45 protein-coding genes and 1 pseudogene (1 of these 46 running past the window's edge) are annotated in these 57,671 nt (G+C 72.5%); 29 read left to right on the top strand and 17 right to left on the bottom strand.

The features are described 5' to 3' along the window. From ABT015_RS16650 to ABT015_RS16640, 3 genes are all read right to left on the bottom strand, one after another. Positions 1-687 carry the 5' portion of a glycerophosphodiester phosphodiesterase gene (locus tag ABT015_RS16650; RefSeq protein WP_350879758.1) on the bottom strand. Its footprint begins 75 nt before the window's first position, so only the first 687 of its 762 coding nucleotides appear in the window; it begins with the start codon at positions 685-687; its stop codon lies beyond the left edge, outside the window. 99 nt (positions 688-786) lie between these two features. Further along, entirely contained in the window at positions 787-1,203 is a 417-nt protein-coding gene (locus ABT015_RS16645) for a TOBE domain-containing protein (protein ID WP_208869038.1), read from the bottom strand. 140 nt (positions 1,204-1,343) lie between these two features. Beyond that, on the bottom strand, positions 1,344-2,537 hold the full coding sequence (locus tag ABT015_RS16640; RefSeq protein ID WP_350879757.1) for an ROK family transcriptional regulator: 1,194 nt from the start codon (positions 2,535-2,537) through the stop codon (positions 1,344-1,346). A gap of 230 nt (positions 2,538-2,767) precedes the next feature. Here ABT015_RS16640 and ABT015_RS16635 point away from each other — a divergent pair, with 230 nt between their 5' ends. The 10 genes from ABT015_RS16635 (at position 2,768) to ABT015_RS16590 (ending at position 15,274) form a co-directional block, all read left to right on the top strand. Continuing rightward, positions 2,768-4,027: an MFS transporter gene (locus tag ABT015_RS16635; protein ID WP_350879756.1), complete on the top strand. Its 1,260-nt coding sequence runs from the start codon at positions 2,768-2,770 to the stop codon at positions 4,025-4,027. Between the two features lie 285 nt (positions 4,028-4,312). Continuing rightward, entirely contained in the window at positions 4,313-4,888 is a 576-nt protein-coding gene (locus tag ABT015_RS16630; RefSeq protein WP_350879755.1) for an RICIN domain-containing protein, read from the top strand. 48 nt (positions 4,889-4,936) lie between these two features. Further along, positions 4,937-5,650: a TVP38/TMEM64 family protein gene (locus tag ABT015_RS16625; RefSeq protein ID WP_350879754.1), complete on the top strand. Its 714-nt coding sequence runs from the start codon at positions 4,937-4,939 to the stop codon at positions 5,648-5,650. 120 nt (positions 5,651-5,770) lie between these two features. Further along, positions 5,771-6,286 carry a DinB family protein gene (locus tag ABT015_RS16620; protein WP_350879753.1) on the top strand — a complete coding sequence of 172 codons (516 nt, stop codon included), beginning with the start codon at positions 5,771-5,773 and terminating at the stop codon, positions 6,284-6,286. Positions 6,287-6,556: 270 nt separating this feature from the next. After that, a complete protein-coding gene (locus tag ABT015_RS16615; RefSeq protein WP_350879752.1) occupies positions 6,557-6,949 on the top strand; it encodes a cell division protein SepF in 393 nt (130 codons plus the stop codon). Between the two features lie 206 nt (positions 6,950-7,155). Continuing rightward, complete coding sequence (locus ABT015_RS16610) at positions 7,156-7,761, top strand: TetR/AcrR family transcriptional regulator (protein ID WP_350879751.1); 606 nt, start codon at positions 7,156-7,158, stop codon at positions 7,759-7,761. Continuing rightward, entirely contained in the window at positions 7,758-9,347 is a 1,590-nt protein-coding gene (locus ABT015_RS16605) for an MFS transporter (RefSeq protein ID WP_350879750.1), read from the top strand. Before ABT015_RS16610 ends, ABT015_RS16605 begins: the two co-directional genes overlap by 4 nt. Positions 9,348-9,493: 146 nt before the next feature. Beyond that, entirely contained in the window at positions 9,494-10,219 is a 726-nt protein-coding gene (locus ABT015_RS16600; RefSeq protein ID WP_350879749.1) for a FadR/GntR family transcriptional regulator, read from the top strand. Positions 10,220-10,269: 50 nt separating this feature from the next. After that, the gene (gene car / locus ABT015_RS16595; protein WP_350879748.1) at positions 10,270-13,809 is read left to right on the top strand and encodes a carboxylic acid reductase; all 3,540 of its coding nucleotides are present in this window, start codon (positions 10,270-10,272) and stop codon (positions 13,807-13,809) included. A gap of 220 nt (positions 13,810-14,029) precedes the next feature. Beyond that, positions 14,030-15,274, top strand: a complete 1,245-nt coding sequence (locus tag ABT015_RS16590; RefSeq protein ID WP_350879747.1) for a CynX/NimT family MFS transporter — start codon at positions 14,030-14,032, stop codon at positions 15,272-15,274. Positions 15,275-15,386: 112 nt separating this feature from the next. Here ABT015_RS16590 and ABT015_RS16585 read toward each other — a convergent pair whose 3' ends face one another. Next, a complete protein-coding gene (locus tag ABT015_RS16585; RefSeq protein WP_350879746.1) occupies positions 15,387-15,947 on the bottom strand; it encodes a TetR family transcriptional regulator in 561 nt (186 codons plus the stop codon). An 84-nt stretch (positions 15,948-16,031) separates the two neighbouring features. Here ABT015_RS16585 and ABT015_RS16580 point away from each other — a divergent pair, with 84 nt between their 5' ends. The 9 genes from ABT015_RS16580 to ABT015_RS16540 all read left to right on the top strand — a co-directional run bounded on the left by ABT015_RS16580 (position 16,032) and on the right by ABT015_RS16540 (position 25,680). Further along, positions 16,032-16,880: a patatin-like phospholipase family protein gene (locus ABT015_RS16580; protein WP_350879745.1), complete on the top strand. Its 849-nt coding sequence runs from the start codon at positions 16,032-16,034 to the stop codon at positions 16,878-16,880. A gap of 280 nt (positions 16,881-17,160) precedes the next feature. Beyond that, on the top strand, positions 17,161-17,418 hold the full coding sequence (locus ABT015_RS16575; RefSeq protein WP_350879744.1) for a hypothetical protein: 258 nt from the start codon (positions 17,161-17,163) through the stop codon (positions 17,416-17,418). Then, positions 17,408-17,914 carry a DUF6879 family protein gene (locus ABT015_RS16570; RefSeq protein WP_350879743.1) on the top strand — a complete coding sequence of 169 codons (507 nt, stop codon included), beginning with the start codon at positions 17,408-17,410 and terminating at the stop codon, positions 17,912-17,914. The genes ABT015_RS16575 and ABT015_RS16570 overlap by 11 nt, the downstream gene beginning before the upstream one ends. 22 nt (positions 17,915-17,936) lie before the next feature. Next, a complete protein-coding gene (locus ABT015_RS16565; protein ID WP_350879742.1) occupies positions 17,937-18,788 on the top strand; it encodes a helix-turn-helix domain-containing protein in 852 nt (283 codons plus the stop codon). Positions 18,789-19,021: 233 nt separating this feature from the next. Then, positions 19,022-20,254, top strand: coding sequence for a methyltransferase, FxLD system (gene fxlM, locus ABT015_RS16560; protein WP_350879741.1), 1,233 nt, complete (start codon positions 19,022-19,024; stop codon positions 20,252-20,254). 28 nt (positions 20,255-20,282) lie between these two features. Then, positions 20,283-20,504, top strand: a complete 222-nt coding sequence (locus ABT015_RS16555; RefSeq protein WP_350879740.1) for an FxLD family lanthipeptide — start codon at positions 20,283-20,285, stop codon at positions 20,502-20,504. A gap of 81 nt (positions 20,505-20,585) precedes the next feature. Then, complete coding sequence (locus ABT015_RS16550) at positions 20,586-23,657, top strand: lantibiotic dehydratase (RefSeq protein WP_350879739.1); 3,072 nt, start codon at positions 20,586-20,588, stop codon at positions 23,655-23,657. Continuing rightward, positions 23,654-24,853 carry a lanthionine synthetase C family protein gene (locus ABT015_RS16545; protein WP_350879738.1) on the top strand — a complete coding sequence of 400 codons (1,200 nt, stop codon included), beginning with the start codon at positions 23,654-23,656 and terminating at the stop codon, positions 24,851-24,853. Before ABT015_RS16550 ends, ABT015_RS16545 begins: the two co-directional genes overlap by 4 nt. Positions 24,854-24,876: 23 nt before the next feature. Further along, on the top strand, positions 24,877-25,680 hold the full coding sequence (locus tag ABT015_RS16540; protein ID WP_350879737.1) for a thiopeptide-type bacteriocin biosynthesis protein: 804 nt from the start codon (positions 24,877-24,879) through the stop codon (positions 25,678-25,680). Positions 25,681-26,098: 418 nt separating this feature from the next. Here ABT015_RS16540 and ABT015_RS16535 read toward each other — a convergent pair whose 3' ends face one another. Beyond that, positions 26,099-26,272, bottom strand: a complete 174-nt coding sequence (locus ABT015_RS16535) for a hypothetical protein (protein ID WP_350879736.1) — start codon at positions 26,270-26,272, stop codon at positions 26,099-26,101. Between the two features lie 393 nt (positions 26,273-26,665). On the opposite strand from ABT015_RS16535, the gene ABT015_RS16530 reads away from it, so the two are divergent. From ABT015_RS16530 to sph, 3 genes are all read left to right on the top strand, one after another. Then, positions 26,666-27,484, top strand: coding sequence for a helix-turn-helix domain-containing protein (locus tag ABT015_RS16530; RefSeq protein WP_350879735.1), 819 nt, complete (start codon positions 26,666-26,668; stop codon positions 27,482-27,484). Positions 27,485-27,494: 10 nt separating this feature from the next. Continuing rightward, the gene (locus ABT015_RS16525; protein WP_350879734.1) at positions 27,495-27,707 is read left to right on the top strand and encodes a DUF397 domain-containing protein; all 213 of its coding nucleotides are present in this window, start codon (positions 27,495-27,497) and stop codon (positions 27,705-27,707) included. Positions 27,708-27,895: 188 nt separating this feature from the next. Further along, entirely contained in the window at positions 27,896-28,891 is a 996-nt protein-coding gene (gene sph, locus ABT015_RS16520) for a sphingomyelin phosphodiesterase (protein ID WP_350879733.1), read from the top strand. A 39-nt stretch (positions 28,892-28,930) separates the two neighbouring features. Here the strand turns inward: sph and ABT015_RS16515 are convergent, their stop codons facing one another. The 8 genes from ABT015_RS16515 to ABT015_RS16480 all read right to left on the bottom strand — a co-directional run bounded on the left by ABT015_RS16515 (position 28,931) and on the right by ABT015_RS16480 (position 41,725). After that, positions 28,931-31,399, bottom strand: a complete 2,469-nt coding sequence (locus ABT015_RS16515; protein WP_350879732.1) for a SpoIIE family protein phosphatase — start codon at positions 31,397-31,399, stop codon at positions 28,931-28,933. A gap of 146 nt (positions 31,400-31,545) precedes the next feature. After that, positions 31,546-32,166, bottom strand: coding sequence for a TetR/AcrR family transcriptional regulator (locus ABT015_RS16510; RefSeq protein WP_350879731.1), 621 nt, complete (start codon positions 32,164-32,166; stop codon positions 31,546-31,548). A gap of 143 nt (positions 32,167-32,309) precedes the next feature. Next, complete coding sequence (locus ABT015_RS16505; RefSeq protein ID WP_350879862.1) at positions 32,310-34,013, bottom strand: 4-coumarate--CoA ligase family protein; 1,704 nt, start codon at positions 34,011-34,013, stop codon at positions 32,310-32,312. A 173-nt stretch (positions 34,014-34,186) separates the two neighbouring features. Then, entirely contained in the window at positions 34,187-35,359 is a 1,173-nt protein-coding gene (locus tag ABT015_RS16500) for an acyl-CoA dehydrogenase family protein (protein ID WP_350879730.1), read from the bottom strand. A 13-nt stretch (positions 35,360-35,372) separates the two neighbouring features. Then, the gene (locus ABT015_RS16495; protein WP_350879729.1) at positions 35,373-37,373 is read right to left on the bottom strand and encodes an acetyl/propionyl/methylcrotonyl-CoA carboxylase subunit alpha; all 2,001 of its coding nucleotides are present in this window, start codon (positions 37,371-37,373) and stop codon (positions 35,373-35,375) included. Positions 37,374-37,453: 80 nt separating this feature from the next. Then, positions 37,454-39,052 (bottom strand): acyl-CoA carboxylase subunit beta, encoded by a 1,599-nt coding sequence (locus tag ABT015_RS16490; protein WP_350879728.1) that lies wholly within the window; start codon positions 39,050-39,052, stop codon positions 37,454-37,456. Next, positions 39,049-40,785: an acyclic terpene utilization AtuA family protein gene (locus ABT015_RS16485; RefSeq protein WP_502897331.1), complete on the bottom strand. Its 1,737-nt coding sequence runs from the start codon at positions 40,783-40,785 to the stop codon at positions 39,049-39,051. Before ABT015_RS16485 ends, ABT015_RS16490 begins: the two co-directional genes overlap by 4 nt. Before the next feature lie 367 nt (positions 40,786-41,152). Continuing rightward, positions 41,153-41,725 carry a TetR/AcrR family transcriptional regulator gene (locus ABT015_RS16480; RefSeq protein ID WP_350879727.1) on the bottom strand — a complete coding sequence of 191 codons (573 nt, stop codon included), beginning with the start codon at positions 41,723-41,725 and terminating at the stop codon, positions 41,153-41,155. A gap of 65 nt (positions 41,726-41,790) precedes the next feature. Here ABT015_RS16480 and ABT015_RS16475 point away from each other — a divergent pair, with 65 nt between their 5' ends. The 3 genes and pseudogenes from ABT015_RS16475 to ABT015_RS16465 form a co-directional block, all read left to right on the top strand. After that, entirely contained in the window at positions 41,791-42,762 is a 972-nt protein-coding gene (locus tag ABT015_RS16475; protein WP_350879726.1) for an SDR family NAD(P)-dependent oxidoreductase, read from the top strand. A gap of 291 nt (positions 42,763-43,053) precedes the next feature. Beyond that, positions 43,054-43,578: a P-loop nucleotide/nucleoside kinase family protein gene (locus tag ABT015_RS16470; RefSeq protein WP_350879725.1), complete on the top strand. Its 525-nt coding sequence runs from the start codon at positions 43,054-43,056 to the stop codon at positions 43,576-43,578. A gap of 1,010 nt (positions 43,579-44,588) precedes the next feature. Beyond that, positions 44,589-44,777, top strand: a pseudogene (locus tag ABT015_RS16465) (hypothetical protein); the annotation flags it as partial. A 160-nt stretch (positions 44,778-44,937) separates the two neighbouring features. On the opposite strand, the gene pip reads toward ABT015_RS16465, so the two are convergent. From pip to ABT015_RS16450, 3 genes are all read right to left on the bottom strand, one after another. Further along, positions 44,938-45,897 carry a prolyl aminopeptidase gene (pip, locus tag ABT015_RS16460; RefSeq protein ID WP_350879724.1) on the bottom strand — a complete coding sequence of 320 codons (960 nt, stop codon included), beginning with the start codon at positions 45,895-45,897 and terminating at the stop codon, positions 44,938-44,940. Between the two features lie 170 nt (positions 45,898-46,067). Beyond that, entirely contained in the window at positions 46,068-47,954 is a 1,887-nt protein-coding gene (locus tag ABT015_RS16455) for a DUF8508 domain-containing protein (RefSeq protein WP_350879723.1), read from the bottom strand. 304 nt (positions 47,955-48,258) lie between these two features. Beyond that, positions 48,259-49,188, bottom strand: coding sequence for a Gfo/Idh/MocA family protein (locus ABT015_RS16450; protein WP_350879722.1), 930 nt, complete (start codon positions 49,186-49,188; stop codon positions 48,259-48,261). A gap of 198 nt (positions 49,189-49,386) precedes the next feature. On the opposite strand from ABT015_RS16450, the gene ABT015_RS16445 reads away from it, so the two are divergent. After that, a complete protein-coding gene (locus ABT015_RS16445; RefSeq protein WP_350879721.1) occupies positions 49,387-50,541 on the top strand; it encodes a YncE family protein in 1,155 nt (384 codons plus the stop codon). Positions 50,542-50,775: 234 nt separating this feature from the next. After that, the gene (locus tag ABT015_RS16440; RefSeq protein ID WP_350879720.1) at positions 50,776-52,512 is read left to right on the top strand and encodes a serine/threonine-protein kinase; all 1,737 of its coding nucleotides are present in this window, start codon (positions 50,776-50,778) and stop codon (positions 52,510-52,512) included. Positions 52,513-53,195: 683 nt separating this feature from the next. Here ABT015_RS16440 and ABT015_RS16435 read toward each other — a convergent pair. Next, complete coding sequence (locus ABT015_RS16435) at positions 53,196-54,107, bottom strand: LysR family transcriptional regulator (protein WP_350879719.1); 912 nt, start codon at positions 54,105-54,107, stop codon at positions 53,196-53,198. Between the two features lie 219 nt (positions 54,108-54,326). Here ABT015_RS16435 and ABT015_RS16430 point away from each other — a divergent pair, with 219 nt between their 5' ends. Then, positions 54,327-55,715, top strand: coding sequence for a TolB family protein (locus tag ABT015_RS16430; RefSeq protein WP_350879718.1), 1,389 nt, complete (start codon positions 54,327-54,329; stop codon positions 55,713-55,715). A gap of 153 nt (positions 55,716-55,868) precedes the next feature. Then, positions 55,869-57,443 (top strand): TolB family protein, encoded by a 1,575-nt coding sequence (locus ABT015_RS16425; RefSeq protein ID WP_350879717.1) that lies wholly within the window; start codon positions 55,869-55,871, stop codon positions 57,441-57,443. Positions 57,444-57,671 lie beyond the last annotated feature (228 nt).

Genomic DNA, 57,671 nt, shown 5'->3' with positions numbered 1-57,671 from the left:
CAGCCGGCGCATGGTGCGGCGCAGGTCGGCGGTCCAGGTGGAGACGGCGAGCCCGGCGTCCGCCGCGGCCGCGACGAACTCGGGGGTGACCAGGCCGAACGGCGGGTTGAGGTAGCGCGGGCGCAGGTCGTCGAGCAGGGCCCGGACGGGCAGCCGGGGCTCCTTCCAGGTGAGGGCGATCTCGGCGCCGGGCGCCAGCGCGCGGACGGCGAACATCGCGGTGGCGGGGCCGCAGAAGGAGACCACCCCTTCGGCGCCGAGGCCGGTGACGACGGACCAGGTGGCGGCGACGGGGCCGGGGTCGTCGAGGTCGATGAGCAGCCGGGGGCCTCCGGCGGCCGCGACGACCTTGATCGTCTCGGCGAGGGTCGGGACGGCGAGCGGCCCTTGGCGCAGCTCGTCGAGCTGCGCGGTGGTGACTCGGCCGATCGACCGCGGGTCGCCCCAGAGGCGTTCCAGGGTGTGATCGTGCAGCAGGACGGGCACCCGGTCGCGGGTGAGCTGGACGTCCACCTCGACGGCGTCGGCGCCGGCGGCGAGCGCGGACTCGACGGAGGGCAGGGTGTTCTCGCGGTGGCGGTACGGGTCGCCGCGGTGCGCGACGGCGAGCACCCGGCGGCGGTCGGTGGCCGGTTCCCCGACCGCGCGGACGGCGCTCTGGGTGGTCGGCAGATGCGGGTGGGACATCCCGGGCGGGGCCTCTCGTTCGGAACCGGTACGGACGGGGCTCGGCACGCCGTCGGCGCGCGGCACCCGGTGGGGCGTGCCGTGCGGGTCAGGCTGGGCCTAACGCCGCTCGATCATCACATTGGTGGACTTGATGACCGCGGTGGCGGGAGCGCCGGGGACGAGGTTCAGCTCCTCCGCCGACTCCCGGCTGATCAGCGACACCACCCGGAAGGGCCCGGCCTGGACCTCCACCTGGGCCGCGACGTCGCCGAGCACCACGTGGGTGACGATCCCGGGGAAGCGGTTGCGGGCCGAGGACGGACGGCCCTCGGCCTCGGCGTTCTCCGGGCGGGCCAGCTCGCGGGCGAAGGCGGCGAGGTCGACGCCGGGGATGATCCGGTGGCCGTGCTCGTCCCGCTCGGCCGCGACCCGCCCCGCGTCCACCCAGCGCCGCATGGTGTCGGCACTGACCCCGAGCAGCGCCGCGGCTTCACCGATGCGGTACGGGTTGACCGGCGCCTCGGACTGGCCCATGTGCGACTCCTGACACTGACTCGGGGACCGCCCCGGGGCTGACCCGGGGAACGTGGGACGGGAACGGGGACGCCGTACGCGCGGCGGGCCGTCGCCGTCATCCTGCCGTACCGGCGGCCGGGGCCGCCAAGCGAGGCGGGTCAGGACTCGCCGAAGAGGTCGCGGCGCACCGCGTCCCCGGCGGTGAGGACGGCCCCGGCCAGCACCGCGCCGCCGCCCGCCGTGCCGGGCCGGACCTCGGTGCGCAGCGGGGACAGCTCGGCCAGCCGCCGTTCGACCCGGCCGGCCAGTTCGGCGCCGCCGGCCCGGCCGAGCTCGCCGCCGAGCACCACGCAGCCCGGGTCGAGGACGACGCAGATGCTGGCGGCGCCGACCGCGATCCGCGCGGCCAGCTCGTCCAGGAACGGCCCGCCGGGCCCGCCCGGGCCGAGTGCGTCCAGCGCGGCGCGGACGGCCGCCTCGGCGGCGGGGGCGTCCCCGGTGGCGCCGGCGGGCAGTCCGTGGGCGCGGGCGAGCTCGCAGACGGCGGCGCTGCCGGCCAGGCTGTGGAAGCCGCCGTCGCAGCCGGTGGCGCTGGGCAGGCCGCCGGTGCCGGGGACGGGCAGGAAGCCGATCTCGCCGGTGCCGCCGGAGAAGCCCCGGCGGAGCCGGCCGTCCAGGACGACGGCGGCGCCGACGCCGTGGCCGAGCCAGAGCAGCACGAAGGTGTCGCGGTCGCGGGCGGCGCCGATCCGGTACTCGGCCCGGCCGGCCAGGTTGACCTCGTTCTCCAGGATCACCTCGGTACCGGGCAGCCCGCGCAGCTCGGCGAGCAGTTCGGCGTGCCAGGCGGGGAGCTTCCCGGTGCTGTTGAGGCGCCCGGTGGCGGGGTCGACCAGTCCGGGGGCGCCGACGGCGACGGTGTGCAGCCGTTCGACGCCGACGCCGCGCGCGGTGTCCAGCAGGGTGCGCACCAGGTGTCCGGCGGTGTCGGGCGTCCCGTCGCCGTGGACCGGGACCTCGGCGCTGGCGAGGGTGCGCCCGGTGAGGTCGGCGACGACCAGGCTGACGCCACCGGAGCGCACGTCGAAGGCGGCGAGGTGGGCGCGGGAGGCGACCAGCGCGTAGAGCCGGGCGTTGGGGCCGCGCCGCTGTTCGCCCCGTTCGCCGACGACGGCGACCAGGCCGGTGCGCTGGAGGCGGTCGAGCAGGTCGGCGACGGTCGGCCGGGAGAGGCCGGTGAGGTCGCGCAGGTCGGTCGCGGTCAGGGGGCCCTGTTCGAGGAGCAGGTTGAGGGCCAGCCGGTCGTTGATCGCCCGGGCGGTGCTCGGCGTGGCCGTGCGCGCGGTGGTCATGGCGGCTCATCCTTCCAGAGTGTTTCTATCAGGGTCCCTTCCTGATAATTTTATCGAACCATCCGCCGGACGGCCGTCGCCGCCGCGCGGACCGAACGGCCCGCACGTAGACCACCCTCAGGCACGTCAGAACCATTGCCGGGCACGTCAGACCACCCACCAGCACGTCAACCACCCACACAGGGCACCGTCGCGCCGCCCCGCCTGCGCGACCCGGGAGGGAACGCCGGATGAGCACGACCGCACACGCACTGGAGCCACTGGCCTCCCCACGCCGGGCCAGGGCCGGCATCGCCCTGGTCTTCGGCGTGCACGGCGCCGTCAGCGGCAGCTTCGTCACCCGCATCCCGTGGATCCAGGACCGCCTCGACCTCTCCCCCGGCCAGCTCGGCCTGGCCCTGGTGATGCCCGCCATCGGCTCCTCCCTCGCGATGCCGCTGGCCGGCCGGTTCGTCCACCGCTACGGCGGGCGGGCGGCGGTCCGCGGGCTGATCTCGCTCTGGTGCCTGGCCCTCGCCCTGCCCGCGCTCGCCCCCTCGCTGCCGGTGCTGTGCGTGGCGCTGCTCGCGTACGGCGCCTCGGCCGGGATGGCGGACGTCGCGATGAACGCGCAGGGCGTGGAGATCGAACAGCGACTCGGCCGCTCGATCATGTCCGGACTGCACGGGATGTGGAGCGCGGGCGGGCTGCTGGCCTCCGGCTTCGGCATCCTGGCCGCCCACCTCGACCTCGACGCCCGGCTCCAGCTGGCCGTCACCGCGCTCGTGCTGCTCGCCCTCGCGCAGCCCGTCTGCCGGAACCTGCCCGACCTGCGGGCGCCGGAGGGGGCGGAGGAGCCGCCGCGGTTCGCGCTGCCGCCGCGCAGTTCGCTGGTGATCGGGCTGGTCGGCTTCTGCGCCGTCTTCGCCGAGGGCGCCTCGATGGACTGGAGCGGCGTCTACCTGCGGGACGTCACCGGCGCCTCGGCCACCATCGCGGCCGCCTCCTACACCGCCTTCTCCCTCACCATGGCCGTCAGCCGCCTCTGCGGCGACGCGGTGGTCCGCCGGCTCGGCGCCGTGCGCACCACCCGGCTCGGCGGCGCCGTCGCCACCGTCGGCGGCCTGCTGGTGGTGGTGGCCGACAGCCCGGCGCTCGCCATCCCGGGCTTCGCCCTGATCGGCATCGGTATCGCGGTCACCGTCCCGCTGGCCTTCGCGGCGGCCGGGCGGATCGGCAGCAACCCCAGCCAGGCCATCGCGGGCGTCGCCACCGTCACCTACACCTCCGGCCTGGTCGCGCCCGCGATCATCGGCGCACTCGCCCAGGCGACCTCGCTGACCGTCTCCTTCGGCCTGGTCACCGCGCTCGCCTTCGCGCTGCTGCTGAGCGCCGGGGCGCTGCGCCGGGCCGAACGGAACTCCCCCGGATCCGGATCCGGCGCCGAAGACGCGGCCACGGCCACGACGCCACCGGGCGGCACCTCCGCAAAAGACCTCTCGGCGATCTGAACGGGGAATTCCCGGGAATCCCCCCTCCTCGCACCGGCCGCCGGGCGCATTCCGCGCCCGGCGGTTTCGCGTTCCCCGGGGTGAACCCGGTGCGCCACCACCAGGACGCCACCCGGAGGCGGCCCCCGGCTGCCCGCACGAGTTCGTCGGCCACCCGGGCGCGCCGCACAACTTCTTCGCGCTCTCCGCCGTCGAATACTCGGACGCGGCCCGGGACTCCTGGTGACGTCTGCTGGGATTCCTCGCCGACCGCTCCGCATCCGCGACCCCTCGGAGGACGCTCTGATGTCCCGCCCGCCCCGCCTCTCCCGCCCGCCCCGTCGTGCGCGGCTCGCCGCCGCCACGGCCGCCCTCGCCAGCGCCGTGGTGGCGCTCACCGCCCCACCCGCCCCCGCGGCCACCCCCACGGCCGCCGCCGACTTCGGGCCCGCCGAGATCCGCACCGGCATGTACGCGGGCCCGAACGACCTGTGCCTGGAGGTCGCCGACTGGCGCACCGACGACGGCGCCCCGGTCCGGATCTGGACCTGTACCGGCGGCGCCAACCAGCAGTGGACCCAGAGCGCCCGCGGCTGGGTGAACCTGAACAGCGGCAAGTGCCTGGACATCCCGGCCTTCAGCACCACCTGGGGCACCCAGGCCGACCAGTGGACCTGCGACGGCGGCGCCAACCAGAGCTGGAGCGACCCCCCGGCCAGCCACCCCGGCACGCCCCGCCGGATCGTGAACGGCTACAGCGGCCTCGTCCTGGACGTCTCCGGCGGCGCGCTGACCGACGGCACCCCGGTGATCCAGTGGGAGTTCCACAGCGGCGACAACCAGTTCTGGCACTACAACCCGGACAAGCCCCCGTACAGCTGACCGCGACCGCCTCGACGGCCGCGGCGGGGCACCGGTTAGGCTCGGCCGGTGCCCGCACCCGCAACGCCCCCGCCCGCCGTCGAGCGGCCGCCGTCCGGCCCCGCGCCGCGTTCGCCGTGGTGGCGGTTCGCGCTCCTCGTGGTGCTGCTCGGCGCAGCGGCCGGATCGCTGCTGCTGTGGAGCCCGACGGCGCTGCTGAACGGCGGCCTCGCCGACCGGATGCCCGGGTACTGGTTCGCGCCGCTGTTCGCCACCGTGTACGCGGTCGGCACGCTCGCCTTCGTCCCCCGGCCGGCGCTGAACGCCGCCGCCGGGCTGCTGCTGGGCATCCAGCAGGGCGTGCTGCTGTCGGTGCTCGGCACCACGCTGGGCGCGGCCATGGCCTTCGGGCTCGGCCGGGGCCTCGGGCGCGAGGCGCTGCGGCCGTACCTGCGCGGGCGGGTGCTCGGCACGCTGGACCGGCGCTTCACCGAGCAGGGCTTCCGCAGCGTGCTGGTGCTGCGGCTGCTGCCGGGCATGCCGTTCCAGGCGGCCAACTACGGCGCGGCCTTCTCCGGGGTCCGCTTCGCGCCCTTCCTGTTCGCCACCGCGATCGGCGTGGTGCCCACCACCGCGGTGTACGTGACGGCGGCCGCCAGCGCGGGCGAGCCGGGCTCGGCGGCCTTCCTGGTGTCGGCCGGGGTGATCGCGCTGCTCGTGCTGGGCAGCGTGGTCGGGCTGTGGCGGGCCGCGGCCACCAGGCGCCGCGCACCGGCCGCCTGACCGGCCGACCGGCTGACCGGCTGACCGGCTGACCGGCTGACCGGCCGGGATCCGAGGCACTCGGGGGGCGCTCGACAATTCGTTCGCGCCCGCCGGTCGTTGGGCACCAGGATGTCCCGCATGACCGAACTCTCCCCGCGGGTCGACCCGCCGATGGCGGCCGACGAGACCGCCATGCTCACCGCCTGGCTCGACTACCACCGCAGCACGCTCGCGCTCAAGTGCGAGGGCCTGACCGACGACCAGCTGCGGCAGCGCTCCGTCCCGCCGTCCGCCCTCTCGCTGCTCGGCCTCGTCCGGCACATGGCCGAGGTGGAGCAGTACTGGTTCCGGACCGTCCTGCACGGCGACGAGTCCGTCGAGAACCACTACTGGACGGAGGCCGACGAGGACGGCGACTTCAACAACGTCGACACCGCCGACGTCGCGGCCGACTTCGCCACCTGGCGCGCCGAGGTCGAGGCCGCCCGCCGCGCGAGCGCCGGCCTGTCGCTGGACACGGTCGGCAAGCAGCTGCGCCGCGGCGAGGAGGTGACGCTGCGCTGGATCCTGGTCCACATGGTCGAGGAGTACGCGCGGCACAACGGCCACGCCGATCTTCTGCGCGAACTGGTGGACGGCACCACCGGCGGGTGAAATCGTTTCCGCATTGTTGACAGAAGGTCAATTGCGCGGTGACCGCGACCGATATGGTCTACGCGCGCAACCGTACGGCTCACCGCCGCGTCGCTGATGTTGCCCGGGTTCGCCCGGGTTTCCGGCGCGGCGCGACTCGTACGGGGGCCGCGAGCGGGCACGGGACCGGTGAACAGTGCGATACTCGGACAGTTCCGACGAGTGGATGACGTGTCAAAAAGGACACGCGACCCCGGGGGACCAGGACGGGACGAGGCAGGGAGGCGCGGCATGGGAGCACTTCGCGACGAGCACCACAACGGGTGGCTGATGCCCTCGGGGAACTACCCGGCCGCGGTGTACGAGGACGAGTGGGTCGATCAGGAGACGATGCCGGCCTCGCCCGCGCCCGCGAAGATCGTCTCCTTGCGGCCGACCGGCTTCGAGGCGGCCCGCACGGTCGGCGAGCACATCCGGGCGAGCATCCCGGTGGTCATGGACCTCACCGAGATGAACGAGGCCGAGGCCAAGCGGATGGTGGACTTCGCCTCCGGGCTGATCTTCGGCACCCAGGGCGGCATCGAGCGGATCGCCCGCCGGGTGTTCCTGCTCACCCCGGCCGACGTCGAGGTCATGGTGATCGACCGCCCGCTCGACGAGACCGGGTTCTACAACCAGAGCTGATCCGGGCGGCGCACGGCCCGACCGGGCTGAACCGACCGGGCTGAACCGACCGAGCTGAACCGGCCGCACGACAGCGGCACCCCGACCGGGGACGGCACCCGCCGTCCCCGGTTTTTTGCCGCCCCGACCGTGGAGGTCGACGCCTCATCCGAGACGGTCACCGTAATTTTGAGACATCCATGTCTCATTTGGCCTACACTCGATACATGGCCACCGATCGCGACACCGTCCTGGAAGCCGCCGTCGGCGTGCTCTCCCGCCGCCCGACCGCCCACCTGGACGAGATCGCGCGCGCCGCCGGGATCAGTCGCGCCACCCTGCACCGGCTCTTCCCCGGGCGCGAGGCCCTGATCCGCGAGGTCGGCCTGCTCGGCCTGCACCGGTTCGCCGCCGCCCTGGACACCGCCGCCGTCGAGGACGGCGACGCCGAGGCCGCGCTGCGCCGCCTGGTCGACGCCGCCGTCCCGGACGCCACGCTCTGCGCCTTCCTGGCCGGCGAGAACCAGCTCTACGACGACGACAGCGTCAACGACCTCTGGGAGCTCCAGATCGTCCGGCTGCACGCGCTCTTCCTGCGCGGCCAGCAGCAGGGCACGTTCCGCATCGAGCTGAGCGCCGCCTGGCTGAGCGAGGCCTTCTTCGACCTGGTGGCCGGCGTCGGCTGGGCCATCCAGGACGGCCGCCTCGCCCCGCGCGACGCCGCCTTCTCGCTCGCCGAGCTGTTCCTCGGCGGCGCGCTGCGCCGGCCCGACGCCGCCACTCCCCCGCCCACAGCACCTTCGGCCCGCACACCTGAAACCGATATCCCATGAGCAGTACCGTCCTTGCCAGCCCCCGCCAGCGCTGGACCGGCCTCGCCGTCCTCGTCCTGGCCGTCACCGTGGTCGCCCTCGACGCGACCGTCCTCTCCCTCGCCATCCCCTCCATCAGCGAGACGCTGGAGCCCAGCGGCACCCAGCTGCTCTGGATCGGCGACTCCTACTCCTTCGTCCTGGCCGGCCTGCTGGTCAGCATGGGCTCGCTCAGCGACCGGATCGGCCGCAAGAAACTGCTGCTGATCGGCGCGGCCGCCTTCGGCGCCGCCTCGCTGCTCGCCGCCTACGCGCCCAGCGCCGGCTGGCTGATCCTGGCCCGCGCGCTGCTCGGCGTCGCCGGCGCGACGATCATGCCCTCGACCCTGTCGCTGATCCGCGGCCTCTTCCCGGACGACCGGGAGCGGGCCACCGCGATCGGCATCTGGGGCGCGGCCGCCACCGCCGGCGCCGCACTCGGACCGGTGGTCGGCGGGGTGCTGCTGGAGCACTTCTGGTGGGGTTCGGTGTTCCTGCTGAACATCCCGATCCTGCTCCTGCTGCTCGTGCTCGGCGCCTGGCTGCTGCCGGAGTCCAAGGACCCGAAGCCGGGCCGCTGGGACGTGCTGAGCGTCGCCCTGTCGATGGCGGGGGTGATCGGCACGGTCTACGCGATCAAGGAGGCCGCCGCGCACGGCGTGGCCCGCTGGGACGTCCCGGTCGCCTTCGTGCTGGGCGTCACCGCGCTGACCGTCTTCGTCCGCCGCCAGCTGCGGCTGGAGACCCCGCTGCTGGACGTGCGGCTGTTCCGCGACCGGCGGTTCACCGCCGCCGTGCTGGCCTCGCTGATCGCCCTGATCGGCCTGTCCGGTGTGGTCTTCGTGACCTCGCAGTACCTCCAGCTGGTCCGCGGCTACGAGCCGCTGCGGGCCGGGATGGCCGAGCTGCCGGCCTTCGTCGGCGCCGTCGTCGGCGGTCTGCTGACGGCCCGGCTGGTGCGCCGCGCCGGCGCCCGGGCGGCGCTGACCGGCTGCCTGCTGGCCATGGGCCTCGGCGTGGGCGTGCTCGGCTGGCTCCAGCAGGACACCACCTACCTGCTGCTGGCCGCCTCCTTCCTGCTGGTCGGGACGGCCGAGGGCGTGGTCTACACGCTCGGCGCCGACCTGGTGCTGAGCGCCTCGCCCGCCGACAAGGCCGGCGCCGCCTCGGCGGTCTCGGAGACCGCGTACGAGCTGGGCACCGCGCTCGGCATCGCGCTGGTCGGCTCGGTGGTCGGCTCGATCTACGCCGGCGGCCTCGTCGTCCCGGCCGGGACGGACCTGGAGGCCGCGGCGCGGGCCGGCGAGTCGCTGGGCGCGGCGGTCGAGACGGCGCACGGACTGCCGCAGGGCGTCGCGGAGCCGCTGCTGGCGAGCGCCCGGGAGTCCTTCACGCACGGCATGAACAGCGCCGGTCTGCTGGCCGCCGTCCTGCTGATCGGCGCGGCCGCGATGGCCTGGCGGCTGCTGCGGGGCCTGGACACCCCGACCAGCACGACCAGCGCGGCCACCGTGTCCGAGGTACCCGCTCCGGAGCAGCCGGAGCAGCCGAAGAAGGTCGACGCGTAGGCACCCCCGACTCCCCCGCCACCGGCGGGAACGGCCACGGCCGTTCCCGCCGGTGGCGTATCGCGTGCCGGGCGGTGGGAACCGGGGCGGCCCAGGCCCAGGGACATGCGATGTCCAAATGTCTGATGTTTGTATAGGCTGCTCCCATGAAACGCATCAGCACACCGCGCAGGACGGCCAGCCTGTCCGCGCAGCTCGTGGACAGCCTCCGCTCGCACATCGAGGCGGGCGGCTGGCCGGTGGGGACGCGGATCCCGCCGGAGCAGGTCCTCGTCGAGGAGCTCGGGGTCGGCCGCAGCACGCTGCGGGAGGCGATCGGCGCGCTCGTGCACCTCGGCCTGCTGGAACCCCGGGCCGGGGACGGCACCTACGTCCGCGCGTCGAGCGAGCTCCAGTCGGTCATGGTGCGGCGGGCGAGTTCCGCGCGGCGGGACAACGTCCTCGAACTGCGCACCGTCCTGGAGGAGTACGCCTCGGGGGCCGCCGCCCTGCGTCGCAGCGAGGACCAGCTGCACCAGCTCAGGGAGCTGCTGGCCGACGCCGACGCGGCCTGCGCCGGCGAGGACAGGTCGGCGGCCATGAGCGTCGACGCGCTGTTCCACCGGGCCGTCGTCCGGGCGAGCGGGAACGACCTCCTGATCGAGGTCTACGACTACCTCGGCACGGCCCTCACCTCCGCCCTGGGAGGCCTGTCCTGGGACGCCACCGCCGCCGAGGAGCACGCCGACCTGCACCGGCGACTCGTCGACGCGATCGAGGCCCAGGACGAGAACGGCGCCCGCACCGCGGCGGCGGCGATCGTCCGGCTCACCCACGACCACGAGGTCCAGGCACCACTCACTTCCACCGGACCGGCCTTCACCGAAGAATGAGGACCGCTCACCCCTTGCACAGGCCTTCGAGGCCGTAGAGGAGAACACCGATGTCCGTCTTACCGCCCCCGGCCGACGACCTCGACGCACGCACCGCCCGACGCACCGCCCACCTGTACGCGACGGATCCGCAGTTCCGTGCCGCCGCGCCCCTGGAGGCCGTCAGCGAGGCGATCCGGCGGCCGGGCCTACCGCTCGCCGACCTCGTGGCCACGGTGATGGAAGGGTACGCGGACCGCCCCGCCCTGGGCGAGCGCGCCGCCGAGCCGGTGACCGACCCCGACACCGGCCGCACCACCCTGCGCCTCCTGGACCGGTTCGACACCGTCACCTACGGCGAACTGTGGGAACGCGTCGGCGCGGTGGCCTCCGAGTGGCGCCACCACGCCGACCACGCCGTGGGCCCGGGCGACTTCGTCGCCGTCCTCGGCTCCACCAGCCCCGAGTACGCCGTGCTGGATCTGGCCTGCGTCCGCTCCGGCGCGGTGAGCGTCCCCCTCCAGGCCGGCGCCTCGGTGGAACACCTGGCCCCCGTCGTCGCCCAGACCGGACCACGCCTGCTGGCGGTGGACGTGGCACACCTGGACGTCGCGCTCCGGATCGCGGCGGACGCCCCGTCACTGGGCAGGATCGTCGTGCTCGGCCACCGCCCGGAGGTCACCGACCACCAGGAGGCGCTGGACGCCGCCCGCGGACGGCTCGCGGCGCAGGGCCGGGGCGTCACCCTGGACGTGCTGGCGTCGATCGTCGAGCGGGGCAGGAGCCTGCCACCGCTCCCCCGGGTCCCCGAGGGCTCGACGGCCGACACGCTCAGCGCGCTGATCTACACCTCGGGGAGCACCGGCACCCCCAAGGGCGCCGTGTACACCGAGCGTCTCGTCAAGCACTTCTGGATCGACTTCGTGCCCGGCCAGGGGACGCAGCCGTCCATCGTTCTCAACTACCTGCCCCTGAGCCACATGATGGGACGAGGCGTGCTGTTCGGCACGCTCGCCAAGGGGGGCACCGCCCACTTCGTGGCGTCGAGCGACCTGTCGACCCTCTTCGTGGACCTCTCCCTGGTCCGGCCCACCGAGTTCATCCTGGTGCCCCGCATCTGCGACATGCTCTTCGAGCGCTACCGGAGCGAGGCGGCCCGCCGGAACGAGCGGAGCGAGGCGGGGGGCGGCGCCGCCGGGCAGGCGGACCGCGCGAAGGAGGAGCTGCGGGAGAAGACCCTGGGCGGCCGCCTCCTGTGGGCCATCTACGGCTCGGCCCCGGTGATCGCGGAGCTGGCGGCGTTCCTGGAGAGCTGCCTGCAGATCAGGGTCTTCAACGGCTACGGGTCCACGGAAGCCGGGCTGGTCTCGCTCGACGGCCGGGTGCTGCGCCCGCCGGTGACCGACCACCGGCTGGCGGACGTGCCCGAGCTGGGGTACTTCCGCAGCGATTCCCCGCACCCCAGGGGCGAACTGCTGGTCAAGTCGGAACGCCTCGTTCCCGGCTACTTCCACCGGCCGGACGCCACCGCCCAGGTCTTCGACGAGGACGGCTTCTACCGCACGGGCGACATCGTGGCCCTCACCGGTCCCGACGAGTTCGTGTACGTCGACCGCCGTTCCAACGTCCTCAAGCTGTCGCAGGGCGAGTTCGTGGCCACCTCCCGGCTGGAAGCCCTCTTCACCGGCAGTCCGCTCGTCCAGCAGGTCTTCGTGTACGGCAACAGCGCCCGCGCCTACCTGCTCGCGGTCATCGTGCCCACCCAGGAGGCGCTCGACCTCGCCGCCGGGGACAGCCCGCGCCTGAGGTCGCTCCTGCGCGAGTCCCTGCACCGCCTCGCCACCGGGGCGGGCCTCAACTCGTACGAGATCCCACGGGACTTCCTCATCGAGACCGAGCCGTTCAGCCAGGAGAACGGGTTGCTCTCCGGCGTGCGCAAGCCGCTGCGCCCCGCGCTGGCGAAGCGCTACGGCGAGCGCCTCGAAGCCCTGTACGCCGAGCTGGCCGAGCACGAGAGCGACGAACTCCGGGCACTGCGCCAGGTCGGCCCGTCCCAGCCCGTACCGGAGACCGTGTGCCAGGCCGCCCGCGCGCTGCTCGGAAACCGGCAGGACGACGTCCACCCCGGGACGCGCTTCCTCGAACTCGGCGGTGACAGCCTCTCCGCGCTGTCGTTCTCCCAGCTGCTCAAGGAGGTCTACCGCGTCGACGTCCCCGTCGACGTCGTCATCAACCCGGTCAACACGCTCCAGCGGGTGGCCGACCACATCGAGAACGCCCTCGCGTCGGGCGACCGGCGCCCGACCGCCGACCAGGTCCACGGACCGGGCGCGACGCGGCTCGCGGCGGGCGACCTGACGCTGGACGCGTTCCTCGCCCCGGAGACCCCGACGCGGACCGGCAGGCCGACGGGCCCGCTGCCCGAGGCACGGACCGTCCTGCTGACCGGCGCCAACGGCTACCTGGGCCGCTTCCTGTGCCTCGAATGGCTGGAGCGCGTCGCGCAGCGCGGCGGCACACTGGTCTGCGTGGTCCGGGGCGCCACCGACGAGTCGGCCCGGGCGCGGCTCGACGCGGCCTTCGACAGCGGCGACCCGGAGCTCCTGCGGCGCTACCACGGCCTGGCCGCCGCGCACCTGGAGGTGGTCGCCGGCGACGTCGGGGAGAGCGACCTCGGGCTCGACCGGGAGACCTGGCAGCGGCTCGCCGACACCGTGGACCTGATCGTCCACCCGGCGGCACTGGTCAACCACGTCCTGCCCTACGACCAGTTGTTCGGCCCCAACGTGCTGGGCACGGCCGAACTGATCAGGCTCGCGGTCACCTCCAGGGCCAAGCAGTTCACCTACCTGTCGACGGTCGCCGTCGTCTTCGACTCCGCGGCCGCGGCCGACGAGGACGCGGACATCCGCACGGCCTGCGGGACGCGCGACCTCGGCAGCGGCTACGCGAACGGCTACGCGGCCAGCAAGTGGGCGGGCGAGGTGCTGCTGCGCGAGGCGCACGACACGTTCGGCCTCCCGGTCGCCGTGTTCCGCTCGAACCTGATCCTCGCCCACCCGCGCTACCGGGGACAGTTGAACGTCCCGGACGTGTTCACCCGCCTCCTGCTGAGCCTGCTGGCGACCGGCATCGCCCCCGGCAGCTTCTACGCCCGGGGCGCCGGTGACGGCGGCGGGCACTACGACGCGCTGCCCGTGGACTTCACCGCGCAGGCCGTCGCCGCGCTGGGCGACGACACCCGGGAGGGGTACCGGACCTTCAACATCGTGAACCCGCACGAGGACGGAATATCCCTCGACACCTTCGTCGACTGGCTGGCGGCGGCCGGGCACCCCCTGACGCGCATCCACGACTACGACGAGTGGCTCGACCGCTTCGAGAGCGCCATACGCGCTCTGCCCGACCGCCAGCGGCAGCACTCGCTGCTCCCCCTGCTGCACGCATTCGCCACGCCGTCGGAGCCGCTGCCCGGATCCGCCCTGCCGGCGGTCCGGTTCCGCGCGGCGGTCCGGGCCGCCGCCCTCAACGAGGAGAACGACATCCCGCACCTGTCGCGGGACCTGATCACCAAGTACGTGGCGGACCTCCGGGCGCAGCACCTGCTGTAGCCCGTCCGCCCTCCTCCTCCGCACCCACCTCCGCACCCACCGGCGGGAACGGCCACCGCCGTTCCCGCCGGCGGCGTATCGCGTGCCGGGCGGCCGGAACCGGGGCCACTCAGGCCCGGAAACATACGATGTTCAAATGTCTGATGTATGTATAGGCTGCCTCCATGAAACGCATCACCCACGACCACGAGGTCCAGGCATCACCGGCGACGGAGGAGCAATGAGTCCACAACTGTCCTCAACGCCCCGTCAGCACTCCATCCCCGGGCCGGCGGCCGCCGACAACACGCGGCCCGCCGTGTCGATCGGGCTCGTCCTCGCGATCTGCCTCGTGGCGGCCAACCTGCGGACCAGCCTCACCGGCGTCGGTACGCTGCTGCCCGCGATCGAACAGGGCAGCGGCCTGACAGCGAGCTGGGGCGGGCTGCTGAGCACCCTCCCCCTGCTGACGTTCGCCGCGACGTCGCCCCTGGTGGCCCGGGCCTCCCACCGGTTCGGCAGCGCGCGTCTGTTGGTGGCGGCCCTCGGCGCGCTGGCCGTCGGCACGGTGGTCCGGTCGCTGCCCTCGGTGATCTGCCTGTTCGCCGGGACGGTGATCCTCTCCGCCGCCATCGCGTTCGGCAATGTGCTGCTGCCCGCCATGATCAGGCGGAACGTGCCCGCACACCGCATCCAGGGCGTCAGCGCTCTCTACGTCACCGTCATGGGCGTCACGGCCGCCGTCTCCTCCGGGATCTCCGCCCCGCTCTCCCACTCCCTACCGGGCTCCTGGCACACCGCGCTCGCCTGGGGCATCGCCTTCACCATCGCGGCGCTCCTCGTCTGGCTGCCCCGGATGCGGGGCGACGGGGCCCGGGCCTCCACCGGCGCGGCCCGCAGTCCGGTGCCCTGGCGGTCGGGGCTGGCATGGCAGGTCAGCATGTTCATGGGCCTGCAGTCCCTGGCCTTCTACACCGCCGTCGCGTGGCTGCCCAGCATCCTGATCCACCACGGCACGAGCAGCACCACGGCCGGATGGATGCTCTTCTACTACCAGCTGATCTCCCTGGCGACCAGCGGCCTGCTGCCCCTGCTCACCCGGGGCCGCCACGACCAGCGGTGGACCGCGGCCGTCGCCTCGGTCATCGTGGCCGGCGGCTTCACCGTGCTGGTGTCCGCCCCCACGCTGTCCGTCGTGGCGTGCACCCTGCTCGGACTGGGCGGCGGCGCGTGCCTCGTCCTCGCGCTGACCTTCCAGAGCGAACGCGCCGGCAGCTCCGGCGAAGCCGCCGCACTGGCCGGCATGGCGCAGTCCATCGGCTACCTCGTGGCGGCGGCCGGCCCGCTCCTCCTCGGCATCCTGCACGACAGCACGGGCAGTTGGACACTTCCGCTCATCGTTCTGGTCGTCCTCGGCATCGCCATGGCGGCGGCCGGATACGGCGCGGGGCAAGACCGCCACGTTCGCCTTCCTCGGCCTCGCTGACGTCACTGTCACCGCACGCAGCCCTGACCGTCACGCCACTCGCCCGTCATGCCACTCGCGCGTCACGCCACTCGCCCGTCATGCCTCTCGCGCGTTCACCGCTGTCGCGCGTTCACCGCCCCAGGAGTTCGGCGAAGCGGTCCAGCGCGAGATCGGTGCGCCGGCGGTCGCCGGTGGTCGTGAGGTCGAACAGCAGACCCCGGATGACGGCCATGACCAGCGTGGGCGTGACGGTGTCGTCAGGGCCGGTGGAGACGTCCCAGAAGGTGGCCCCGAGAGTGTCGAACCAGTCCGTGATCGCCTCGGCCTGGTCGGGGTAGTTCTCGGGGTGGACCAGGCCGTCGGCGTGCACCTCGAAGAACAGCCGGACGAACGGCGCACGTTCGTCCGCGCTCATCCACCCCCAGATGCCGCGCAGCCGCTCCCGCATGGAGCCCTCCATCGGCGCGGGGTGCCCGGCCAGACGTACCGCGCCCCGGCGGCGGGCCTCGGCGAGGACCGCCGCGACCAACTCCTGTTTGCTGCCGAAGTCGTAGAGCAGCATCCGTGGACTGGTGTCGAGGGCCGCGGCCAGTGGTCGCAGGCTCAGTCCGGCCAGGCCGTGCGCCAGCACGTAGTCGGTCGCCCGCGCCAGCGTGCGCTCGCGACGGGCGGGGTCGGCGGGTCGCCCCACGGCGGATCTCCCTTCGGCGCATCGGAGTTGAAACGGCATTGGCGAGTATATGGTACGACTGTTTCAATAACGAGGGGAGACCACATGCACACCGTCGACCGGGCACTCGTCCTGGGCCCCGGAAGTCACGTCGGCACGGCCTGGACAGCCGGACTGGCCTACGGGCTGCGCCGCAACGGCGTGGACCTGGGCGAGGCCGACCTGATCGTCGGCACGTCAGCCGGCTCGATCGTCGGAGCGCTGCTCGCCACCGGGCAGGACCCGGGGCGGCTCGCTTCCTCGGCTCGCCAGGCCGCCCACCGGGTGAAGCCCGACCCTGAGCGGATGGACGCGGTGTTCGCCGTACTCGGCGACCGCAGCCTGGAACCCGGCGAGGCGAGGCGTCGAGTCGGCCGCCTCGCGCTCGCCGGCACCGACCCCCAAACCGAGGAGGCGCTCATCGCGGGGCGCGCCGCCCTGATCGGTGCGGACGCGTGGCCGGAGCGACGCCTGCTGATCGCCGCCGTCTGCGCCACCACCGGTGAGCCCGTGGTGTGGGACCGCGACAGCGGCGTACCGCTGGTCCACGCGGTGGCGGCGAGCAGCGCCTTCCCCGGAGCCGCGCCGCCCGTCGCCATCGACGGCCGGCGGTACATGGACGGCGCCCTGCGTGCGGGCCCCAACGCCGATCTCGCCGCCGGAGCCCGCACGCTGGTCGTGGTCGAGCCGATGGCCCACCTGTTCCCCCGGGAACCGCTCAACCAGCAGCTAGCGGCAGTGGGGGCGGACGCCGTGGTGACCATCGGCCCCGACCCGGCCTCGGTGCGCGCATTCGGCTCGAACCCGGGCGACCTGGCGGCCTGGGAACCCGCCTACCAGGCGGGCCTCCGCCAGGCCTGCGACGTCGACGCGCAACTCCGCCCCATGTGGAGGGCCGAAGTCGACGCGGGCTGAGCGCCGCCCAGGTCGGCGAGTTCGGCAAGGTCTGACGCGCACCTTGTCCGAGCCCCACTGCCCACGGCGGGCAGTGGGGCTCGCGCATCGGGTCGACGCATAGGCACGGCCGGTGAGCGAGGCCCCGGTGGGCGCGGGATAGGTATGCGGTCGCCATCGATCCTGGAGCCCCGAACGAGGACGACCGCTTCAGGCCGTTCTGCCCCCGGAGTTTCGACGGCAGCCAGACTGGTTACCTGGCTTGCAAGGACGCGCAACCGACTTGGTACGGGAGGGCACCGTGGCTCTAAGGTTTCTGGGGATCTGGCCGAACACCCCCGACAACGGCTCGCCGACCATCTGGCTGGAGGAGGAGACGGGGGACCTGATCATCCAGTCCTGGTTCGCTGACGAGGCGACCATCAAGAGGGCCCAGGAGGTGGGTTCCATCCCCGGGCACACCACTGATGTCCCGCCCCACGAGGGTGTGTTTCGCCTTCCACAGAACATGATCCAGTTCATCCCCCGGCCCGACGACGAGGACCCCGATGTTTCTTGAGGCCCTGGCAGGCGCCCGGCGCTCCGCGCTGCACCTCGAACTCCGCGACTCCTACATGCTGGACGACCCCGAGTTCATCCGCTGGCAGCAGGGCTACCGCATCAACCGGGAGGACCGGGCTTCGTGGTGGCGCCCGTGGTGCGACACCGTCGCCACCGCCGCCGCCCGCGGTGTGGAGTTCCGCCGCGCACGGGTCGTCTCGGAGCCGGTGCACGACTACATCCGGTACGAGTACGACGTGACGTTCCCGAACATCGTTGCCGGCGAGCAGGTTCGTTGGCTGCCCCGCCGGAACACCACGGACCTCGCACTGCCCGGCGTGGATTTCTGGCTGTTCGACGACCAAGTGGCCCTGTTCAACCACTTCACGGGCAACGGGCAGTGGGCCGATCCGGACATGGAGACGACCACCGATCCCGCTGTGGTGAAGCTGTGCAGCTCCGCCTTCGATTCGGTTTGGAGCCGCGCCATCGACCACGAGCAGTACGAGATCTGACCCAACGCCAGGTCGTCAGCCAATGCCCACATCTCCGTCCTCCAGTGCTCAGGCCGCCCAGAAGGCCGTCGCGGACCGCCTCCGTGAACTGATGCTGGACGCTGGGCTTCAAGGGCAGGAGCTGGCGACCCTGTGCGGCTGGAACGCCGCCAAGACCAGTCGCATCATCAATGCGAAGACGGCGCCGTCCGACTCCGATATCAGGGCGTGGTGCGCCGCCTGCGGTGCCGAGGACCAAGCCGCCGATCTGATCGCCAAGAGCCGCGCGGCAGACTCCATGTTCCTGGAGTGGCGGCGCATGGAGCGCACCGGGCTTCGCGCCGCCCAGGAATCGGTACGCCCCCTCTACGAGCGGACCCAGCGCTTCCGCGCCTACGCCCCGTGGATTCTTCCAGGACTTGTACAGACCCGTGGTTACACCACCGCCATCCTGTCCGCGATCCGTGACCGCCGCGGCCTGGTAGACGACATTCCAGCTGCGGTGGAAGAGCGCATGGTCCGGCAGCATGTCCTCCACGACGGCAACCATCGCTTCGCGCTGCTGATCGAGGAGAGCGTGCTTCGGAGCGGACTCGGCGGGCCCGAGGTGATGGCGCTCCAGCTCCGGCACCTGCTGACGATCGGCCGGCTCCCGACGGTCAGCCTCGGTGTGATCCCCTTCCGGTCGGATCGCGAAAGGGCCTGGCCTGTCGAAGGGTTCTGGATCTACGACACCGCACAAGTCAGCGTCGAGCTGGTTTCCGGCTACCTCACCGTTACCCAGCCCAGCGAGATCGCAATGTACGGCCGCGCCTTCGCGGAACTTGGTGAACTCGCGGTCCACGGAGCGAAAGCCCGACAGTTGATCACGAACGCGCTGGACTCTCTCGACTAAATCTGCAATCAGATGCAAGTGCGTTGAGTGGTCGAATGGTTACTCCCTATCGTCGTTGGTGCCACTCGGGCCGCGACCACTTGGGTGGAGAACTCAACACACAAGGCGCATTGGCTCGCACCGACCTCGCGGGCGCCCGGTCTCGCACCGTGCCACGCCTCAAACGCCTTGCATCGCAGGAGATTACCCGCACGTGCCCAACCGAAGGGACCGCAGTGCCCAAGCTCTCCGACATGACCACTCACAGTGACAATGCCGTCACTCCCTTCGGGTCGCTGAGTGCGGCTCTCATCGACCAGCTGCGTGACCTCAACGCGATCCGCACCGATCGGGTAGCGGACGCTTTCCGAGCCGTCCCCCGCCACGTCTTCGCCCCCGACGCTCCTGTGGAGGAGGTCTACTCGAACCAGCCCATCGTGACCAAGCGCGACGAGCGTGGCCTTGCAATCAGCACGGTCTCCGCGCCCCGCATCCAGGCGTTCATGCTGGAGCAGGCCGACATCCAGCCGGGCATGCGCGTTCTGGAGATCGGTTCGGGAGGGGTGAACGCCGCGTACATCGCGGAGCTGGTCGGCGAGGCCGGCGAGGTCACCACGATGGACATCGACCCGTTCGTCATCGACCGCGCCAAGCGGTTCCTGCCGGAGGCCGGGTACGGGCAAGTGAACGTGGTGCTCGCCGACGCCGAGTTCGGCGCCCCGAAGCACGCACCGTTCGACCGCGTCGTGGTCACCGTCGGAGCGTGGGACATCCCGGCCGCGTGGTGGGAGCAGCTGGCCCCGGGCGGCCTGATCGTCGTGCCGATCCGAATCCGCAGCCTCAACCGCTCGGTGGCCTTCCAACTGGACGGCGGTCACCTGGTCAGCCAGTCGATCGAGCGGGCGGGATTCGTCGCGATGCAGGGTGCCGGCGCTTTCGGTGAAGAGGTGGTCTACCTGCACGACGACACGGTGGCTCTCCGGGTGGACGACGGGCAGCAGGCCAACGGCGCTCTTCTGGCCGCCGCGCTGAAGCAGCCACGGGCGGAATCGTGGACCGGGGTCACCGTCGGCGACCAGGAACCCTTCGATGACCTGGACATGTTCCTGGCGACCACCCTGCCCGGCTTCTGCCTGCTGACGGCACACGACTCTGCTGTGGTGGAGGGGATCGTCCAAGCCCGTCCCTGGGGAAGCTCGGCGCTGTTCTGCGGCGGCACCTTCGCCTACGTCGTGCTGCGGCAGCTGGGCCCGGACCGCCACGAGTTCGGCGTGTACGGACACGGCACCGACGCCGAGGGCCTGGCCGCCAGGGTGGTCGATCAGATCAACGCCTGGAACAGCCGCCACCGCAACGGCGCGGCCCCGGTCATCAGCGCCTACCCCGCGGGCACTCCCGACGACCAGCTTCCCGGGAGCCTGGTCATCGACAAGAAACACACCCGGTTCACCGTCTCCTGGCCCTGCCGAGGGACCAGGTGCTCCTGATCACCACTACGCAAAGAAGGGATCAACAGTGGCCAACAAAGTCCTGGACAGCACGACCGAGTTCGACCTCGACGTGTCGATCGTCCGCAACACCAACGTCCTGTCGGCGATCATGCGCAGCACCGACGACGGCTGTGGCAGCACCTGTCCGGCGTGCGCCAGCGGTGCCGGCGGTGGGGGCGGCAACGGCGGTGGTGGTGGCGGCGGCGAGGGCGGTGGTGGCGGCGAGGGCGGCCTGATCCTCGCCTGATCCACCTGCATCAAGTGGTCACGTCCGGCCCGGTGCGTCTAGAGCACCGGGCCGGGCTGCGGAGAATCACGAGGTGGCACGTTGTACGAGCACGTCGATGCGGCCCTGATCCGGGCCGTCTCCCACCCCGCCGGTCTGCGGCTGCCGCCGTGGCCGCATCTGGGCGAGGACCGGACGCCCGGCCAGGCCGAGCGCTGGCGGGACTGGCTGTGCCAGGTCCGGGAGCTTCCCACGGTCGTCGAGGCTATCGAGGTGGCCAGCCCCGGGTTGGCCGAGCACATCGGGCAGGTCTGCGACGGCCGTCCTCTGTCTGAGCGGCACCTTCGGCGGACCGTACTGTCCACCGTCCGGTATCTGCTCAGGCTCACCGGCCGTGCCACCCCGTTCGGCCTGTTCGCGGGGGTGGCACCCGTCAACCTCGGGTCGCACAGCGCCACCCACTGGGGCGGTGAGCACCGCGCCTCGGCGAGGCCGGACGCGGCGTGGCTGGATGAGATGATCCGGCATCTGGAGGCGATACCCGAACTGCGCGAGCAGTTACCGGTGGTGGCGAACAACCTGTGCTTCGTCCGAGACGAGCGTCTGGTACTGCCGCTCCAGCCCAGCACCGACGGCAGCGACGACATCAGGCCGTCGGAGGTCGCCGTGCGCCACAGTCGGCCCGTCCAATCGGTGATGGCCGCTGCCCGCACCCCGCTGACGGTGCGCGAACTCGGCGAGCTGCTGGCTGCCGGATTCCCCGACGCGCCGACCGCCGCGATCACCGGGGTACTGGCCGGCCTCATCCAGCAGAGGTTCCTGATCACCGCCCTGCACGCACCGGCCACCGTCACCGATCCACTCAGCCATCTCGTGGAGCAGCTGGAGTGCGCCGGCGCCAAGGATCTGCCCCAGGCGCAGATCCTGCTGGGCGAACTCCGCGGGATCAGCGAGGCCCTGGCTGCGCACAACATCGCAACCGATGCCGCCCGGCGCCGCATCGGTCGGCATGCCGTCGACCGCATGCGGGCCTCGTGCAGCTCGGTGGCTCAGCCGTTGATGACGGACCTTCGGCTGGACTGCGCGATCACGCTACCGGAGGAAGTCGCCCGTGAGGCCGCAACCGCAGCCGGGGTGCTGGCCCGGTTGACGCCGTACCCGTTCGGCAGCTCGGTGTGGGGGGCCTACCACCAGCAGTTCGTGGAGCGCTACGGGCCCGGTGTGCTGATCCCAGTAACCGACCTGGTCCACGCCGACACGGGGCTCGGCTTCCCTGCGACCTACCGCGGTTCGCTCCTCAAGAAGCCCGCTTCGGATGTGTCCCGGCGTGACCGCCGGCTCCTGGCCTTGGCGCAGTGTGCCGCGATCGACGGCCGGGGCGAAGTGGTGCTGAACGATCGGGCGGTGGCCGAACTCGCCGTCGACGGCAGCACAAACGCCCAGCTGACGCCTCACGTCGAGCTGTCGTTCCGTCTCCAGGCTGCCTCACACGCGGCTCTGGACAGCGGGGCGTTCCGGCTGGTCGTGCTCGGTGCGATGCGGGCCGCCGGGGCGACTGCCGGCCGCTTCCTCCATCTGTTCGACCCGGGGGACCGGGACCGCATGGCCGCCGCCTACGCGCGGTTGGCGACTATGGACGAGGGCGCGATGCTGGCCCAGGTGTCCGGTCCACCGATGTACGTGCGCACCGGCAACGTCCATCGCTCCCCCGCCGTGCTGTCCACCGTGATTCCGCTCGCCGAGCACGCCCCGGCGGCTGATCACACAATCCCCTTGGACGACCTGGCGGTCACCAGCGACGGCTCCCGTCTGCGGCTCGTCTCCCTCTTGACCGGCCGCTCGGTCGAGCCCACCGTGATGAACGCGGTGGACTTCCTCCACCACACTCAGCCCGTCGTCCGGTTCCTGTGCGAATTGGTCCGCTCTCACACCTCCACCTTCCAGGCGTTCTACTGGGGTGCGGGCGACGAACTGCCGTTCCTGCCCCGAATCCGGTACGGCCGGACCGTGCTCTCCCCCGCTCGCTGGACCCTCGCATCTGCCGGACTGCCCGTTCACGGCGAAGCGTGGCCGCGTTGGGCCGCTGCGGTGGACGACTGGCGGGCGCGGCTACGCGTGCCCGACCTCGTGCAGTTGGACGACAACGGCCTCCAGCTGCGGCTGGACCTTGACGAGCCCGCCCACCTCGCGTTGCTGCGCGCCCACCTCGACCAACGAGGAACAGCCGTGCTGACCGAGGCCGGCGGACCGGACGACGACGGCTGGCTGGACGACCGGACGCACGAGATCGTCCTGCCGCTCAGCGCCACCACCCCGCCCGGTCGCCCGCGCCGCGTCCACCGGCAGGCGGCCGGGACCGTCCGAGGTCACCTGCCCGGCCACTCGGCATGGCTGTACGCCAAGGTGTACTGCCACCCTGCCCGCCAGGCGCATATCCTCACCGCCCATCTGCCCGAGCTGCTGGACGGCTTCGACGAGCGGCCCCAATGGTGGTTCCTGCGCTACGCCGACCCCGAGCACCACCTGAGGCTTCGGCTGCGACTCGGCGGCCCCAAGGACTTCGGGCCCGTCGCCGCCCGGGTTGGCGCCTGGGCCGTGCGCCTACGCGGGCTGGGCCTGGTCGGACGCCTCCAGTTCGATACCTACCTTCCGGAGTCCGGTCGCTTCGGCGGCAACGAGGCGATGGCGGCAGCCGAAAGGGTGTTCGTCGCCGACTCCGCCGCCGCCGTCGCCCAGCTCACCGCCACGAACGGCCACACCGCCCCCGGCGCGCTGACGGCCGCAAGCTTCCTAGACCTGGCGACCGCCTTCCTGGGCGACGCCCCGGCCGGAATGAACTGGGTCGTCAACCACATCAGCACCGGTCACAAGGAACCGCTGGACCGGGCGGTACTCGCCGAGGCCGTCCAGCTGGCCGCCCAGGACACCCGCGTCACCCTGCTCGATCCCGGGCTTCTCCAGCTTTGGGAGGAGCGCCGGTTGACGCTCGCGGCCTACCGCGACCGTCTGGCGGCCACCGGCGGCCTTGAGGCCGGCGAGGTACTGCCGACCCTGCTGCACCTGCACCACATCCGCACCCACGGCCTGGACCGCGACGGCGAACGCGCGGCCAACCGCCTCGCCCGAGCAGCCGCGCTCTCCTGGACAAACCGGATCGGAAGGAGTCAACGGTGACCGCGAGCGTCTCCGAAGTCGCGGCCGACCGCCTTGCCAAGGAGGTGGTGCACCCTGACGTCGACGACGATCCCGATCCGCAGTCGCTGATCCGCGGCACCGCCGCCATCGCGCTGCTGGCCGTCGAGCGCGCCGCCGCCGGCCGGGGCAGCTGGGATACCGCGCACCACTGGCTTGCCGCCTCGATCCGCGAAGGTGCGGAGACCGGCGGGCACGCCACGCTCTTCTACGGCGCCCCGGCCCTCGCCTTCACCTTCCACGGCGCAGCTCACCCCGGTCGCTACGACCGGGCGCTCACGGTGCTGGACTCCGCCACCACCGCCGTGACCCGGGAGCGGCTGAAGGCGGCTCACGCCCGCATCGACCGCCGCCAGCGGCCCGCCCTCGCCGAGTTCGATCTGATCTACGGCCTGACCGGGCTCGGAGCCCACCACCTTCGCCGAGATCCGCACGGCCAGGTGCTCCGCGATGTGCTCGCCTATCTGGTGCGCCTGACCGAACCGATCGGTGTGCCCCCGTACGGCTTGCCCGGCTGGTGGACCGACCTGGCTCCCTCCGGCGAACTCTCGCCGCAGTTCCCTGACGGCCACGCGAACCAGGGCACGGCCCACGGCATCGCCGGGCCCCTCGCGTTGCTGAGCCTGGCCATGAAGCGCGGGATCACGGTGGACGGCCACGCCCAGGCGATCGGCCGGATCTGCAGCTGGCTCGACCGGTGGCAGCAGCGCACCACCACGGGGGCATGGTGGCCGGAGTGGATCGCCCTGGACGAGCATCGAACCGGCGTCGTCCACCAACAGGCACCCATGCGGCCGTCCTGGTGCTACGGCACTCCGGGGCTGGCCCGGGCCCAACAGCTCGCCGGACAGGCCACCGACGACCCTGCCCGCCAGCGGCTCGCCGAGAGCGCGCTGCTCGGCTGCCTCGCCGACCCGGCCCAGCTGGCACGGATCACCGACGGCGGTCTGTGTCACGGCTGGGCCGGGCTGTTCCAGGCCGCCGTCCGCGTCGCCGACGACGCGGACGGCCCCGAGATCAGCGAGCGGTTGGCCGCTCTGCTGCCGTACCTGGTCAGCGGCCCGCAGGTCCCCCACTCTGGGTTCCTGGACGGTTCGGTCGGGCTCGCGCTGGCCCTGCACACTGCGACGGGAACCGCTCCGGCCACCGGCTGGGACAGCTGTCTCCTGCTCAACTGACAGACCGGCGAGAGGGGATGGTGATGGACGACGGACACCTGTGGCAACAGGTGGACATCCGGTTCACGGACCGCCACCGTGCCGAACAGGCTGCGGCCGACCACCTCGGGGATGCGCTGCGGGTGACGGGCACCGGGCCGGTGGAGTCCTGGTTCTTCATCCGCAAGGGCGAGTGGCGGCTGCGGTACAACTCCACGAACCATGCCGCCACCGCCGCAGCCAAGGCAGTGGTGACGGGCGCACTGGCAACCATGCGGGAGCACGGTGCCGTCGAAAGCTGGGTGGAGAAGACCTACGAGCCCGAAATCCACGCCTTCGGCGGCCAGCCGGCGATGAACACCGCCCACCAGTTCTTCCACCAGGACAGCCAACACGTCCTGGACTACCTACGGCTCCCCGGCCCCGACCGCCGCCGGGAGCTGTCGGTGCTGCTGTGCGCGGCGCTGATGCGCGGCGCCGGCCTCGACTGGTACGAGCAAGGCGACGTCTGGGCCCGCGTGGCAGAGAACCGGCCGAACACCGGCGACGCGACCGACGACCCGATGCGCAAGCTCCGGGACGCCGTGTGCCAGTTGCTCGTTGCCGATCCCCGGTCGGGACTCATCTCGGCCTCCGACGAGTCCGCAGGCCTCAGCACGACCTGGTTGGACGCCGCCGAGGAGACGGGCCACGCGCTGTACCTGCTGTGGTCCGAGGGCCGACTTGTCCGAGGCCTGCGCGCGGTGATCACCCATCACGTGATCTTCCACTGGAATCGCCTCGGGCTGCCATACTCGGCCCAGAGCGTCCTGGCCTTGGCAGCCAAAGACGCTGTTCTGGGAACGTGATCTCTTAATCGCGGTACGCCGCCGCTCAGTAGAGTGCAGATTCGAGAGGATCCGCACCGGCCATCCGCCGGGCGAGGTTCGCGCACGGCACGGCTGCGGTGCTCGCCCCGGCGATGATGAGTCCGTTGGCCTCCCACGCCTCCCGGGTGGTGTCCGTGATCGTTGCCTTGCCCGCTCCGGGGCCCCAGGTCGTCGACTCCACGGACCGGTGACTGAGGTGGCCGCTCCCCGCCGGAGCGGCGATTCCGGCGGGGAGCGGTGTGGCTCGGCGAGGGTCTGGCGCCAACGCGCCCTCGGAGCCGACCGACAGGGGAGGTCTGCCTGCCGGCGCCCGTCCGTGATTGCCTGTCACGGACGGGCGTTGGACCCCGCTGCCGCGCGGGATGAGCACTCGCGGCGCGGTGGCGGGAGCGTGTTGTCAGTCCGGCACGAACGCGCCGCATCCGCAGGGGCGTTGAACCGGCGGCTCGGCGGTCGGCTCGTCACCCGCCTCGACCGCGTTTCGTTGCGTCGTCCCCGCCACGGCGGTGAAGCCGCCGGCCGCCAACGAGCCGAGGTGCAGCCCGGCGAGCAGCATCTCCCCCGAGGTCACGCCGGCTCCGGAAACATCGGCCGACGCTGCGGGCTGGTCCCCGTACCCGGCGCGATCTCCCTGGGGTCGCACCGTCGCAGCTGATCGGGCCTGGTCGTCCACTCGCACCCCCCGCCGAGCGGCCTCAGGAAGGCCGCCCCGCAGAGGATCTCCATGAAGACCCCCTCCTTCGGCCTGCCATCGTCGTCTCGGTGCTTCAGGTCCCGCACCACCTCGTTGCGGACGAAGTCGGGCAGCACGGATTTCGGGTCTTTGGGCATGGGGTCTCCGTAGCGCTTCGCTCTTGGCGTGTCACTTGGTGTAGCCATGGTGGCGTGGCATCCCCTACGATCGGAAGGGTTCTCCACTTGACGAAATCCCTTGTGGGACAAGGAAGGCACCGGAGGTCTGATCATGCGCGAGACCGAGCTGGACCCGTCCGCATCACCGCTCAAGGCCTTCGGTGCACAACTCCGCAGGCTGCGCAAGGCGGCGGGGCTCACGCAGACCGACCTCGGGGCGATGACGAACTTGAGCGACAGTCAGATCTCCAACCTCGAACGAGGGACACGCAGTCCCACACTCGACTGGGTCGTACAAGCTGACCGGGCCCTCGGTGCTGGTGGAACACTAGAACTGACGTACTGGAGTCTCAGCGGCTCATCGTTGCTGGAAGGGTTTCCCGAGTACGCCCAGCAAGAAGCGAAGGCCCTGAGCATCAACCACTTCGAACTGGGCATCGTGCCTGGCCTGGCGCAGACAATGGAGTACGCCGCAGCCTTCGCCTCGGCCGCCGTGCGGCGTGGCAGCGTCACCGAGGAGCAGGCTGCGGATCGGCTCGACTTCCTTGCCACGCGCCAGAAGCTACTTGACCGGCAGCCTGCGCCCCGGCTCCACTTCGTCCTGGACGAGGGCGCCCTTCTGCGACCGGTGGGCGGGCGCAAGGTCATGGCTCGGCAGCTCGCGCACCTTGAAGACCTTGCCACTCGCCCGAACATCACGATCCAAGTGGCGCCGCTCTCTCTTGCAGAAGAGCTGCCGTTCACCATGATGGTCACGCTGCTGACCCTGGCGGATCGAAAACTCCTGGCATACTCGGAGTGCCAGTTGCGCGGCTTCCTCTCGCGGGACGCCGAGACTGCTCAAGCCTGGGAGCGGGAATGCCACCAGCTCCAGGTGGAAGCGCTCTCGAAGGCTGCGTCACTGGAGCTGATCCGAAAGTGCAAGGCGTGAGAGGAACGTCATGATCACTCCTGTAGACCTATCCAACGCCGCGTGGGTCAAGGCCAGTTACAGCAACAATGGCGGGTCTTGCGTTGAGGTTGCCCCCGGCTTCCCGGGTGTACTGCCCGTCCGCGACTCCAAGGACCCCGAGGGTCCTGCCCTCGTCTTCCCGGCCGACGCCTGGTCGTCGTTCGTCGCCGCCGTCCAGGCCGGCGAGTTCGGCGAGGTCTGACGCACGCACGCTGCCTGAGCCCCACTACCCACCGCGGGTAGTGGGGTTCGCGCGTTCTGGGTGGTGACAGTGTTTCAACTGCGTTCACCGAATGCTCGTGCGCGGTCTTGTGCACCGTGCGGGCGGCAACGTTGGATGTACACCATCCGCTGACCGTCGCGTTCACGTCACACCCTCACGGAGCCCCAATGCCGCTGTCGTCCCTCCGCAAGGCCGCCGCCGCCTGCGCTGCCGCCGCCGTGCTCGGCGCGCTCGCCACCGCCCCCGCCACGGCTGCCACCGGCGCCACGACCGAGAGCGCCCCGGTCACCGCGCCCGCGCTGGACGTCCTCACGTACAACACGTTCCTGATGAGCACGACCCTCTACCCCAACTGGGGCCAGGCGCACCGGGCGCAGGCGATCGCCTCGGCGGACTTCTTCCAGGGTCACGACGTGGTCGTCCTGGAGGAGGCCTTCGACAACGCGGCCTCCGACGCCCTGACCGCCAAGGCCTCGGCCGCCTACCCGTACCACACCCCGGTCGTCGGCCGCTCCACCAGCGGCTGGGACGCGACCTCCGGCAGCTACAGCGCCGCCACCCCCGAGGACGGCGGCGTGACGCTGCTCAGCAAGTGGCCGATCCTGCGCAAGGAGCAGTACGTCTACAAGGACGCCTGCGGCTCGGACTACTTCTCGAACAAGGGCTTCGTCTACGCCGTGCTGAACGTGAACGGCCAGCGCACCCACGTGGTCGGCACCCACCTGCAGTCCACCGACTCGGGCTGCTCCAACGGCCAGCCGGCCGCCATCCGGGCCAAGCAGCTCACGGCCATGCGCGGCTTCCTGGACGCCAAGCAGATCCCGGCGAACGAGCCGATCCTGCTCGCCGGTGACCTCAACATCGACTCGCACGGCTCCGAGTACCAGGCCCTGCTGGACAACGCCAACCTGGCGCCGGCCTCCGCCCGCACCGGCTGGCCGTACTCCTTCGACACCGCCGACAACTCCATCGCCGCCTACCGCTACCCGGGCGAGCCCAAGGAGGACCTGGACTACGTGCTCTACCGGGCCGACCACGCCCGCCCGCAGCAGTACACCAACCAGGTCCTGCGCACGCACAGCGCACCGTGGACGGTGAGCAGTTGGGGCAAGAGCTACACCTACACCGACCTCTCCGACCACTACCCGCTCGCCGCGCACTGACCGGGGAAGCGTACTGACCGGGGACTGACCCGCGGGGAACTAAGCGGCCCCGAAGGGCAGTTCCAGCTCCGCCCAGACCACCTTGCCGTCCCTGGTCAGCCGGCTGCCCCAGCGCTGGGCCAGCTCGCTGACCAGGAACATGCCGCGCCCGCCCTCGTCCTGCTCGGCGAAGGGGCGCAGCTGCGGGGCCGCCCCGCCCGCGTCGGAGACCTCCAGGGTGAGCACCCGGTCGCGGAACAGCCGCAGCCGCCGCGGGGCCTCGGCGTGCAGCAGGGCGTTCGTGACCAGCTCGCTGACCAGCAGTTCGGCGTAGTCGGAGAGGGCGGACAGGCCCCAGGCGTCCAGGGTGGCGCGGGTGAAGCGGCGGGCCTTGCCGGGCAGCCGGCCGCCGCCGGTGAGCGGGAGGGTGGCGATCCGGTCTGCGGGCAGCGGCAGCACCCGCGCCATGATCATCGCGATGTCGTCCTCGGTGCCGTCGGTGACGAGTGCGCCGAGGACGGCGTCGCAGTTCTCCTCCAGGGTCCGGCCGGGCCCGGCGAGGGTGCCGGCCAGCAGGTCGATGCCGTCGTCGAGGTCCTGTCCGCGCCGCTCGACCAGGCCGTCGGTGTAGAGGGTGACCATGCCGCCCTCGGGCAGGGTGAACTCGATCGACTCGAAGGCCACCCCGCCGACGCCCAGCGGCACGCCGGGCGGCACCTCGACCCGGCGGGCGGTGCCGTCGGGGGCGACCCGGATCGGCGGCAGGTGGCCGGCCGAGGCGATCTGGACGGTGCGCTCCAGCGGGTCGTAGACGGCGCAGATGCAGGTGGCGAACTGGCCCTCGCCGATGCCCGAGGCGGTCTCGTCCAGGCGGGTGAGGACCTGCTCGGGCGGCATGTCGAGGGTGGCGAGCGTCCGGGCGACGGTACGCAGCTGGCCCATGGTCGCGGCGGCCCGGATGCCGTGGCCCATCACGTCGCCGACCACCAGAGCGACCCGGCCGCAGGACAGCGGCACGACGTCGAACCAGTCGCCGCCGACCTCGCTGACCACGCTGCTGGGCAGGTAGCGGTAGGCGATCTCCAGGCCCAGGGTGCGGTGGATCTCCTGCGGCAGCAGGCTGCGCTGGAGGGTGAGCGCCGTCTCCCGCTCGCGCCGGTAGAGCCGGGCGTTGTCGATGGCCAGCGCGGTGCGGGCGACCAGTTCCTCGGCGAGCGCCACGTCGGCGTCGCTGAACGGCTCGGAGTTGCGCATCCGGATGAACTCGGAGCCGCCGAGCACCATGCCCCGGGCGGTGAGCGGCACCATCAGGTACGAGTGGATGCCCGCCGCGATGCCGGGCTCGACCCGGTCCTCGCTGGCGACGAGGCCGCGCAGCACCTCGGCGTCCACGTGGGCGCGCAGCAGGGGGCGGCCGCTGCGCAGGCACTGGGTGTAGCTGCGGTCGGGGGCGTACTCGGAGGTCTCGCCGACGGTGTCCACGGCGTGCACGAGGCCCGACTCGTACGACTCGCCGACCGCGACGGCACGCAGGGTGACCGTCCGGTCGGAGGGGATGGGGGTGGGCTCGGCGCCGCGCAGCACCGGTTCCAGCAGGTCGACGGTGGCGAAGTCGGCGAACCGGGGGACGACGGCCTCGATCAGCTCCTCGGCGGTGCGCTGGAGGTCGAGGGTGGTGCCGATCCGGGCCGTTGCCTCGGCGATGGTGGCGAGCCGCTCCTGGGCGCGGGCGGCACGGGCCTCGGCCTGGAATCGCTCGGTGACGTCGATGATCGAGGAGCAGACGCCGAAGACCCGGCCGGTGGAGTCCTCCAGCCGGAAGTAGGAGGCGGACCAGGCGCGGTCGCGCTTCGGGTCCCCGGGCACCCGGCCGTGGGAGCGGGCGTCCACCACGGGCTTGCCGCTCCTGAGCACCTGCCGCATGGTCTGCTCGATCTCGACGCTGTTGATGCCCGGCAGCACCGCGGGTATCCGGCGGCCGAGGTGGGCGGCGACGGGGACGCCGTTCATCCGGGCGAGCGCCTCGTTGAGCCGGACGTAGCGCAGCTCGGTGTCGTAGACGGCCATGCCGATCGGCGAGCGGTCGAAGACGCCGTCCAGGACGGCGAGGTCGGCCTCGACCGCCTGGAGGGCGCGGATGTCGGAGGCGGTGGCGAGCAGCAGCAGGGTGCCGGCCGGGCCGGCGATCGGGTAGGTGCGGAACTCCAGGTCGACCTTGTGGCCGTCGCGGTGGCGAACCGGGAAGACGCCGGACCAGCCGGTAGAGCCGCCCATGATGTGGGCGAACAGGGACAGCACCTCGGGGCGGTCGGTGCCGTCGGTGAGCAGCTGGGCGGCGTAGCTGCCGACGGCCTCCTCGGCGGAGTAGCCGAGCAGCGCCTCGGCGTCCTCGCTCCAGTGCAGGATCAGGCCGTCGCCCTGGAGCAGGGCCGTCGCGAGCGGGACGAGTCGGTGGCCTTCGGGGCGTACGGGGGTGGCGCCCGGTGCGGGGCCGGCGGCGGAGGTCACGTCCCACTCGTTTCCGTGCATGATCAGGCAGCACCCCGGTTCGGCTCGTGCCCGGCCGGGGGCCTCACGGTCCGTGCCGGCCGGGATTCTTCTCCAGACTGCACGGACATCGGCCGCCCGGCGACCCCTTGGTCAGGGGTCGTCCGGCCGTTCCGGTAGTACGGGAGTCATGGGCGTACCGGCCGCAGCGTACTCTCCAGAACGCCGGTCCACTGCCGGATCACCCCGGATCGTCGGACGCTGTCGTCGGTGAGCAGGTTGGCCAGGCCCAGCCCGCGGGCGAGATCGAGGGTGGCCTGCACGGACTCGCGTACGCCGGGGCGGGTCTCGTCGGCACCCAGGAACTCGACGGCGGCCCGGTGGGCCTCCCGGCCGACGTGCCCCTCCAGGGCGATGATCCGCTCGCGCAGCGGCTCCTCGGTGGCCGCGGCCGTCCACAGGTGCAGGGCGGCGCGGAACAGCGGGCCGGTGTAGAGGCGCACGATCATGTCGACGACGGCCCGGGTGCGGTCGGGGCCGGCGGCCGGCAGCTCGTCCGTGTGGGCGCGGACGGCGGCCAGCCGCTCGGCGGTGACGTGCTCGACGGCCGCGGTGAACAGGTCCTCGCGGGTCGGGAAGTGGTGCTGGGCTGCGCCCCGGGACACTCCGGCGCGCTCGGCGACCACGGTGACGGTGGAGCCGTGCCAGCCGAGCTCGGCCAGGCAGTCCACGGCCGCCGCGAGCAGCCGGGCCCGGGTGGCGCGGCTGCGGTCCTGCTGGGGGGTGCGGGCGGCGGGGTGGCTGGTCATGGCTGGCGGCGGTTCCTGTTCCGGTGGGGGCTCGGCGGGCCGGTCGTGCCCGGCGGGCCCGCTACGGTCGGCGGGCCCGCCGTGCTCGGCGGGTCGATCCTCACAGACGGGCGCCGGTCTTCGGCCGCCGGGGGCCCGGCCGCTCAGCGGGAGGCCTCGGGGGCGGTGGCGGAAGTGGAGGCGGGGGCGGAGGCAGAGGCAGAGGCTGAGGCTGAGGCTGAGGCGGACGCACGGCGCTCGGCCTCGCGGGCCCGTAGCTCGCGGCGGAGGATCTTGCCGGCCGCTGACTTGGGGACGGCCTCGACGAACTCCACCGCGCGGACCTTCTTGTACGGGGCCACCAGCCCGGCCACGAAGCCGGTGACCTCGTCCGCGCTCAGGCCGCTGCCCGGAGCACGGACCACGAAGGCCTTGGGGCACTCGGTGCCGTCGGCGTCCGGAACACCGATCACGGCGGCGTCGACGATCTGCGGGTGGCCGAGCAGCACGGCCTCCAGTTCGGCCGGGGCCACCTGGTGGCCCTTGTACTTGATCAGCTCCTTCACCCGGTCGACGATGTACAGGTACCCCCGGTCGTCGACGAAGCCGACGTCGCCGGTGTGCAGCCAGCCCTCGGCGTCGACCACCGCGGCGGTGTCGGAGGGCCGGCCGAAGTACCCCTTCATCACCTGCGGGCCCCGGATCAGCAGCTCGCCCGGTTCCCCGGGCCCGAGGTCCTCGCCGGCGCCGTCCAGGGCGGTGACCCGCAGCTCGGTGGACGGGATCAGCCGCCCCACCGAGCCGGGCGAGGGGTCGCGCTCCAGCGGGGAGACCACATGGGTGACCGGGGACAGCTCGGTCATGCCGTAGCCCTGGAGCAGGTGCGGCAGGCCCAGGCGGCGCGCGCAGGCGGCGGCGAGCTCCGGGTCCAGCGGGGCGGCCGCGCACAGCAGGTACTCGACGGAGGAGAGGTCGAAGCGCTCCACGACCGGGTGCCTGGCCAGGGCGAGCGCGATCGGCGGGGCCACCACCAGCGCCTGCACCCGCTGCTCCTCGATGGTGCGGCAGAACTGCTCCAGGTCGAAGCGGGGCAGCACCACCACGGTGGCGCCGCAGCGCAGCGGCTGGTTGAGCAGCGCCGTCAGGCCGTAGATGTGGAAGAAGGGCAGCACGGCGAGCACCCGCTCGCCCACGGCGGGCCGGTAGAGGGCGTCGCACTGGGCCAGGTTCGTGGCGATCGAGCGGTGGGTGAGCATCACCCCCTTCGGCAGCCCCGTGGTGCCGCTGGAGTAGGGCAGCACGGCGACGTCCCGGCCTGGGTCGATGGCGATCCCGGGGGCGGGGCCGGTGGTGGCCAGCAGGTCGACGAGCGAGCGGTGGCCCTCGGCGCCGTCCAGGACGAGGATCTCGGCCAGTGGGCCGCCCTGCTCGGCCAGCAGGGCGGCGGCCTTGCGGGCGGTCGGCAGGAGTGGGGAGACGGTCACCAGCCAGCGGGCGCCGCTGTCGCCGAGCTGCCCGGCCAGGTCGGCGGGCGTGGCCATCGAGGACACCGTGGTCACGGTGGCGCCGGCCCGGGTGGCGCCGTAGAAGGCCGTCGGGTAGCCGAGCGTGTTGGGGCTGAACAGGGCCACCACGTCGCCCTGGCGCACCCCGGCCTCGGCCAGTCCGGCGGCCACCCGCTCGACGCCGGCGGCGAGCCGCGCGTAGCTGACGCGCTCCCCGGTGACGCCGTCGATCAGAGCCGGCCCGTCACCGTACGCCGCCGCGCCGCCGAGCACCGCTTCATGGATCGGCAGGTCCACCGTCGGCACGTCCGGGAATTCGCTGCGGAACACCAAAGTAAGCCTCCAGGAAGGTAGTTGACGCATCGACTGGCGCGGCGAGAGGTAGACCGAGGGTACGGACAGGAGCATACGGACCATGACGTCCGCCACTGCAAAGTTCGCCGAGATGTCCCTCTGGTGACCCACCGGGGGCACCCCCGGTGGGTCAGTCCGGCGGGTGCGTCCGGCGGGTGCGGTGCGCCCTGGAAGGAGGCGGACTAGTAGGACTTCGGGAGGCCGAGGGTGTGCTGGGCGACGTAGTTGAGCACCATCTCGCGGCTGACCGGGGCGACCCGGCCGACCCGGGTGGCGGCCAGCAGCGCGCCCAGCCCGTACTCCTGGGTGAGGCCGTTGCCGCCCAGCGTCTGCACCGCCTGGTCGACGGTGCGGGCGGCGGCCTCGCCGGCCGCGTACTTGGCCATGTTGGCGGCCTCCCCGGCGGCCACGTCCTCCCCCGCGTCGTAGAGCAGCCCGGCCTTCTGGGTCATCAGCCGGGCCAGCTCGATCTCCACCGCGCACTGGGCCAGCGGATGGGCCAGGCCCTGGTGGGCGCCGATCGGGGTGGACCAGACGGTGCGGGTCTTCGCGTACTCGACGGCCTTGCCGAGAGCCTGGCGGGCCAGGCCGAGGGAGAACGCGGCGGTCAGCACGCGCTCGGGGTTGAGGCCCGCGAACAGCTGCAGCAGGCCGGCGTCCTCGTCGCCGACCAGGGCGTCGGCGGGCAGCCGGACGTCGTCCAGGAAGACCTGGAACTGCTTCTCGGGGGCGACGAGTTCCATCGGTATCGCCCGGTACTCGAAGCCGGCGGCCTCGCGCGGGACGATGAACAGGCAGGGCTTGAGCCTGCCTGTTCGAGCGTCCTCCGTGCGGGCGACGAACAGCACGGCGTCGCAGTGGTCGATGCCGGAGACGAACACCTTGCGGCCGGTCAGCAGCCAGTCCCCGCCGTCCCGGCGGGCGACGGTGGAGATCCGGTGCGCGTTGGAGCCGGCGTCCGGCTCGGTGATGCCGAAGGCCATCTTGCGGCTGCCGTCGGCGAGTCCGGGCAGCCAGCGCTGCTTCTGCTCGTCGGTGCCGAAGCGGGCGATCACGGTGCCGCAGATCGCCGGGGAGACGATGAGCAGCAGCAGGGGGCAGCCGGCCGAGCCCAACTCCTCCAGCACGATGGCCAGATCGGTGATGCCTCCGCCCCCGCCCCCGTACTCGGCGGGCAGGTTCACGCCGAGGTAACCGGCCTTGCCGGCGTCCGCCCACAGCTCGTCGGCGGGCTCGCCGGCTCGGGCCTTGGCCATGTAGTAGGCGGAGCCGTAGCGGCGGCCGAGGTCGCCGACGGCCTGGCGCAGGGCCCGGCGTTCGGGGGTCTCGATGAGCTGACTGCCGATGGTGGACATGCGGGGTCCTTCCTCAGGCTTCTGCGGCGGGCCGGGCGGCGGCGGTTGCGGTGGGCTCGGCGGTGGGCCCGGCGGTGGGCTCGGCCTCGGGCTGCACGACGGCGAGCAGGGTGCCGAGCTCGACCTGAAGGCCGGGGGCGGCGCGGAGTTCGACCAGGACGCCGTCGGCGGGGGCGGTGACGCGGTGCTCCATCTTCATCGCCTCCAGGACGAGCAGCGGCTGACCGGCGGTGACGGTGTCGCCGACGGCGGCGGTGATACGCACGACGGTGCCGGGCATCGGGGCGAGCAGCGCGCCCGGGTCCGCCCTGGCGGCCGGGTCGGGGAAGCGCGGCAGGGCGGTGAGCGCGGTGCCCCCGTCGGGGGTGTCGACGTACACCCGGTCGCCGTAGCGCGCGACGCGGTGGCCGCGCCGGACGCCACCCTCGCGCAGCGTGACCTGCTCGGGCGAGGCGTCCAGGAGCTCCGCCTGCGGGTGGTCGTCGGCCCGCAGGCCGTCCCGGGTGAGTCGGTAGCGGACCTCCAACTCGGCGCCGTCGTCGGTGCGGTAGCGCTTGGCCTGCGGCTGCGAGGGCAGGTTGCGCCAGCCCGACGGCAGTGCGCCGTGCGGCCCGTTGCGCCGGGCGGCGGCGTCGGCGAGGGCGGCGGCCAGGGCGGCGCGCGTGGTCTCCTTGCCGTCCGGGGCGGTGAGCTCGGCCGCGTGCTCGGCCAGGAAACCGGTGTGCAGGCGTTCGGCCAGGAAGGCCGGGTGCCGCAGCGCCCGGACGAGCAACTCCCGATTGGTGGCGGGCCCGTGGACCCTGGCGCGGGCGAGCGCGTCGGCCAGCCGGCGGGCGGCGGCGGCGCGGGTCGGCGCCCAGGCGATCACCTTGGCGAGCATCGCGTCGTAGTGCGGGGTGATCTCGTCGCCGGCCGCCACGCCGGAGTCCAGCCGGACGCCACGCCCGCCGAACTCCTCGTGCGGGACGGTGAGTTCGAGCCGGTGCAGAGTGCCGGTGGCGGGCTGCCAGTCCTTCACCGGGTCCTCCGCGTACAGCCGGGCCTCGATCGCGCAGCCGGTGGCGGGCGGCGGGACCGGCCCGGGCAGCCGCTCCCCCTCGGCGACGGCGAGTTGGAGCGCCACCAGATCCAGTCCGGTGACCGCCTCGGTGACCGGGTGCTCGACCTGGAGGCGGGTGTTCATCTCCAGGAAGTGGAACCGGCCGTCCTCGCCGAGCATGAACTCGGCCGTACCGGCACCGGTGTAGCCGATCGCCCGGGCGGCGCTGACGGCCGCCGCGTGCAGCCCGGCGCGCACCGCCTCGGACAGGCCGGGGGCCGGGGCCTCCTCGATCACCTTCTGGTGCCGCCGCTGGAGCGAGCAGTCGCGGTCGCCGACCGCCCAGACCGTGCCGTGCGCGTCGGCCAGCAACTGGACCTCGACGTGCCGCCCGGCGGGCAGGTAGCGCTCGCAGAACACTTCGTCCGAGCCGAAGGCCTTCGCCGCCTCGGCGCTGGCGGCGGCCAGTTCGCCGGGGAGCTCCGCGAGCGTGCGCACCACCCGCATGCCGCGTCCGCCACCACCCGCCGCCGCCTTGACCAGGAGCGGCAGGTCGGCCTCGGTGGGGTCGGTCAGGGCGTCCAGCACGGGCACCCCGGCCGCGGCCATCAGCCGCTTGGCGGCCGTCTTGGAGCCCATCGCGGCGATCGCGGCCGGCGGCGGGCCGACCCAGACCAGCCCGGCATCCAGCACGGCCTGCGCGAACCCGGCGTCCTCCGACAGGAATCCGTACCCGGGGTGGACGGCGTCCGCACCCGCCGCCAGCGCGGCGCGGACGATCAGGTCGGCGCGCAGGTAGGTGTCGGCGGGCGCGGCGCCGGGAAGCCGCACGGCCGCGTCGGCCTCACGGACGTGCGCGGCCCCGGCGTCCGGGTCGGAGTGGACGGCGGTGGTCGCGACGCCCAGGGCCCGGCAGGTGCGGAGGACCCGGCGGGCGATCTCGCCACGGTTGGCGACCAGCAGGTTGGTGATCATCTCTCGGGTGCCCCTCACAACTCGGCCTCGCGGCTCGGTCTCGCGGCTCGGTCTCGCGGCTCGGTTTTCGCGGCTCGGCCTCACATCCGGAAGACGCCGTAGCCGCGTGTGCCCTCGACCGGCGCGTTGTGGATCGCGGACAGGCACAGGCCGAGCACCGTACGGGTGTCGCGCGGGTCGATCACGCCGTCGTCGTACAGCCGCCCGGACAGGAACACCGGCAGCGACTCGGCCTCGATCTGCTGCTCGACCATGGCGCGGATCGCCGCGTCCGCGTCCTCGTCGTACGGCTGCCCCTTCGCGGCGGCCGACTGCCGGGCGACGATCGACAGCACCCCGGCGAGCTGCTGCGGGCCCATCACCGCGGACTTGGCGCTCGGCCACGCGAACAGGAAGCGCGGCTCGTACGCCCGCCCGCACATGCCGTAGTGGCCGGCACCGTAGGACGCGCCGATCAGCACCGACAGGTGCGGCACCCGGGAGTTGGCGACGGCGTTGATCATCATCGCACCGTGCTTGATGATGCCGCCCTGCTCGTACGCCCGGCCGACCATGTAGCCGGTGGTGTTGTGCAGGAACAGCAGCGGGATGCACCGCTGGTTCGCCAACTGGATGAACTGGGCGGCCTTCTGGGACTCCGCGCTGAACAGCACGCCCTGCGCGTTGGCCAGCACGCCGACCGGGTAGCCGTGCAGCCGGGCCCAGCCGGTGGCCAGGCTGGTGCCGTAGAGCGGCTTGAACTCGTCGAAGTCGGAGCCGTCGACGATCCGGGCGATCACCTCGCGCGGGTCGAAGGGCACCTTGAGGTCACCCGGGACGATGCCCAGCAGCTCTTCCTCGTCGTACTTCGGCGGCTCGGCGAGCCGGTCCGGCGACGGGCCCGGCTTGCGGTGGTCCAGCCGGGCGACGATCCGGCGGGCCAGCCGCAGCGCGTCCTCCTCGTCCGCCGCGAAGTGGTCGGCCAGGCCGGAGGTGCGGGCGTGCATCTCGGCGCCGCCGAGCGACTCGTCGTCGGCCTCCTCGCCGGTGGCCATCCTGACCAGCGGCGGGCCGCCGAGGAACACCTTGGCGCGCTCCCTGACCAGCACGGTGTGGTCCGACATGCCGGGGACGTAGGCGCCGCCGGCCGTCGAATTGCCGAACACCACGGCCACGGTGGGGATTCCGGCGGCGGAGAGCCGGGTGAGGTCGCGGAACAGCGCGCCGCCGGGGATGAAGATCTCCTTCTGGCTGGGCAGGTCGGCGCCGCCGGACTCGACCAGGTTCACCACCGGGAGGCGGTTGTCGAACGCGATCTCGTTGGCGCGCAGGGCCTTGCGCAGGGTCCACGGGTTGCTCGCGCCGCCGCGCACGGTCGGGTCGTTGGCGGTGATCAGGCACTCCACGCCCTCGATCACGCCGATGCCGGTGACCAGCGCCGCGCCCACCGGGTAGTCGCTGCCCCAGGCGGCCAGCGGCGAGAGCTCCAGGAACGGCGAGTCCGGGTCGACCAGCAGCTCGATCCGCTCACGCGGCAGCAGCTTGCCCCGGGCGCGGTGGCGGTCCACGTACTTGGGGCCGCCGCCGGCCAGCGCCTTGGCGTGCTCGGCGTCCAGCCCGGCCAGCTTGGCGAGCATCGCGGCGCGGTGCTCGGCGTACTCGGGCCCGGCCGGGTCGACGCGGGTGGGCAGCACGGTCACAGCAGGGCCTCCGGGATGTCGAGGTGGCGGGAGCGCAGCCACTCCCCGAGGGCCTTGGCCTGCGGATCGAAGCGGTGCTGGGCGGCGACGCCCTCGCCGAGCAGGCCGGTGAGGGTGAAGTTGACCGCGCGCAGGTTCGGGAGCAGGTGCCGGGTGACGGGCAAGTCGGCCGTCTCGGGCAGGAGTTCGCGCAGCTTGTCGACGGTGAGGGTGTGGGCGAGCCAGCGCCAGGCCGCCTCGGAGCGGGCCCAGACGCCGAGGTTGGCGTCGCCGCCCTTGTCGCCGCTGCGGGCGCCGGCCACCAGGCCGAGCGGGGCGCGGCGGGTCGGGCCGGCGGGGGGTGCGTCGGGGAGCGCGTCGGCGTACGCGTCGGGGTGCGGAGGCTCTTCGGAGGTCTCGGGCGGCCGGCTCGTCACCAGGGCCGGTGGGACGGCGAGCCGGCGGCCGTCCGGCAGCACGGCGGTGTGCTCGACGGCCTTGGCGTCGACGTACGCGGCGGCGAACACCCCGTACGGCGCGCCGGTGCCGGGCGGCGCGGTGAGGTGGAAGCCCGGGTAGCCGGCCAACCCCAACTCCACGGCTGCCTTGCCCAGTTCGCGACCGACCTTGGCCTGGTCCGGGTCGCGGGCGGTGAGCCGGAGCAGGGCGGAGGCCGCCTCCTCGGTACCGGCGTCCGGGTGGTCGGTCCGGGCGAGCGTCCAGCGCAGTTCGGCGGGCCGGGCGGCGGGCGGCAGGGCGTCCAGGAACTGCCGCCGCACCAGGTCGGCCTTGGCCTCGATGTCGAGGCCGGTGAGGACGAACACCACCTCGTTGCGGTGGCCGCCGAGCCGGTTCAGTCCCACCTTGAGTGTGGGCGGCGGCGCCTCGCCGCACACCCTGTCGATCCGGACCCGGTCCGGCCCCTCCTCGGCGAGCCGCACGGTGTCCAGCCGGGCGGTGACGTCCGGGCCCAGGTAGCGCGCTCCGCCCGTCTCGTACAGGAGTTGGGCGGTGACGGTGCCCGCAGTGACGGCGCCGCCGGTGCCCGGGTGCTTGGTGATCACGCTGGAGCCGTCGGCGTGCAGTTCGGCGATCGGGAAGCCCGGGCGGGTCACGTCATGCTCGCGGAAGAACGCGTAGTTCCCGCCCGTCGCCTGGGCGCCGCACTCCAGCACGTGCCCGGCGACCACCGCCCCGGCGAGGGCGTCGAGGTCCGCCGCCGTCCAGCCGAAGTGGGCGATCGCGGGCCCGGCGACCAGCGCCGCGTCGGTGACTCGGCCGGTGACCACCACCTCGGCGCCCGCGGCCAGGCAGGCCGCCACCCCGAAGCCACCGAGGTAGGCGTTCGCGGCCAACAGGCCCTCGGGCAAGCCGAGTTCGCTCCGACGCGGCAGCAGGTCGTCCCCCTCGACGTGAGCGACGGCCACCGCGAGGCCCTGGCGCCGCGCCAGGTTCCGCAGTTCGGCGGCGAGCCGGGCCGGGTTCAGCCCGCCCGCGTTCACCACGATCCTCACCCCGCGCTCCTGCGCCAGGCCGAGGCACTCCTCCATCTGCCGCAGGAACGTCCGGGCGTAGCCGAGGGAAGGGTCCTTCAGGCGGTCCCGGGCCAGGATGAGCATGGTCAGCTCTGCCAGGTAGTCCCCGGTGAGCACGTCCAGCGGCCCGCCGGTGAGCATCTCCCGCATCGCCGCGAAGCGGTCCCCGTAGAACCCCGAGGCGTTGCCGATCCGCAGTACCGAGCGTTCGCGCGCCAAAGCGCCTCCCCTGCCGACGGGTTGGCGACGCCCCCACGCGAGCGCTGCCGGGCAGCAGCGTGGCACCGGGCGCAGAAAAAAGCAATCGCGCCTGCTTGTTTCGTTGCCGGTGCGAACGTCGACCGTCTCACCGGGCCTTGTGACTGGCAGCGATAGATGGCGGTTGGAACCGATAGGTGGCGGCTTCAGGCTCCCGCCACGCTGAGTGACTTGAGCCGGGTGTCCTGTCGCACGGCAGATGGCGGATTCTCACTCGGTCTCATCCGTGTCGTCGGATTCTCACCGTTCCCGCCACGCTCGCTTGCGGCGTGTACGCGGAGGCCGGAGGTACCGGCGGCTCTGGGCACAAGCGGCAGGCCTCGGCTCTTCAGTGCACCAGGAGTTCGATGGCGATCTTCAGGCGTTCGAGGTAGAACTCCCGCGTTGCGGCCTGGTGCTTGAGGCCGATCGATGTGCTGATCATCGTCCGCGCGACGGGGGTGGCTGTCTCTTGCCCTGACTCGACGGCGATCGCATCCGTGATCAGCTCCTCGAAACGTCGTGGAGTGGTCTGTGCGATCCCCCCGAGGAGGTTGGGGTTGTCCTCGATGACCACGGCGACATCGCGCGTCAGCGGGCCGACGTAGCGGCCCGCCCACTGGTCGAAGGCTTCGAGGAGGCGCTCCGGAAGAGGACGGTCGACATCGGCCAGGACGTGTTCGACCACTGCGATGTCGCGTTCCAAGGCCTGGGTGACGGCGGCACGGAACAGAGCCTCCTTCGAGGAGAAGAGGAAGTAGAGCCCGGGGCGGGAGATGTCTGCCGCCCGCGCCACTTCCTCCATCGAGGTCTTCCGGTAGCCGAATCGCGCGAACGTGGCCAGAGCGGAGTCCAGGACTGCGGTCCGACGGTCGGTATCGGTGGTTGGCGACGACAAGGGGCCGGCCTCGGGGCTGCGCATGGGGCGAGCATAGGAGCGTGAGTCCAGCTATACAAGTTCAGTTCAGTGTGTATAGCCTCGCTGTCATGACGGCTCGCGAACCTCTCTCCACGCCCTTCACCGCCTCCAGCACGGCGGACGAGGTGGTGCGGGGCGTTGACCTGACCGGCATCCGCGCGATCGTGACGGGAGCTTCCTCCGGGATCGGAATCGAGACGGCTCGCACGTTGACCGCAGCTGGGGCACAGGTGACGCTCGCCGTGCGGAACACGGCTGCGGGTGTTGCCGTCGCCGGAGAGATCGAGAGCTCGACCAGAGGGATCCGCCCCCGAGTCGTCCGTCTGGACCTCGCCGACAGGGCCACCGTCACGTCGTTCGTCGACACGTGGAGCGGCCCGCTTCACCTGCTGGTCAACAACGCGGGCGTGGTCACCGGTGGCCTCGAACGAACCCGCGAGGGCTGGGAGCTGCAGTTCGCGACGAACCATCTGGGTCACCTCGCACTCACCATAGGCCTGCACCACGCATTGGCCCTCGGAGCGTGCGACCGCGACGGCGCACGGATCGTCTCGGTAAGTTCGACGGCGCACATGCGTTCCGGCGTCGACTTCGACGACCTCCACTTCGAGCGGCGCGGCTACGACCCGCAGATCGCCTACGCCCAGTCGAAGACGGCGAACTCCCTGTTCGCTGTCGAGGCGACCAGGCTGTGGGCCTCCGACGGCATCGTCGCCAACGCGGTGAACCCCGGCGGCGTCGCAACGGGTCTGCAGCGGAACTTCACCGCGCGGCAGAAGCAGTCGCTCGATGCGGCCGAGGCCGCCGGAGTCTTCGCGTACAAAACGGTCCAGCAGGGGGCCGCCACCACCATGGTCGCGGCCGTCGCCCCGCAGTTCGCCCACTCCGGAGGCCACTACCTCGATGACTCGCAGGAGGCCTACACCGTGCCGAACGACGCCGATCTCGCGCAACACCCGCACGGCGTCAAGGAATGGGCGCTCGATCCCGCTGCCGCCGAGCGCCTATGGGCGGTCTCGACCGACCTGCTCGGCACCTGACCCCCCGACACCACGACACCTCGCGCCCGACTTCCCCGACGGCGACGAGCCGACTGCGCCCGGATTCCGCGGAAGCCAGGCACACCGAGAATCCAGCGTCGAACTTTCTCACTCCACCTGGCAACCCCGCAGCTCACCACGAGATCCACGGACAGACTCATCGCGACGGGACATCTTCGAGTTCGGTGACACCTGGTCTTTGCGGTTGATACCACCCTGGGAAAGCCGAAGCCGTACCAGATTGATGCTGTGCCCGTTCCCCCGGCCCGCACAGCACTAGCATCGGGTCCCATGATCGTATGGCTCAACGGCACCCACGGCGCAGGCAAGACGACGACCAGTGCACTCGTGCAGCAACTGATCCCGGATTCACGGGTATTCGACGCCGAGAAGGTCGGTGAGACGCTCATGGACATCACGCCGGGACTGCCCGTGACGGACAACTTCCAGCACTGGCCGCCGTGGCGGCCGCTCGTAGTCGAGACCGCCCGCCGCGTACTCGACTACACCGGAGGCACACTGGTGATGCCCATGACTGTCCTTGTCGAGCAGTACTGGCGCGAGATCAGCACGGGCCTCGCCCAACATGACATTCCGGTAAGGCACTTCGTCCTCCACGCCGACCAGGACACCCTTCGTGGGCGCATCGCGGGCGACACTGTTCTTGGCCCCAACTCCCCGTTCCGCCTCAAATACCTTGAGCCCTACGCCGAGGCGGCCCGCACGTGGCTGCACGCCGAGGCCGAGGTCATCGACACCACGCACCTCACGCCCGCCCAAGCCGCCCTGCAGATCGCGGAGGCCATCAAGAGTTGAGGCCCGCCCCGGTCGCGCGAGCCCGGGATGACCGGAACCGGTTCCACCATGAATGGCAATTCATCGCAGGTTGCAAGAAGCGTGACCAGACCTCGGATCGCCGTTGCAAGACGGCTCCCTGGTCTGGCTGGGGCACCTGGCCGCCCGGAGGCACTCGTGTCGCACGCCGTCGGCGGCGGCGGCGGCGAGCCGGCGAGATTCGGGTCCCGAAGGCTGTGCCGTCGATCTGACGCGACGAAGTTCGTCGAAGAGGGCTCGGCACGTGTCCACCGACGGTTCGCTGTCCGCAGGCGGGCGCCGGTGATAGAGGGCGATGAAGAGCGCGCGCTCGATGATGTCTGTCTCGTCCCGGTCCAGGAGGACGCTGCCCAGCAGGGGGTCAGCGGTCATATCTCCCGGATTCGCTGCCTCCACCACGCTGCTGCATGCCATGAACTCACCGACGCGGCCGATGGGTCGGGCAGGGTGCGGCGGAGGAACTCCTCATCGAGTCGTGCGACGATCCCGCGCAGCCCTCCCCGCGCTGCGGGTGGCAGCCGGCGAAGGGCGTCTTCGAGGGTGTCCCGGGCGTCCGTCGGGTCGCAGCAGGGACAGTCATCCCAGGGCAGATACAGGTATCGGCCGGGTTTTTGGAGGAATCTCTCGTATCGGTGCAGAGCCTCAGCAACAGCACCGCGCCCCAGATGCTGGGCCTCGATCTGGTAGATGGCCGCCCGAGTTCGACGGGGAATGCCTGGAATCCGGCGGACGGAACGGGTCGTGCTGGGGGCTGGCCACCGCTGAGCGCGGATGGCGCCGGGCGGCCTACGCGCCATCGGCCTTTCGGGTCTGCGTCATGGGCCCATGATGCCAGGACTCACGCGGGTGGGGCCACCAGAAAATGAGGCGTGCTGGGCAGAACCCGGGGCAAGAGCCAACGTGACCGGGCGAGCCGGCTCCAGATACCGCCGGAGATCCGGAAGACCCTGACCAGCGGTCAACGGTCAGTCCAGAACTACGTCCACAAGCCGGCACTGGACCTTTACACGCATTCGATCGTGGCGTTCCGTCTCGCGCTGGTGTCGAACACGTCGGTGGACATCGCGATGCTGCTGCGGGACGTGGTGATGCCGCTGCCGATGCGCGAGGGCTGGGGTGAGGACATGGAGTGGCCCTGTCCCGGCGCCCCGGCCGCCCTGGTCGCCGAGTTCGCCGGCCACCCTGCCCGCGCGCACGCTGCGGGCGCACACGCTGCGGGCGCACGACACGTCCGCACCACCTGCACGAACCGCAGGCCCACCCGCCGACTACGACTTACCGTCACACCGGGCCTGAGGGCGACGCCCCGGGCGGGCGTCGCCCTGGCGGGCACCCCGGGGATCAGCGGTGCTTGAACTCCTCGATGGCCTCCCGGACGGTGTTCTTCATCTCCTCGCTGCCGATGTGCCCCGAGTCCTCGGAGATGTGCAGCCGCACGCCCGGCCACGTCTTCGCCAGCTCCCAGGCCGTCTGCACCGGGCCGCCCATGTCGTGCCGGCCGTGCACCAGCACCCCCGGGATGCCGGCCAGCTTGTGGGCGTTGCGCAGCAGCTGGTCCTCCTCCAGCCAGGCGCCGTTGCTGAAGAAGTGGGCGCAGATCCGGACGAACGCGATCTGCTCGTCGGCCTCCCGGGCGCTGTACATGCCGGGCGAGCCGTTGGGCTCGTTCGAGATGACCGCGTCCTCCCAGGCCAGCCAGTCGGCGGCGGCCTTCTCCCGGACCGCCCGGTCGGGGTTCTCCATCAGCCGCGCGTAGGCGGCGAGCAGGTCGCCGTCCCGCTCGGCCTCGGGCACGCCCTCGCGGAACCGGTCCCACGCCTCGGGGTAGAAGGACCCGGCGCCCCGGTAGAGCCAGTCGGTCTCGGCCCGGCGGGTCGTCGTCACCGCCTGGATGATGATCTCGCTGACCCGCTCGGGGTGCTGCTGCGCGTAGGCCAGCAGCAGGGTCGAACCCCAGGAGGCGCCGTTCAGCAACCACCGCTCGATGCCGAGGTGTCGGCGCAGCCGCTCCATGTCGTCGATCAGGTGCTGCGTGGTGTTCAGGCTCATGTCCGCCGCCGGGTCGCTGGCGTGCGGGGTGCTGCGGCCGCAGTTGCGCTGGTCGTAGCGGATCACGCGGTAGCACTCCGGGTCCCACGCCCGGGTGGGCCGGTCCGGTGTCCCCGCGCCGGGGCCGCCGTGGACGTACAGGACGGGCTTGCCCTCGGGGTTGCCGAGCTGCTCGTAGTAGACCCGGTTGCCGTCTCCGGTGTCGAGGAAACCGTGGGCGTAGGGACTCGTCGGAGGATAGAGATCAACCATGACCGTCGATCCTAGGGCGCGGGCGCGTTCGGGGCCCGTGCTTTTCCGCCCAACCTGCGGGATGGGAACGGCCGTTCGGCGAATGCCCCCCATGCCGCAGCCGCCTTCGCCGGCGGTGGTCACCTCCGGCGAAGGCGGCATGGCTTCAGGTCAGGGCTCGATGCGGGGGGTCAGGGCTTGATGCGGACCACCTGAGGGTCGTGGTCGCTGGCCTGCTGGGCGAACTCGGCGTTGATGTGCACCACGTCGTACTTGGCGTAGCCGACCTCGGGGCTGACCAGGATGTGGTCCAGCACCTGGGAGTTGCCCTGGTAGACGTACGAGTACTGCTCGGTCTCCGGCAGTTCGTTCACCAGGTCGCGCAGCACGCCGTCCTTGGTGAGCGCGGCCAGCGCGGGCGAGAACTGGTAGTCGTTGAAGTCGCCGAGCGAGACGACACGCGCCTCCTTGTCGGCGGCCAGCAGCTTGGCGACGAAGGCCTGCTCGACGGTGGCCTGCTTGACCCGCTGCACCTCGGAGCTGCGGGTGGGGGCCTGGAAGCGGCTGTCGATGCCCTGGTCGCCGCCCTTGCTGTTGAAGTGGTTGGCGATGACGAAGACCTTCTTGCCGCGGAAGGAGAACTGCCCGACCAGCGGCTTGCGGCTGTTGGTCCACGCGTCGTCGGTCGGGGCGATCCGGCCGGGCGAGGCGGTCAGCGCGGTGGTGGCGCCGCTGCCGGCGACGTCCACGGCACTGGTGGCGGAGCCGCCGGGGATGTCGGTGAAGGAGACCCGCTGCGGGTTGAACAGGAACACCTGCCGGATGTTGCCGCCCGGCTCGCCGCCGTCCTTGCCGTCCTGCGGGTCGATCGAGCGCCAGTCGTACGCCGGGCCGCCGGCCGCCTTGATCGCGGCGATGAACTTGGCGACGGTCTGGCTGGCGTCGACCGTGCCGTCGTTCTTGGCGCCGTTGTTGTCCTGGATCTCCTCCAGGGCGACGATGTCGGGCGAGCGCAGGTTGGTGACGATGCCCTGGGCCAGCTCGGCGAACTTGGCGTCCGGGTTGCCGGGGGCCAGGTTCTCCACGTTGTAGGTGGCGATGGCGAGTTCGCGGTCGGCCGCCTTGGCGGTGACCTCGCGCTGGAGGTGGTTGTCCTGGAGCGTGCCCAGGGTGCCGGCGACGAGGGTGTAGCCGCCGAACTGGTTGTAGTCCAGCGGGCCGGTGGTGGTGCCGGTCAGCACGTCGCCCACGTTGGCCACCGGGAACGGCTGCTGCGGGGTGACCGCCGCCTGCTGCTGCACCATCAGGCGGCCCACGTTGGGCTCCGCGTACGACTCGTACAGCACGCCGCCGCGCTTGCTGCGCTGGTCCTGCCGGTCGGCGGCGACCCACAGCTCGTTGTACTTGTCCGTCGCCTGTATCACCCGGACGTCCTTGACCTGGACGAGCATGCCCTCCAGCGACTCGTAGAAGTCCAGGGTGTACTTCTCCGGGTTGAGCGGCAGCGCGTCGATGCTGCCGCCCGCGGGCGCCGGCGGGGCGTAGGTGCCGGGGATGTTGCGGGTGTCCACGACCACCGGGGCCGGCAGCGGGTTGCCGGAGGACAGTACGGTGACGGCGGGGCCGGTGAGCTCGGTGACGGACTGCGAGCCGCCCGCGAAGTTCGGGTAGTACTCGGTGACCTTGCCGCTGACCAGGACCGAGTCGCCGGCCTTCACGGTCGGGTTGCCGCCGGTGTAGACGAAGATGCCCTCGCTGGTGGCCGGGTCGGCGTCGGGGTTCGGGTCCTGCATCCAGAAGCCCTTGGCGCTGCCGTAGGCGCGCACGCCGGTGACGACGCCGGGCACGCCGGTGACGGGCTTTCCGGCCTGCGGGGAGATCCGGGTGGTGCCCTGGATGTCGTGGATGCGCAGCGGTCCGGCCTCGGTCGGCCCGGCGGGGGCTGCGGCGTTCGCGGCGGCGGGCGCGGCGTTCGCGGCCGGCAGCGGGACGAGCACCAGCGAGGCGGCCAGTCCGGCCGGGAGGATCGCGGCGCGCAGCAGGGCCCGGCGGGGGCGGGGAGCGGGGGCGGTGGTCACCGGGTCATGACTCCTAGCTCCGTCGTGCGGCACGGTCGTGGCACGGCGGTCGAGGGTGGAGCGGGGGCACAGGGTGTCGTCGGCCCGGCGGGCCTGCGGCCGCCGGGCCGTGACGCATGGTCAGGCGGCGTGCCCACGGCACGCGCTACCCGCGTAGATGAAGCGGAAGCCGGTCACCCGCCTTCTGCAGCGCCCTCAAGATACGCGCGTAGAAAATGACGCGACAAGACCCCGTCAGTGAACTTCTGGTTCCGCTCCGGCCCCTTGCGCCTACCCCGCTCCCTCAGCCCGCCTCGACGGCCCCTCAGCCCGCCTCGATCCGCTCCACGATCAGCTCGCACAGCTCGTGGGTGCGCAGGGCGTCGTGCGCGTCCAGTGCCTTGCCGGCCCGCACCGCGTCCAGGAAGGACAGCACGCACTGCTCGATGCCGCGCTGGCGGGCGACGGACACCCAGTCACCACGCCGACGGACGGTGGGCTGGCCACGGTGGTCGATCACCTCGGCGAGGTTGTGCACCGCCCGCTTGGAGTCGGCGCCGGAGACCTCCAGGATCTCCTCCGTCGAGCCGGAGAGCCGGTTCATGATGCCGAGCGCCGTGAAGCCGTCCCCACCGAGGGTCAGGACGACGTGCTCGACCAACCCGTCCCGGACGCGGGCGCGGACGTCGGCGTGCTCGATCTCTCCGGGGGCCAGGAAGCGCAGGGTGTCGACGACGTGGATGAAGTCGTCGAAGACCAGGGTGCGGGCGGCCTCCGCGAGGCCCTCGCGGTTCTTCTGCAGGACGATCAGGTCACGGGGGCGCTCCTTGGCCTGGGCGTAGCCGGGCGCGTACCGGCGGTTGAAGCCGACCATCAGCGAGCGGCCCGTCCGGTCGGCCAGATCGACGAGCCGGCGGGCACCGTCCACGGTGTAGTCGAGCGGCTTGTCGACGTAGACGTCGACACCGGCCGTCAGCAGCTGCTCCACGATCGGGACGTGCTGGCTGGTCGCGGCGTGCACGAACGCCGCCCGGATCCCGCTCCCGATCAACTCCCCGAGATCGGTGAAGCGATTCTCCGGCGCAATCCGGTGGGCGTCGCCGAGGCGGTCGAGCTTGGCCCGGTCCCGGGTCATCAGTCGCAGGTCGAGGCCCGGCATCGCGCCGAGGACGGGCAGGTACGCCTTCTGGGCGATGTCACCGAGGCCGATGACCCCGACCGGGAGCAGGGTGTCGGGAACAGCGGTCGAACTCATGAGGTCTCCAGTGGTGCGCTCGGTCATCGGCCGTACCCACCCTATTCGCTGGCCGCCTCCCGACCCACCAGCCACTTTCGCATCTTCCAACTCTCCTTTATTCCTTAATAGTTGAGCCATTCGATGGCAATGGAATCCCCTAGACTTCGATCCACCCGGTGCCCGGCTCGGCGCACCGGCCGACAAGGGGAGGACATGATGAGGACCCCGGCAGGCGCGTTACGGCGCGGATCCCGCTGGACCGTCTCGGCGGCGACGGCGGTGGCCCTGCTGCTCGGTGGGGCGGGTGTCTCGGGAGCCTCGGGGGCGGCCCCCTCCGGCGATCCCGCCGCCCCCGCCTCCGGCGTTCCGGGGGCCGTCCGGCTCGCGGAATTCACCTGGGAGAAGGTCACCGAGGCGGTCAGTCCGGACGGCCGGACGGTCTACCTCGTGCTGACGGACGTGGTCGGCGGGCGCCAGGGCGTCTACCTGTCCGCCGTCGACACGCAGACCGGCACGGTGACCGCCCGCCTCCCGCTCGGCGACCCGGCACCCTACGGGCGGCCGGCCCTCAGCCCGGACGGCACCCGGCTGTACGTCGGAGTCGGCTCCGCCCTCTACGTCATCGACACCGGGACCAACACGGTCAAGGCCCGCATCGCCGCGCCGGAGCAGCAGCTCCCGGCAGGCTGGACCCCGGGCGCGGCGACCAGTCTGGCCACCGACCCGGACGGCGAGACCCTCTACGTCGGCCAGTCCGGGCCCTCGGGCCCCGCCGGGCAGGAGGAGCCGGGCCGGATCCTGGAATTCTCCACCGGCGACCAGGAGTTCATCGACCAGACGGCGGTCACCGGCCACACGGTCAACGATCTCGCCGTCCTGCCCGACGGCAACTACCTCTACGCGGGCACCAACCTCGACCTGCTGCGCCTCGACATCAGGACCGGGATCGGCACCGTCAAGGTCGTCGACCTCGGGGCCAAGGACGAGCTGGCCCTCTCCCCCGACGGCTCCTTCCTGCTGGCGCTCGGGTCGGTCCGCACCTACTCCGACGGCATCGGGCTCGAAACGGGCACGGGCAAGGTGCGCTTCGTCATGAAGTACGGCTCCGGCTACTTCGAGTTCCACCACCCGGCGATGAACGCCGACGGCAGCCGCGTCTACCTGCTCTTCGGCCCCGAGTACAGGCTCCCCGTTCCGCTGCACACGTTCCTACCGGGCGAGAACCGGTTCGACGAGAGCGTGCCCCTCTCCATCCCCGACCCGTACATCCACGCCCTCACCGTCGGGCCTGACGGCCACTCGCTGTACGTCGCCGGCTGCGACTACTCCGACTCGGCGAAGGGCTGCTTCCTGCGGACCCTGCGCATCTGACGCCGTAGCGCGACCGGCCCGCGGGGGCGGCCGGTCGCCGGCTGTTCGGTCGCCGGCTGTTCGGTCGCCGGCTGTTCGGTCGCCGGCTGTTCGGCGGCCCGGTGTTCGGCGGCCCGGTGTTCGGCGGCCGGCATTGACAGCCCCGCGCGCGACGCGCTGGGATGAGGCGAGGGTTCGTCACGGGGGGTCCGGTCGACGGGACCGGCTGCTGCGCGGTGGCCCACCGGGGGTGTCGTGGAGGCGTTACGAGCCACTGACCCGACGACGGTCGGCGGCCGGTACCGGCTGCTCGGACGCCTGGGCAGCGGCGGGATGGGCGTGGTGTACCTCGGACGTTCGCCGGGCGGCCGGCTGGTCGCCGTCAAGTGCGTGCACCGGGAGCTCGCCGCCGACCCGGAGTTCCGGCGGCGCTTCGCCCACGAGCTGGAGGCCGTACGGCGGGTCGGCGGGTTCCACACCGCCCAGGTCGTCGACGCCGACCCGGACGGCGACCCGCCGTGGCTGGTCACCGCCTACGTTCCGGGGCCGTCCCTGGCCGAGGCGGTCGCCGCCCACGGCCCGCTGCCGGAAGCGTCGTTGCGCGTGCTTGGGGCGGGGCTGGCCGAGGCGCTGGACGCCATCCACGCCGTCGGCCTGATCCACCGGGACCTCAAGCCGTCGAACGTGCTGCTCGCCGACGACGGGCCGCGCGTCATCGACTTCGGGATCGCCCGCGCGCTGGACGGGACCGCGATCACCCGGACCCAGGTCGTCGTCGGCACGCCCGGCTACATGGCGCCTGAGCAGATCGCGGGTGGCGCGATCGGGCCGGCCTGTGACGTGTTCAGCCTCGGCCACGTGCTCTGCCACGCTGCCGGGTGCGCGCCGTTCGGCCACGGTGCAGCGCAGGTGATGCTCTACCGGGTCATGCACACCGAGCCGGATCTCGACGGCGTCCCGCAGGCCCTGCGCCCGGCGATCGCCGCCTGTCTGGCACGCGATCCCGCCGACCGGCCCACCCCCGCCGAGTTGCTGGACCTGTTCGGGCCGGCCGCGCACGACGCGCCCGCCGGGGCGTGGCTTCCGGCGCAGCGGCGGGCGGCTCCGGCCCACCCCGGGCCCCCGCCGATCGGGCCACCGAACGACCCGGACGACCGCACCCGTACGGCGATCACCGAGCTCCGGCAGGCTCCCGACGCCCCGCCGCCCGGTGGCGGGAAGCGCCGGCTCCGCTGGCTGCCGGTGCCGCTCGCCCTCGTGCTCGTCGCCGCCGCCGTCTGCGTCCGCCTCTTCGTGATGACCGGCGGCTCCGGGCCACCGGACTGCTTCCCGTCCGGCGGTGCCCCGGCCGACTCCCCGCCCCCGGCCAGGGTGACCAGCGTGCCCGCGGGGACTCCGCACCCGCCCGAGCCCACCGGGCCCGCCGACCGGACGGTCATCGAGCTCGGCCAGTCGGTCACGCTCAGCTGGGCCCACGCCGCCGCGATGTCGCGGGTCTTCGCCGGGCTGGGCGACGACGCCCCCCGTTACACCGCCTGGCTGAGCTCCGCCGCCTGCACGTTCACGCCCACCGCCGCCGGGCTGTACCGGTGGGAGGCGAGCACCGCGAACGCCGCCGAAGGACAGGCCGGCAGCGCGTGGTCCGAGGACCGGTTCCTGTTCGTCAGGGCGAAGGGCTCCTCGACGCCCGACCCCGGGCACGACGCCCCGGCCGTCCCCCGCCTGCTGGCCCCGGCGGACCAGGCCGTGGCCAAGGCCGGCCGGCCGGTCTCCTTGAGCTGGGCGGCGAGCGGCTTCTCCTCCCACGCCTCGGTGCTGTCGCCCGACGGGACCTGGCAGAACATGCCCTGGCAGGACGCGTCGACCTACCTGTACACCCCACCCTCGCCCGGGGTCTACGTCTGGAACGCGTTCACCGAGGCCAAGGGCGGCTGCGACGGCGGGACCTGCGCCAGCGGGGCGAGCGCGCAGCGGTACCTGATCGTGGAGTGAGGCCCCCACAGCCTTCGGCCGCTACTTGAGGAACGCCGCCCCGGCGAAGAGCCGGGCGGAGTTGGTGCGGTCGACGGCGGCGCGGGTGGTGTCGAGCAGGTAGTCGGCGACGTACGCGGGCACGCCGGGGCCGGGCAGTTACGAGGGGTGGACCGCCGAGTTCGGCCATGTCCCCGCTCACCCGCAACCGGGCCTACCGCGAAGGGGCGCCGGGCCCGTCCGCCGCCACCTGCTACGCCCAGCGGGCCTCTGCAGCGGCGTTCATCACCGAGGGCAGCCAGCCCAGCCCCACCGGCCAGGGCTTCGTCCGCACCCCGGGCCTGCACGGCCCCGAGCAAGCTGCGGGCCTCGGCCTCCGCCGCGACCTCCAGCCGTCTGGTTCCCCACGGCCCCTGCAACACCGCCGGACCGTCCGGCCGCGGCGTCAGCAGGGTGTCCTCCCGGAGCGAGCGCAGCTCGCGATACGGCCGCCCCGTCCGGCGCAACCGGTAATCCCACGCCCACGGGGCCTCCCGTCAGCTGGTTCTCCGGCACCGAGTCTGCCCGCCTCGTCTCGCGGCGCGCCAGTGATCCCGCCATGTCCGGATCGTGAGGTTCTCACACTCCCGTCCGGTGGGATCCCGGGTTGTCCGGTAGGCCGTCCGGTCCCGGGCGCTCCCCTCCCCCCCCGGTCCGGCCCGGGCTCAGGCGCCCGCCGCGGCCGCCTCGGCGAGGGCGTCCAGCACCGGGCGGATCAGCGGGTGCCCGTCGGCGCCGGCCCGGACGGCGGCGAAGACCCGGCGGGTGGCGAGCTCGCTGTCCACCGGCCGGACGGCGATCCGGCCGAGGTCGACGCCGCGCAGCGCCGAGCGCGGCACGAGGGCGACGCCCGCGCCCGCCGAGGCGAGGGCGACGACGGCCCGGAAGTCGTCGGAGGAGTGCACCAGGCGCGGCTGGAAGCCGGCGTGCTCGCAGGCCAGCAGGACGACGTCGTGGCAGGGGTTGCCGGGGTAGGGGCCGATCCACCGTTCGTCGGCCAGGGCCGCGACGGCGAGCGGACCGCCGTCGGCGGCCAGCGGGTGGCCGAGCGGCAGCACCGCCTCGAACGGCTCGGCGTACAGCGGGACGCGGGTGAGCCGGGCGTCGTCGGCGCGCGGGGCGCCCCGGTACTCGACGGCCACCGCGAGGTCGGCCCGGCCGTCGAGGACCATCGGCAGGCTGGCGTCGCCCTCCGCGTCCAGCACCTTGAGCCGCACCCCGGGCGCCCGCGCGGCCAGCAGCCCGATCGCCGGGGCGAGGACGAGCGCGATGCCGGTGGCGAAGGAGGCGACGGTGACCTCGCCGGAGACGCCCGCGCTGTAGGCGGCGAGGTCGGCCTCGGCGCGCTCCAACTGGGCGAGCACGGCGTCGGCGTGGCCGAGCAGGATCTCCCCGGCGGCGGTCAGCCGCACCCCCCGGCCCTCGCGGGCGAGCAGGTCGTGGCCGGTCTCCTGTTCCAGGGCGGCCAGCTGCTGGGAGACGGCGGAGGGGGTCAGGTAGAGGGCGGCCGCCGCGGCGGTCACGGTGCGGTGGTCCGCCACGGCCCGCAGGGTCCGCAGCCGTCGGGCGTCGATCACAGGCCAATTCTGCCAGCGTGCCGGGGCCGCCCGGACCGGGCCCGGAGCCGGGGCGGGGTCCGGGCCCGGTTCCGGGTAAGGGGCGATACGACCGGTGACGTATTTCCGGACGAGATCGCTTCGCCCGGTTGACCACCCGGCCCGGGCGACGATTGGCTCTTCCCGAGCCGGGCCGCGGGGGTGACGAGGGCCCGGCGCCGTCATCAGGGGAGGATGTCCATGACCACCGCACGAACCCGCCGTTGGCTGGCCCGCACCGCCGGCGTCCTGGTGGCCGCCGCCGTGGCCGGGGCCGCAATGCCCGCCGCCGAGGCCCGGCCGCTCAAGGGCGACACCTCCCGGGTGAGCGAGGGGCCCAAGGGCGAGCAGCTCGACGGCACCTCGTCCGCGCTCGGGCTGAGCGCCGACGGCCGCTCCGCGCTGTTCAGCTCGACCGCGACCAACCTGCTGCCCGGGGCCGGCACCCCGAACTCGGACGAGATCTACGTGCGGGACCTGCGCAACGGGCACATCGAGCGGGTCAGCGTCGCCGCCGACGGCTCCAAGCTGGACGCCGCCACCGACCAGGCCGCGATCAGCGGCGACGGCCGGTACGTGGCGTTCAGCACCGCCGCCACCAACGTGCTGCCCGGCCAGCCGAAGCACGGCAGCGACGTCTTCGTCCGCGACCGCTGGACCGGCCGCACCGAGCTGATCACCGCCGCCGGCCCGGCGAGCACCGACGACCAGAGCATCCGCACCGCCGACAGCCCCACCCTCAGCTGGGACGGCCGCTTCGTCGCCTACGCCTCCAGCCGCACCGACCTCGCCCCGGGCGTGAAGCGCGGCAAGAACAACATCTACGTCACCGACCGCTGGACGCACACCACCCGGCTGGTCACCTCCGGCACGGAGGGCGAGGGCGCCGACAACAACTCCTTCGGTCCGACGATCAGTGCGGACGGCTCGACCGTCGGCTTCGGCTCCCGGGCCGGGAACCTGCTCCCGGGCGCTCCGGCCCCGGCCACCGACCCGGCCACCGGCGCCGGGTCGCCCCAGCTGGCCGGGCCCCGCTTCTACCCGTACTACGTCTGGAAGGCCGGCACCGGCCGGATCTCCGGCGCCAGCCTGGACGACACCGGGGCGCTGAGCGACGGCGGCCGCGACGGCCGGATCAGCCCGGACGGCCGCTACGCGATCTACAGCCTCCCGGTCTTCATCGGCGGGGCCCCCGCCCCGGCCCACGGCATCCGGATGGACGTGTACGTGCACGAGCTGGCCACCGGCAAGATCACCAAGGTCAACACCGACCTGCCGGGCACCACCGCCAAGTGGTCCTCGTCCGGTGGCGTCATGACGCTCGACGACCGCTGGGTCTACTTCGACTCCGCCGCCGAGAACCTCGTCCCCGACGACACCAACTCCGCCAGCGACATCTTCCGCCGCGACCTGTGGACCGGGCGGATCGAGCGGGTCAGCCTCACCCGGAGCGGCGGGCAGAGCACCGCCTCCTCCTACGGCCCGTACGTGGACGCCACCGGCGACACGGTGATCTTCGACGCCTCGGACGGCGACCTGGTGCCGGGTGACACCAACACCTTCCTGGACGTCTTCCTGCGCCGCCTGTGACGCCCTGACTCCCCTGCCGCATACGTCCGTTGACGTATTTTCGGCCGAGATCACCCGTGGGCGTTGACCACCGGCCCTCCCGACGATTGGCTCTCCCGAAAGCCCGTCGCCGGGAGGGAGCCCGGCCGGGCGACCCCCGGGGAGGCAGACGTCATGACACGCAGCACCCGTACCACCCGCAACCGGTGGCTGGCCGGCGGCGGCAGCATTCTCGCGGCCACCGCCGTACTCGCCGTGACCGCCGCGCCCGCCCAGGCCGACCGGGCCGACCGGGCGCCGCGCGGCACCGTCCAGGTCAGCGTCGGGGTGAACGGCGCCGCGCCGGACAACCAGTCGTGGAGCCAGGCGATCAGCGCCGACGGCCACTACGCCCTGTTCACCTCCTGGGCCACGAACCTGGTGTCCCAGCCCGCGAAGAGCGCCCGCGACGCCTACGTCCGCGACCTGCGGACCGGCCGCACCGAGCGGATCAACCTGGCCGCCGACGGCAGCGCGCTGGACGGCTTCACCGACAACGTCGCGATCAACGCCGACGGCCGCTACGTCGCCTTCGACAGCGACGCCGAGAACGTGGTGCCCGGCATGCAGGTCCAGGGGCGCGACGAGGTGTACGTCCGCGACCGGAAGACCGGCCGCACCGAGCTGATCAGCGGCGGGCTCACCGGCACCGACACCGACAAGTTCCACGCCTCCTACGCGCCCTCGATCAGCGCGAACGGCCGCTACGTGGTCTTCGGCTCCAGCCGCAAGGACCTCGTCCCCGACCTCCAGGGCGACGCCCCCTCGCTGGCCAGGCCCTACACCTGGGACTACAACATCTACGTCACCGACCGCTGGACGGGGAAGACCAGGCTGGTGACCCGCGGCGTGGACGGCAAGCCGGGCGACGGCATGTCCCTCCACCCGACGATCAGCGCGGACGGCCGCACCATCGGCTTCACCTCCATGGCCGACAACCTGCTGCCCGCCGACCAGACCCCCGCCCCGGCCGCCGGGGGCGCCGCCGCCCCCGCCGACGTGGAGCTGGCCCCGGGCATCGCCCCGGCCCTGCCGCACAGCGCACAGAAGGGCCTGGCCCAGCCGAACCTGGCCCGGCCGGTGACCGCCCCCTACTACACCTACGACGTGGAGTCCGGCCGGATCTCCGCCGCCAGCCTCGACCTCGACGGCAAGCTCGGCGCCGCGAGCTTCGACGCGACGATCAGCCCCGACGGGCGGCGCGCGATCTACGCCCTGCCCGAGCCCGGCGGGTCGACCGGCGGCCACCGGTTCCACACCGTGCTGTACGTCCGGGACCTCAGGAAGGGCACCGTGACGAAGATCAGCGGCGGCCTGCCCGGCACCACCTCGGTCGGCTCCTCCGACCACGCCCGGATCACCGCCGACAACCGCTGGGTCTACTTCGCCTCCGCCGCCGACAACCTGGTGGCGGGCCCGCAGCACCCGGGCTGGGACGTCTACCGCCACGACCTGCGCACCGGCCGGACCGAGCGGGTCGCCACCGCCGCGGACGGCTCGCTCGGCAACGGCTCCTCGACCGACCCGGTCGTGGACGCCCGCGGCCGCACGGTGGTGTTCAGCTCGACCAGCGGCAACCTGCTCAGCGGCACCGGCGGCCCGGCGGGCACCGACTCCCAGGTCTTCGCCCGCGCCACCGCGCACCACGGCCACGGCGACGACCAGGGCGACGACCAGGACCAAGGCCAGGACCAGGACAGCGACGACTGACCGCCGCCCGCACCGTGAACCGCGGACGGGGGCGGGGCGTCGGCCGGGCCGGCGTCCCGCCCCCGAAGCGGGAGGGTGGGGCAGATGGTTGGTGGGCCGTGCGGTGGGGGCGGATCGATGCGCCCCCACCCCCACACCCAACGGAAGACCCGCGGCGCGGCCACTGCGAACCAGAACCCCCCCCAGCGCACCCACGAGCGCGAAGGCGGCAGACCCGCCCCGCGCGCG

The organism is Kitasatospora sp. NPDC094016 (genome assembly GCF_040304045.1).
Lineage (GTDB): Bacteria > Actinomycetota > Actinomycetes > Streptomycetales > Streptomycetaceae > Kitasatospora.
The sequence above is the reverse complement of the archived record's forward strand: the minus strand, read 5'-3'. Positions and strand labels throughout refer to the sequence as shown.

Bases quoted from the DNA above. Each gene is read 5' to 3' on its own strand.
- ABT015_RS16475 (WP_350879726.1), top strand. From the start codon at position 41,791: ATGACGGCTCGCGAACCTCTCTCCACGCCCTTCACCGCCTCCAGCACG.
- ABT015_RS16640 (WP_350879757.1), bottom strand. From the start codon at position 2,537: ATGACCACCGCGCGCACGGCCACGCCGAGCACCGCCCGGGCGATCAAC.
- ABT015_RS16530 (WP_350879735.1), top strand. From the start codon at position 26,666: ATGCGCGAGACCGAGCTGGACCCGTCCGCATCACCGCTCAAGGCCTTC.
- ABT015_RS16600 (WP_350879749.1), top strand. From the start codon at position 9,494: ATGAAACGCATCAGCACACCGCGCAGGACGGCCAGCCTGTCCGCGCAG.
- ABT015_RS16450 (WP_350879722.1), bottom strand. From the start codon at position 49,188: ATGAGTTCGACCGCTGTTCCCGACACCCTGCTCCCGGTCGGGGTCATC.
- car (WP_350879748.1), top strand. From the start codon at position 10,270: ATGTCCGTCTTACCGCCCCCGGCCGACGACCTCGACGCACGCACCGCC.
- ABT015_RS16430 (WP_350879718.1), top strand. From the start codon at position 54,327: ATGACCACCGCACGAACCCGCCGTTGGCTGGCCCGCACCGCCGGCGTC.
- ABT015_RS16635 (WP_350879756.1), top strand. From the start codon at position 2,768: ATGAGCACGACCGCACACGCACTGGAGCCACTGGCCTCCCCACGCCGG.
- ABT015_RS16565 (WP_350879742.1), top strand. From the start codon at position 17,937: ATGCCCACATCTCCGTCCTCCAGTGCTCAGGCCGCCCAGAAGGCCGTC.
- ABT015_RS16630 (WP_350879755.1), top strand. From the start codon at position 4,313: ATGTCCCGCCCGCCCCGCCTCTCCCGCCCGCCCCGTCGTGCGCGGCTC.
- ABT015_RS16525 (WP_350879734.1), top strand. From the start codon at position 27,495: ATGATCACTCCTGTAGACCTATCCAACGCCGCGTGGGTCAAGGCCAGT.
- ABT015_RS16620 (WP_350879753.1), top strand. From the start codon at position 5,771: ATGACCGAACTCTCCCCGCGGGTCGACCCGCCGATGGCGGCCGACGAG.
- ABT015_RS16540 (WP_350879737.1), top strand. From the start codon at position 24,877: ATGGACGACGGACACCTGTGGCAACAGGTGGACATCCGGTTCACGGAC.
- pip (WP_350879724.1), bottom strand. From the start codon at position 45,897: ATGGTTGATCTCTATCCTCCGACGAGTCCCTACGCCCACGGTTTCCTC.
- ABT015_RS16510 (WP_350879731.1), bottom strand. From the start codon at position 32,166: ATGACCAGCCACCCCGCCGCCCGCACCCCCCAGCAGGACCGCAGCCGC.
- ABT015_RS16425 (WP_350879717.1), top strand. From the start codon at position 55,869: ATGACACGCAGCACCCGTACCACCCGCAACCGGTGGCTGGCCGGCGGC.
- ABT015_RS16580 (WP_350879745.1), top strand. From the start codon at position 16,032: ATGCACACCGTCGACCGGGCACTCGTCCTGGGCCCCGGAAGTCACGTC.
- ABT015_RS16645 (WP_208869038.1), bottom strand. From the start codon at position 1,203: ATGGGCCAGTCCGAGGCGCCGGTCAACCCGTACCGCATCGGTGAAGCC.
- ABT015_RS16445 (WP_350879721.1), top strand. From the start codon at position 49,387: ATGAGGACCCCGGCAGGCGCGTTACGGCGCGGATCCCGCTGGACCGTC.
- ABT015_RS16570 (WP_350879743.1), top strand. From the start codon at position 17,408: ATGTTTCTTGAGGCCCTGGCAGGCGCCCGGCGCTCCGCGCTGCACCTC.
- fxlM (WP_350879741.1), top strand. From the start codon at position 19,022: ATGACCACTCACAGTGACAATGCCGTCACTCCCTTCGGGTCGCTGAGT.
- ABT015_RS16515 (WP_350879732.1), bottom strand. From the start codon at position 31,399: ATGCACGGAAACGAGTGGGACGTGACCTCCGCCGCCGGCCCCGCACCG.
- ABT015_RS16480 (WP_350879727.1), bottom strand. From the start codon at position 41,725: ATGCGCAGCCCCGAGGCCGGCCCCTTGTCGTCGCCAACCACCGATACC.
- ABT015_RS16590 (WP_350879747.1), top strand. From the start codon at position 14,030: ATGAGTCCACAACTGTCCTCAACGCCCCGTCAGCACTCCATCCCCGGG.
- ABT015_RS16470 (WP_350879725.1), top strand. From the start codon at position 43,054: ATGATCGTATGGCTCAACGGCACCCACGGCGCAGGCAAGACGACGACC.
- ABT015_RS16610 (WP_350879751.1), top strand. From the start codon at position 7,156: ATGGCCACCGATCGCGACACCGTCCTGGAAGCCGCCGTCGGCGTGCTC.
- ABT015_RS16500 (WP_350879730.1), bottom strand. From the start codon at position 35,359: ATGTCCACCATCGGCAGTCAGCTCATCGAGACCCCCGAACGCCGGGCC.
- sph (WP_350879733.1), top strand. From the start codon at position 27,896: ATGCCGCTGTCGTCCCTCCGCAAGGCCGCCGCCGCCTGCGCTGCCGCC.
- ABT015_RS16505 (WP_350879862.1), bottom strand. From the start codon at position 34,013: ATGCGTCAACTACCTTCCTGGAGGCTTACTTTGGTGTTCCGCAGCGAA.
- ABT015_RS16615 (WP_350879752.1), top strand. From the start codon at position 6,557: ATGGGAGCACTTCGCGACGAGCACCACAACGGGTGGCTGATGCCCTCG.
- ABT015_RS16495 (WP_350879729.1), bottom strand. From the start codon at position 37,373: ATGATCACCAACCTGCTGGTCGCCAACCGTGGCGAGATCGCCCGCCGG.
- ABT015_RS16605 (WP_350879750.1), top strand. From the start codon at position 7,758: ATGAGCAGTACCGTCCTTGCCAGCCCCCGCCAGCGCTGGACCGGCCTC.